We start from the raw sequence: 57,671 nt of genomic DNA, 5'->3' as shown, positions 1-57,671 counted from the left end.
CTGGGCGGGCTGGTCCGGCAGCGGGGCCACGGGGCAGGGCTGCCACGCGTCGTGCTGTCCCGATCCGGCGGCCCCCGGTGTCGCCTCCGTCGTCCCGGGCACGGCCTGCGGGGCCGCCGGCCGCAGGGCCTCGTGCCGGGCGACCAGTGCGCGGACCGCCCGCTCCACGTCCCGCGGATCCACGGGGGCGTCGAGCCCGAGCAGCAGCGGAATCGGGGGAGCGGGGTGTCCGAGGGCCCGCTCCTGCTGGGCCACCAGGAGCTGTTCGGGTGTCTGGGAAGCGCCGGCTCCGGCGTCGGCGGGAGGCGGCGGTGCTGCTGCTGCTGCGAGCAACGTCCTGACCTCGGTGGCGAGTTCGGCGGCCAGCGGATGCGTCAGGACGGTGCGCACGGGGACCTCCGCCCCGAGGCGGCGACTCAGCGCGGAGGCGATCCGGGCCGCCCCCAGCGACGCCCCGCCGAGGTCGTAGAGATGGTCGTCCAGGGTGGCCGACGGCCGGTCGAGCGCCGCCGCGAACGCCTCCACCACGGCGGCGGCCACCCGGTCGTGGGCGGCGGCGGGGCCCGCCGCCGTGCGCGCGGAGCGCACCATCGCCAGCAGCGCGCGGCGGTCCGCCTTGCCATTGGCGGTCACCGGCAGCCGAGGGAGCACCCGGATCTCGCCGGGCACCATGTACGGCGGGAGGGTACGGGCCAGATGGGCGCGCACCGCCGCCGGGTCCGGGGCGGGCTCGCCGGTGACGAAGCCCACCAGGCGGCTGACGCGTTCCCCGACGACGACGGTGGCCGCCTCCCGCACCCCCGGCGCGTCCACGACGTGCCGGTCGACCTCCTCCAGCTCCACCCGGTGGCCGCGCACCTTGACCTGGTTGTCGCTGCGGCCGACGAATTGCACGCTCCCGTCGGCGTTCCACCGCACCCGGTCCCCGGTGCGGTACATCCGCGAGCCCGGGGGACCGGCCGGGTCGGGCAGGAACCGGGCCGCCGTCTCGGCCGGACGGCCCCGGTAGCCGCGCGCCACCCCGGTGCCGCCGATGTACAGCTCGCCGGTGACCCCGATGGGCACCGGACGCAGCGCGCCGTCGAGGATGTGCAGGCGCACGCCGGAGATGGGGCGGCCGACGGGGGCGGTGCCGCCCTCGGCCCCCGCCGCGCACCGGTACGACGTGGCGTCGATGCAGGTCTCGGACGGCCCGTACTGGTTGCGCAGTTCACCGCGGCCGACGCGCAGGTAGCGGTCGGCCTGCGCCGAGGGCAGCGCCTCCCCGCCGCAGAAGACGACCCGGGCCGGCAGCCGGCGCAGGTCCTCGTCGTCCAGGGCCGCGAGCAGGGACGGGACGACGTCGACCACGGTCGCGGAGTGCTCCAGGGCGGCCTCCACCAGGGCGGCCGGATGCGCCCCGAGGTCGACGCCGGGGAAGACCACGCCGGCCCCGGCGACCAGCGGTCCGAAGCACTGCCACAGCGACGGGTCGAAGACCAGGGGAATGGTCTGGAGCACCCGGTCGGGGGCGGCGAGGCCGATCGCCTCGCGGCGCCAGGCGAGCTCGTTGGCCAGCGCCCCCAGCGGCACCGGGACGCACTTGGGCGTACCGGTCGTGCCGGAGGTGAACACCGCGTAGGCCAGGTCCTGCGGGCCCGTGCGGGCCACGGGCGGCACCGCCGCCCCGGTGGCCGGGAGCTCGCGCGCGCCCCCTCGGGGGAGCCGGATCGTCCGGAGCACCCTCCCCGGCGCGCCGCCGTCGGCACGGTCTTCGTCGGCGTGGTCCCCGTCGGCATCGTGCCCGGGGGCATCGTGTGCGGGGGCGTCGGCCGTGCGGACGAGGAAGTCCGCCCGGGCGCTGCGTAGCAGGGCGCGGCGGCGTTCCACGGGGTCGTCGGGGCGCAGCGCGATGATCCAGCCGCCGAGCCGCCAGACCGCCAGGGCCAGCGCCGGGTAGTCGGCGCCCGCCGGTACGTCCAGGGCCACCGCCGAGCCGGGGCCGACCCCGGCCAGGGCGAGGTGGGCCGCCGCGCGCTCGGTGCGCTCGTGCAGCGCCCGGTAGGTGAGGTGACCGCCGGCGGCGTCCCAGACGGCGAAGGCCTCGGGGGTGCGCCGCGCCCAGTCCGCGAAGGCGTCGTAGGGCAGGCGGGCCCCGGCCGCGGGCGGCGCCGTGGAGGCGGCCGTGATGGTCTCGCGCTCGGCCGGGTCGCGTGCGTCCAGCGCGGCCAGCGGCGCGTCGGGGGCGGCGAGCACGGAGGCGAGGCAGCGTCGGTAGGCCCGCCCGAGCCGGGCGAGGGCCGCGTCGGTGTAGTGCTGCGGGGAGCCGGTCAGCCGGACGGCGGCGGTGTCGGCGTGTTCCGTAAGCTGCACGGTCAGCGCGCCCTGGTCGCCCTGGACGCGCACCGGCAGGGGGGTGACCGTGAGGGGGCCGGCCGGGCGCGGCCGGTTGTCCTCGTGGGTCAGGACGAAGGCGGCGGCGGGTACGGGCACGGCGGTGTCGTCGGAGGTCAGGGGGAGGGTCGGGTGTCGGGAACCGGTCAGGAGCTGCTCGCCGGTCCGCCGGGCCAGCGCGGCGAAGCCCAGCGCGGGGGGCAGGGACAGGGCGAGGGGCATAGCGGAGACGAAGGCGCCCACGGTGAGGTCGTAGCGCTCCGCCGCCCGGTTGGCGGTGGGAACGCTCACGGAGGCCGTCCGGGCGCCGGTGACCGCGCTCCAGGTGGCCGCGAACGCGGCGAGCCACACCGCGTGCGCCGTGCAGGCGTACCGCCGGGCGAACGCGTGGACCTGCCGGGTGAGGTCCGGGGGCAGCGCCAGCTCGGCGTGCGGCATCCGGGCGGTCTGCTGCGAGGCGGTCTGTTCCGCGGTGGTCTGCTGCGAGGCGGCCTGTTCCGTGGTGGCCTGCTGCGAGGCGGTCTGCTCCGAGGCGGTCGGGTCGACGGCGAAGGGGAGTTCGGCCCCGTCGTCGGCGCTGCCGCCGGAGCGGGCCCAGTGGGCGGCGTGGGCGGCCAGCGCGGCCCGCCCGTCCGGCGACTGCTCCCAGTGGACGTAGTCGAGGTGCTGGGCGGCCGGCGCGGGACGGGCGGAACCGGGGCCGCCCCCGGCGGCGTACGCGTCCAGCAGGTCGTCGATCAGCACCCCCAACGACCATCCGTCGCAGACGGCGTGGTGGAAGGTCAGGAGGAGGGTGTGCTGCTGCGGCCCCTGGGCCAGCAGGACGGCACGGACGTACGGGGGCCGGTCCAGGCGGAACGGGCGCGCCGCCTCGGCGTCGAGGGCCCGGTCCCGCTCCGGCGTTCCCGGGGGCACCGGCCGCACCTCCAGCGGGATGCGGGCGGGCAGGTCGAAGCGCTGCCGGGGCACCCCGTTCTCCTGGCCGAAACGGGTGCGCAGGGCCAGATGGCGCCCGGCGAGGGCGTCCAGGCACGCGCGGAGCCGGTCGATGTCGAGCGGGCCCGCGAGCTGGAGGGCCAGGGGCACGGTGTAGGCCGCCGACGCGGCGGGGGACGCCTGTTCGGCGAGCCACATCCGGTACTGGGTGACGGAGAGGGGGTGGCTGCCGGCCGCGGCCTCCGGGCGGGGCGGGAGCGCCGGTTCCGAATCCGCCGATGACGGTGCGGCAGCCGCCGGAGACGCGGCCGCGGGGCTGCGCCCCTGGAGCCGGGCGGCCAGTTCGGCGCGCTGCCCGGGGGTGAGCCGGTCGAGGGGTGAGGCGGTCATCCGAGCTCCTCCCCGGCCTCGTCGAGGATCTGCTGGGCGATCAACCGCTCCACCAGCGCGTACTGGAGCCCGATGGACCGGGCCCGCAGCAGCTCGCCGACGGGGACGTCGACGCCGAACCGGCGGCTCATCCCGCGCGCCAGCCGGGCCACGGTGAGCGAGTCACCGCCCAGCTGGAAGAAGTCGGCCGTGTCGGGCACGTCGGTCACCCCCAGCTGTTCGGCCCACAGGGCGCGGAGGATCGCGACGGGGGTGTCCGCGACGGGATCGGCCGCGTCGGTGACGGGTGGTCCGGGCGGTGGTCCTGGCGGTGCTCCGGGCGCCGGGGCGGCCGGCACCGGGTGGCGCGGGCCGTGGAACGGATAGGTCGGCAGGGGGACGGAGCGCCCCGGGGCCTGGAGCGGGGAGAGGTCCAGGGGGAGGCCGGAGCACCACAGCCGGCCGATCGCCGCCAGCACCGGGCGGGCGGTGGCAGCGGCCGGGGCGTGCGACGGCGCGGTGGGGGCCGGCGGCGAGGAGCCCAGCAGCGGGATCGCGGGCAGCCCGGCGGCTTCCGCGAAGCCGCTCAGCACCCGGCCGGGCCCGACCTCGACCGCGACGGCGTCGGGGAACTTCGCCCGGGCCGTCGCCAGCGCGTCCGCGAAGCGCACCGGCCGGCGGGCGGCCCGGGCGAAGTGGCCGGGGTCGGTGAGCGAGCCCTCGGGCAGCAACTGCCCCTCCGTGTTCTCGATCCACGCCAGGGCGGCGGGGCGCACCTCATCGGCCGCCGGTGTGCCCCGCAGCGCGTCGGCCGCCGGTTCGATCAGCGGGGAGTGGAAGGCACGGGACGACCGCAGCACCTTGGCCGCGTACCGGCCGCCGATCCGCTCCCGGAAGGCCGCCACCGCCCCGGGGGACCCGGCGAGCACGGTGCTCGTGGCGGCGTTGACCGCCGCGATGCTCAGCTCGGCGCCGGTCTCGGCCAGCAGGGCCCGGGCCTCGGCCTCGCCGCAGGCCAGCGAGACCATCGCGCCCGGGGCGCAGTCCTGCATCAGCAGGGCCCGGCGTGCCACGAGACGGGCCGCGGCGTCGAGGGCGAGCGCGCCGGCCAGGGTCGCCGCCGTGATCTCCCCCAGGCTGTGCCCGAGCAGCGCGCAGGGGACCAGGCCCAGGGCGAGCAGCGCCGTCCCGGCGGCGTACTCGACGGCGAAGAGCGCGGGCTGGGCGAGCGCCGTCCGGGCGAGGCGTTCGGCGGGGAAGGCGGCGTCGTGCAGCGCCTCGTCCACCTCGCGGGCGAGCCCGGGGGAGAAGGCGGCCAGGCAGGCGTCCAGCGCGTCGGCGAACGGGGGCAGGGCGGCGGCGAAGGGCGCCGCCATGCCGGGGAACTGCGTCCCCTGCCCCGGGAAGAGCAGCAGCGCCGGGGCGGGGTGCGCCACGGGCTCCGGTGCCGCCTCGGCCGGGGCGCGCAGCGCCGCCACGACCTCGGCCACGCTCGCGCCCACCGCCGAGGAGCGGTAGGGGAGTTCCGCCCGCCGGGTGAGGGTCCGGCCGACGTCCTCCAGCGAGGGGGCGGCTTCGGCGTCCTCCAGGTGCGCGGCGAGCCGCTCCCGCATGCGGGCGAGGGCCCGTGGGTCCTTCGCGGAGAGCACCACCAGCCGTTCCCGCCCGGACGGCGGGGCGGGCGGTGGGGCGGCCGGCTCCGGAGGCTGCTCCACCACCATGTGCACGTTGGTCCCGCCCACGCCGAACGAGCTCACCGCGGCCCGGCGCGGCTGCGGGCCCCGCCACGGCCCGGCCTCGGTGGGCAGGGACAGCGGCGAGTCCTCCCGCTCCAGCAGCGGATTGGCCCGGCTCAGCCCGGGAATCGCGGGCACGTACCCGTGCCGGAGCACCAGCAGCGCCTTCACCAGCCCGGCGAGTCCGGCGGCGGCGTCGAGGTGGCCGATGGTCGCCTTGAGCGCGCCGACCGGGATGCTGCCGGGAGCGGCACCCAGCGATCGGTACACCGAGGAGGCGGCGGACCACTCGATGGGGTCGCCGACGCGGGTGCCGGTGCCGTGGCTCTCCAGGTAGCCGACGGACGCGGCGTCGACGTCGGCGGCGGCGAGCGCGGCGCGGATCGCCTGCTCCTGGCCCGCCGCCGACGGCGCGAGGAAGCCCGCCTTGGCGGTGCCGTCGTTGTTGACGGCGGAGCCCAGCAGCACTCCGTGCAGGGGGAGCGGGCCGTCCGCCACGTCCTCGTAGCGGCGCAGGACGACGCCCAGCGCCCCCGAGCCGCCGAGGGTGCCGTCCGCCGAGGCGTCGAAGGGGCGGCAGTGCCCGCTGAGCGACATCACTCCGCCGGCCATGGGCAGGTGCCCCGCCTGGGGGGCGTTGGCCGACGCGGCGAGCACCAGGGCCTGGTCGCACTCCCCGTTGTTCAGCGCCTGGACGGCCAGGTGGGCCGCGACGAGCGAGGAGGAGCAGGCCGTGAGGACGGTGAGTGCGGGCCCGGTCAGCCCCAGTTTGTAGGCGATGCGCGTCGCGAGGAAATCGCGTTCGTTGACGAGGAGCGCCTCCTCGAACTCCGGGGGCGCCAGCGAGCCGGCGGCCAGGAGCGCCCGCAGGTGACCGCTGCCGCTGGCGGCCGCGTACACCGCCGTCCGCAGACCGTCGCCGGCCGTGACGCTGTGGCCGGCGTCCTCCAGGGCGGCCCAGGCGCACTCCAGCAGCAGGCGGTGCTGCGGGTCCGTCAGCCCGGCCTCGCGGGGGCTGACGCCGAAGAACGCGTGGTCGAAGCGGTCGGGATCGTCGAGCGACCCGTGGACGGGGACGTAGGCCGGATCGTCGGCGAGGGACGCGGGGACGCCGCGGGCCGACAGCTCCTCCCGGCTCAGGCGCCGGGTCAGCACCCGCCCGTCGCGCAGGGCCTGCCACAGCTGTGCCACATCGGCCGCGCCGGGGAAGCGCCCCGTCATGCCGGTGACGGCGATGTCGAGGGAACGGTCGCGGTTCATCGGTCGGCCTCCTGGGCACGGCGGTCGCGGAGCGTACGGGCCGCGTCGCCGCGTCGGCGACGGGACGACCCGGCTGAGGGCGGTGGTTCCGTCCCGGGGGCGGGCGGCGGGTCCGTTTTCGCGCGGGCCAGTCGGGCCGCGAGGTCGGCGACGGTGCTGTGGCGGAAGAGGTCGAGGATCGGCAGCCGGACGCCGGTGTGCCGGTGCAGCGCCTCCTGGAGCGCCGGCACCAGCAGCGAATGCCCCCCGAGGTCGAAGAAGTTGACGTCGCCGGGAACCTCGACGACGCCCAGGACCTCCCGCCACGCCGCGGTGACCGCCGCGTGCCCGGGCGACACGTCCCCGGCGGGCCGGGCGAGCGCCGAGGCCCGGCGCCGGGCCGCCTCCTGCTCCAGGGCCCGCCGGTCGACCTTGCCGTTGGGGGTGACGGGCAGCCGCTCCAGCGCGTGGACCACGGCGGGGACCATGAACTCCGGCAGCAGCTCGGCGACTTCGCGCCGGATGGCCTCCGGCCGCCCGCCGCCGGTGACGAAGCCGACGAGGCGCGCGCCGCCGTCGGCGACCACGGCCGCCTCCCGGACGCCCTCGGCGCCGCGCAGCGCCGCCTCCACCTCGGCGGGCTGCACCCGGTGGCCACGGACCTTGATCTGGTGGTCCAGCCGGCCGACGAAGGCGAGCGCCTCCGGCCCCTGCCACCGCACCCGGTCGCCCGTGCGGTACATCCGGGCCCCCGGCTCGCCGCTGAACGGGTCGGGCAGGAAGGCGCCGGCCGTCTCGGCGGGCCGGCCGACGTACCCCCGGCCCACCCCCGCGCCGCCGACGTACAGTTCGCCGTCGACCCCCGGGGGGACGGGCCGAAGGGCGTGGTCCAGGACGTAGAGGCGGTACCCCGGCACCGGGCCGCCGATGTCCACGGCCTCCGGCCCGTGGTAACGGCGGTAGCTCGCCCAGACGGTGGCCTCGGTGGGCCCGTACTCGTTGACCAGCGCCACCCCGGGCAGGACGGCGAAGTGGCGCCGCAGCAGCTCGTCCGGGAGCGGCTCCCCGGCCGTGACGACCTCGCGCAGGCTCCGCACCGCGTCGGGGCCGGCCCGGTCGGCGGCGGTGAGCAGCAGGGCGTGGAGCGAGGGCACGCACAGCAGCCGGGTGACCTGGTGCCGGGCGATCAGGGCGACCAGGGCCTCGGGGTCGCGGACCTCGTCGTCGCTCGCGACGACCAGGCGGCCACCGGCCGACAGCGTTCCCCAGATCCCGGCCGCGGCCGAGTCGAACGCCGCAGGCGAGAGCAGCAGGAAGACCGGCCGCCCCGGATAGACGGTGCGGCGGGCGGCCGTGGAGGCGGCCAGCGTGCCGTGCTCGATCACCACGCCCTTGGGCCGCCCGGTCGTTCCGGAGGTGTAGATGACGTACGCGGGATCGTGCGGTCCGGGCGGGAGGGGGACGGCGGGCTCGGCACTCCGGTCGGCCGCCGGCCCGGCCGTCGGGCGCAGGGGGACCACGGGGACCAGCGGGACCAGCGGCAGCCCGAAGGACGCCGCCCGCCCGGCCATGGCCGCGTCGGCGACGACGGCGCAGGCCCCGCAGTCGGTCAGGCACGCCGTCATGCGGGAGTCGGGGTGCCGGGGATCGAGCGGGACGTACGCGGCACCGGCGAAGTGCACACCGAGCAGCGCGGTCATCTGGCCCGCGGACCGCTCGGTCAGCACCGCCACCCGGGCGCCCCGGCCCGCGCCCCGGGCCGTCAGCCGGGCGGCGAGGTCCAGGGCGTCGGCCCGCAGCCGCCCGTACGTGAGCTGCTCGCCCCCGGCGACCACGGCGGTCCGCTCCGGTGCCTCCCGGGCGATCCGGGCGATGAGCTCGCTCACCGGGACCACCGGCGCGAACGGCTCCGGGCCCCGCCCCCACTCCAGGGGGAGGCGCCCCGGGTCCAGCGCCACGGGGAGCGCGGCCGGTGCGGAGGGCTCGGCCGCCAGCGCGAGCAGCGCCCCGCGGATCCGCTCGGCCAGCTGCCAGGCCTGGTCCGTGGTCCACCGGTCGGTGCGGTGGAGCACGTCCAGCCGGGCGCCGTCAGGGGTCTCCCGGAGCAGGATCTCGACGTCGTACTTCGCGATGGCCGCCGGGATCTCCACCGGGCGGGCGCGGACGCCGGGCGGCGCGGCCGTCGCCGGGGCCGGCTGCTCATGGTCGACCAGCACCTGGAACAGGGGGGCCTGCCCCGGACCGGCCCGCAGACCGAGCTCCCGGACGAGTTCGTCGAAGGGGTGCGCGCGGTGTGCGTGCGCCCGCAGGAGGGCCGCGTGCGCCTGGGCGACCGCCTCGCCGGCGGTGCCGCCGGGGCGGGGGCGCAGCCGTACCGGGACGGGGTTGACGAAGAGGCCGACGGCCTCGCTGAAGCCGGGCGGTCGGACGTCCATGGTGGTACCGACCAGGACGTCGCCCACCGCGCCGTAGCGGTCGGCCGTCACCGCGAACGCCGACAGGACGAGGACGAGGGCAGTGGTGCGATGGGTACGCGCCGCCTCGGCCACGCGCTGCCACTGCGCCGCGTCCAGCGGGACGCCGACCGTCGCCGCGGTGCGCCGGTGCGGGCCCGGCCGGGGCCCGCCGAGGGCGACCGGCGAGTGGGCGGAGACGCCGGCGAGCTCCTCGGCCCAGAACCGGCGCAGCCGTTCGGCCTCGGCGGGCGACGGTCCGGGGACGGCGCCCGCCGGGGCGGGCGGGAGCGCCGGGCCGCCGGCCAGCCGGCTCAGCAGTTGCTCGGTGATCAGCTCCGTGGAGCGGCGGTCGAGCACGAGGTGGTGGCCGACGAAGACCAGCACGTGGTCCCCGGGGCCGGTCCTGAGCACCCGCAGCTCGACCAAGGGCTCCTCGAACAGGTCGAAGGGCCGGTGGGCCACGCGCCGCAGGTGCTCCGCCAGGGCGTGCCCGGGCACGTCCCGCACGCTCACGGTGAACGCCGTCAGGGGCCACTGCCCGCGCCCGGGGGCCACGTCGTCGTCGATGACCCGCAGCCGCGTCTCGGGGTGGGCGGTGAGCACGTCGTGCCAGGCCGCCTCCAGGCGCCCGGGATCCAGCGGACCGCTCAGCCGCAGCGCCCAGTACACGGTGAACTCATGGCTGTCCGGCTCCGCCCGGTGCAGCAGCCACAGCCGCCGCTGGGCGGCCGACAGGCCGGCGGGCGCAGCCGTGGACGGGCCCTCGCCGCCGGCGGGCGCGGCCCGCGCGATCAGGTGCCGCAACCCTTCCGGTGTCGGGTCGCCGAAGAACGAGGCGAGGTCGACGCGCACCCCGCACTCCTGGTTGACCTCGGCGACGAGCCGGGCCGCGTCCAGTGAACTCCCGCCGCAGGAGAAGAAGTTGTCCCCGTTCGAGGCGGGCGGGCGGCCGAGCGTCAGCGCCCAGAGCCGGACGGCGGGGTCCGCGCCGCCGTCCGGCGGCTGCACGGGCACGGGCACGGGCAGGGCACGCTCGTCGACCTTTCCGCTGAGCGTGAGCGGGAACGCGTCGACGACCTCGATGTGCGCGGGCACCGCGGCGGGCGCCAGCCGCCGGGCCGCGAGGCTGCGCAGCTCCCCCGGCACCGGAACCGGCCCGGGGCGGCGGGGGGTGACCCAGGCGAGGAGCCCCGCCGTCCCGATCGGACCCTGGCGTGCCACGTGGGCGTCCTGGACGCCCGGCGTGCCGCGCAGCACCTCCTCCACCTCGTACGGGTCGACCCGCTGGCCGCGCACCTTCAGCTGGTGGTCGGTCCGGCCGTGGTAGATCAGGTGTCCGTCGGCACCGAGGGTGACGCGGTCCCCCGTGCGGTACATCCGGGCGCCGGGTGCCGGGGCGAAGGGGTCCGGGAGGTAGCGCTCGGCCGTGAGCGCGGGGGCGTTGAGGTAGCCGCGGGTGACCAGCGGCCCAGCGAGGTACAGCTCGCCGCGGGAACCGACCGGCACGGGGCGGAGGTCGGGGCCCAGGACGTAGGCCGAGGTGCCGTCGAGGGGCCGGCCGATGCTGGGGGTCCCGTACTCGTCGAAACCGCACCACGTGGTCTGGATCGTGACCTCGGTCGGACCGTAGCCGTTGGATCCCCTGACACCCAGCTCGCGCAGCCTGCGCCAGGTCGTGGCGTCGACCGCCTCGCCCCCGAAGTCCAGCTCCAGGCCCGTGCGTTGGAACATCTCCTCCACGCCGAAGGGGCGCATGGCGGCGAACATCGACGGCGAGGTGCTGAGCAGGCGCACGTCGTTGCGCTCGACCCACTGCACCAGCGCCTGCGGATCGCGGTACGTGGCCTGGTCGGCCACCACCAGGCAGCTGCCCCGGAAGAGGTAGAGGAGCTGCTGGAAGAAGACGTCGAAGGAGACGGCGGCGGTGACGCCGACCCGGGCGGCCCCGGCTCCCGCCGGCTGCGCGTCGACGAGGACGGCGAGACCCCGGTGCTCGACCATGACGCCCTTGGGGCGGCCGGTGGTGCCCGAGGTGTGCAGGACGTACGCCAGATCGTGGGGGCGGGCGTCTTCGGTGTGCGCGTTCTCGGCGTCCGGGGCCTCGGTGTGCGCGTTCTCCGCGTCCGGGGCCCCGGCGTGCGCCTCCTCGTCGACGATCGTGAGCGAGGCGTCGAGCCGGTGGCGTGACGCGGGGTCGCACAGCACGAGACGGGTACCGGTGTCCGCCACGACGTAGGCGAGACGGGAGTCGGGCTGGGAGGGATCGAGGGCGACGACGTGGGCCCGCACCCGCCACGCCGCCAGCACGGACGCGACCAGGGCGACGCCCCGCTCGCGCAGGACGCCCACCGCGGTGCCCGGGCCCGCGCCGTGGCGGCGCAGGGCGGCGGCGAGCCGGGCGACCTCGCGGTCCAGGCCGGCGAAGGTGAGGAGGTCGTCGCCGCACCGCACCGCCGGCCGCCGGGGCTGTGTGCGCACCCAGGCGTCGAACCGGTCCATGAGGGGCTGTGCGTGCTCCGACGGATCGGCCGGTGCGACGATCAGGGACGGCGTCGCCGCGCTCGTCGAGCGGGGCAGCGGTGCCCCCGGGTCGCGGGCGAGGGCGAGCAGGACCTGGCGGTAGACGGCGAGCAGTTCGGCGGCGGCCGCGTGGGTCGTGCCGCCGCGCACCCGGCGCGTCACCGTCACCGAGGCGTCGTCCGCCCGTAAGCAGAGGTCGAATTCGAGGTCGAAACGAGTGAGGCCGTTCGTCCCGCCGGGGTGCCCGGCCGGGGGAGCGGCTCCGGGAGCTTCGAGGGCTTCAGGGGCTCCGGGGGTTTCAGTCGCTTCAGTCGCTCCGGGCGCCTCCGGTGCGCCTGCGACGGGTGCCGCCGGCTCACGCACCGCTTCCGCCCCGGGTACGGTGCCCGCCGCCCACGCCGCTTCCATCGCACGGACGGTGAGCCCGCCGAGTGCCGGCCCCGGAAGGGGGTCCCGCAGCTGGAAACTGACGGTGAGTCCGGGCGCCGCGGCGTCGAAGAGGTCCGCGCTCTCGTGGATCGGCTCGTGCGCGTGGGACAGCGCCTCGGCGACGGTCCGCCGCACACCGTCGCAGAGCTCGGTGCCGGAGGCTCCCGAGGGCCACCGCTGGCGCAGCGGGACCATCCGCGCGAAGCAGCCGACCAGCGACACGGTGGCCGGTGTCCGGGAGGCGAACGGTGTGGCGACCATGACGTCGGGGGCGTTGCCCTGCGTGGCGAACGCCGCGTAGAGGGCGGCGAGTCCCATGAGGTACGGGGTGACGCGCAGGCGGCGGGCCGCCGCGCGCACCGCGTCGGCCTCGTCCGGGGGCAGCGGGAGCACCAGGACGTCGGCTTCGGCCGTCCGGGGGCCCGGGGTGCGCGGCAGGGCCTCCGGCCACTGGGCGTCCGCCAGTTCGAGGGGCCAGAAGCGGGAGGGCTCCGCCGGCGCGGGCGGGTCGGACACCGCGGGCGGTGCCGGTGACGGTGTGAAGGGGGGCCCGCCGCCGGTGCGCGCGTTGTACGCGGCACCGATGTCCGCCAGCACGTTCTCCAGCGACGCCCCGTCGCACGCGATGTGGTGCACCAGGAGGGAGAGCACATGGTGGTCCGGTCGGTGCCGGAACAGGTCGACGCGGACGGGGCAGTCTCGTCTCAGGTCGAACCGGTGGCGTCCGACGGGCGCCCAGGGCGTGGCGTCGACCGTCGTGGCCGTGTCCATCGCGGTCCATCGCGGCTGCGGCACGCCGGGAACCCAGGAGGGCACGCCGTCCTCGTCGACGAGCCGGCGGGCGAACACGGGGTGCCGGGCGACGGTCTCCTCGACGGCGCCCTTCAGGGCCTGCTCGTCGAGCTGCCCGCGCAGTTCCCAGACGCGGTGGATGTTGAAGGACTCCGGCTGGTCCCGACAGGTGAGCCAGATACCGAACTCCGGGGCCGAGAGCGGGAACGCGAATTCGGCATCCGGCGCCGGACCCGAATCCGAAACCAGGTCGCTCCTGTTCACTTCGGTTGCCCCTTCCGTACGTGCTGGCGGCACTCGGCCGGTGGTCCGAGCGCGGGGTGTCGAGAGGAAGAATGAAGCTGTGCGGCCATCCGGGCATGGGGCTCTGCAAACTCGAAGAGTTCGCCCGTGAGCGGGCGGATGCCGGCGACGGCGAATTGAGAGGGGAACCAGGGGCGCGTACGTGAAGGTGCGGTCGGCGCCCTCGGGGATCGGTGCCCCGGGTCGGACCTCCGGCACGCCGGGGTCCGTTCACGAAACGAGTCTGTATGTACCCTGGGAGTTTTTCAAGAACGAGCAAACGGAATGTCTCATTCTCGAAGGTGCAGGGAAGGCGACTTTCTGGACATAGGGCTATGCCCGCCTCTCCCGACACCGGATCCAGTGCTTTCGCCGACGCCCCTGCCGCCTAGGGGGCGGCGCAAGAGCGCACTTTGGGGCGAATCACACCGTTGGTTTGAGTGAAACCTGTGGACCTTGCGAAGATTGGTTAAAGGATGTTATATGGCTCGGTAAATGAGCTCCGGGCCTGGATTGGCGCACTTCTCGAAGGCTTGACCCCTGTGGTACGTTCCAGACGAAGGTGTATCTGATCTGCTTCGTCGGCTGCGCACGGTGAGCGGAGACCCCTTATTTCGACAGGGTTCGAAAGGGTTCGACAGGAGTGGAAAATCCTGTGGATCGCGGACCTGAAGTCGGTATTCATATGGCTCCCGCCAATTCATCGACCGCCCGCCTGGCAGGCGGCCGTGCCCCGCAGGCAATATCTCGACAGGGAGGTCTCATGGGTCTGCAATTCGGCTTCTGTTTCGGTACCTCGTTGCGTCATGACGTGACGCGGGACCACTTGTGGAAATTGCTCGACGCGGTGGAGCAGCACGGATTCGATTCGTTCTGGTTCTACAACAACAACGGGGACGACATGCCCCCGCCGCTTGAGCTGGCACGGGAAGTGGCCCACCGGACATCCGCCCTGGTATTCGGTCCGCACGTCCTGGTCGCCGCCGGCCTGGAACCCTCCGCCGTGGTCCGCGAACTGACCGACCTGTACCGGCGGTCCAACGGCCGGTTCGTCGCCCAGCTCGGCATCGGAGGCCCCCGCGAGGCCCTCATCCGGGACCCCGCCGAAGCGGCCGCCGCCCTGGAGGACATCCTGCGCCGCCTGCGCCGCCTCGTCGGGGAGTCCGCCGGGGAATCCAGCGGCAGCGGCCCGACCGGGGTGCCGCCCGTGTGGCTGGGCGGAGGCAGGGAGGGGACCGTACGGCGCGTCGCCGCCCTCGCGGACGGCTGGGTCCCCGCGTTCATCACCCCTGCCGAGTACCGTCGGCGCCTGAAGGTCCTCGACGAGGAGCGGCAGCACCTCGGCCGCACCGAGCACATCACCCGCGCGGTGCAGCTCGTCTACGTGCCGCCCGCCATCGACACCCCCGAACTCCGGCGCGAGCTGGACGCCGAGGTCTCGGCCCACAAGCAGGGCTGCACCAGCCGCGATGTCTATGCCGTCGGCGGCGACCGGGCGTTGCGCGAGCGCCTGGCCGAGTTCGCGGACGTCGGCGTCGAACACGTCATCCTGGTCCCCGCCCGCGCGGTCCCCGACTGGGAGGACGAGATCGCCCGGCTCCACCACACCGTCACCACGTCGTTCGGCTAGCACTCCCGCGGCTGCGTGGCTCCCGGTTCTCCTGGAGGACCCGCGCCCCTGCCGTTTCGGGAGCGCCAACGTGCGGCTCCTGGGCCGGAGATGAGCGACAGCACCCCTGTTATGGTGCGCTTATGTCATTGATCAAGAAGTTCCAAGTCACCTTCGACTGCGCGGAACCCCAGCGCGTCGCCCGCTTCTGGTGCGAGGTGCTGGGGTACGAATCGCCGCCGCCGAAGGGGTTCGCCACCTGGGACGAGTACGACCGCTCCCAGCCTGCTGAGGACCGGGGTTCGTGGTCCGCCTGCAGCGACCCCTCAGGCGAGGGCCCGCGACTGTTCTTCCAGCGCGTTCCCGAAGGCAAGGTCGTCAAGAACCGGGTGCACCTCGACGTGCGGGTCGGCACCGGGCTCGTGGGCGAAGAGCGCCTCGCCACGCTCGAAGCCGAGTGCACCCGGCTGGTCGCGCTCGGCGCGGTACGCGTGCAACTGCTCTACGACGGCCACGATTCGTGCATTGTGATGCAGGACATCGAGGGCAACGAGTTCTGCGTCGACTGAGCCTCCCCCGAGCCGGCGAGGCGGGGAGCTCGTCGGGCCGAGCGCGACACCGACCTCGCCGGCCTCGACCCGGCGGGCCGGGCCGATGGGCGGCGGCGGTGGTACGGGGCTGGCGGAGTGGAATTCCAGGACGCGTGGTGGGAATGCGCGAGGCCCTCCCGGGTGGAACGGCACGCTTCCTGGTGACCCACAGCAGGTCTGTGGCCGACCACCAGGAGGAACCCGTCCATGAGCAGTCACGGACACCCGGATGGGGTGCGAGGCACCTCTCCCGCGGCGAAGACGTCGGCGACCCGCCACGTCGTCGCGTTCTACCAGACCGGCACGACCACAGGTGACCCGGACAGCCACTACGTCTCCCCGGTGCCCCTGATCGGTCACGCGGACGTGGTGGAGGTGGCCGCGTTCCACCTCAACGACCCCGCCCAGTACCCGATCCTCACCCTGAACGACGACCCGCCCTCCGCGCCCAAGTACGTTCCGATGTGGCGTGACATCGCCTCGGTGCAGGCGAAGGGCGTCAAGGTCACCGCTCTTCTCGGCGGCGCCGCGCAGGGGACGTACGGGCTGCTCGACAAGGACTTCGGCACGTACTACCCGCCCGTCCGCGACGCCCTCAGGACGTACCGGCTGGACGGCATCGACCTCGACGTCGAGGAAGCGTTCCGCGAGGCGACCGCCGAGCGGCTCATCCGTCAGCTGCGCTCCGACTTCGGGCCGGACTTTCTGATCACCCTTGCCCCGGGGCCCGGCGATCTCACCATGCCCGAGGGCGGCAACCTTCCCTTCCTCGACTACCGCACGCTCGAAAAGCAGGTCGGCCCCCTGATCCGCTGGTACAACACCCAGTTCTACTGCGGCAACGGCAGCCTCGCCGACACCGCCGACTACGACGCGGTCATCCAGAACCAGTTCCCCGCGTCCAAGGTCGTCGCCGCCGGCATCACCAACGACAACCTGGACTGCGGGGGCTACGTCGACATGCCGGTCCTCCAGCGGACCCTGCGCGCTCTCGCCGACAAGTACCCGGACTTCGCCGGTGCCGCGGGCTGGGAATACGCGCTCTCCCGCAACGTCGACGGCCCCGACTGCCCCACCGGCCCCGCCAGCTGGTACTGCGCCGTCCGTCAGGCGCTCGTCGTCCCGGCGGCCAGGGCCTGACGGTGTAGCTCCGCGGAGGACTCCGGCTTCGGGGAGTCCGATCACGGAGCCCCCGCGTCGGCCAGCAGAGCCGTCGTGCATTCCTCGGTGAGGTCTTCTGCGTGCGGTGGCAGCGGCTGCCCGGCGCGCAGATGGCGGCGGACCACGGACAGCGGCAGGTCGATCAGGGCCAGGGTGATGCGCTCGTGGTCCCGGGGGCCCGCCGCGCCGAGGGCTTCGGCGAGGGAGGCGATGGAGTCGAGCACGCGTCGGCTGCCGAGGTCCGCGCGCTCCTTGTGTTCCTCGGACCAGTCGGCGCGGCCGAACTCCTCGGCGCCGTAGAGGAGGAGCGAGGCTTCCTGCGGGTGGGCGCGGCTCCAGGAGATGACGTGCCGGGCGGCCGCGCGGGCGGCCGGGTGGGGGTCGGGCGCGCTGCCGAGCGCGGCGAAGTACCCCTCCTGGAAACGCTCCACGGTGCGCAGCCACACCTCGGCGAGCAGTGCCGTACGGCCGGGGAAGCGGTGGTACATGGACCCGCTCGGCGCGCCGATCGCCTGGGCGACGGCGGACATGGTCACGCCGGCCGGCCCGGCGGAGGCGGCCAGCCGGACGGCGGCGTCGAGGATCTGGTCGGTGTCGAAGCGGGGTGGTCTCGCCATGAATCAGAGGGTACCCTCCAGATTATTAGAGGCTGGTCTCTAATAATCTGAAGGGGAGGACGCATGGGCGTCTACAACGTGCACGAGCGCTTGCTGGCCGCCAAGGCGAGCGAGGTGGGCGCGCTCGTCGACAACCTGTCAGGCGGCCCGGCGGACCGGCTCTGGCCGCACCCGGACTGGCCCGCGATGGAGTTCGACCGCCCACTGGCGGTCGGCGCGACCGGCGGCCACGGCCCGGTCCGCTACACGGTCACCGCCTACGTGCCCGGGGCCTGGGTCCGCTTCACCTTCAGCGGGCCGCGCGGATTCCACGGCTTCCACGAGTTCACGGTGCTGCCCGTCGGCGAGGAACGCACCGTGCTGCGGCACACCCTCGCGATGAAGGCCGGCGGCCTGGCACGCCTGACCTGGCCGGCGGCCTGGCGCCCGATGCACGACGCCTGCCTGGAGGACGGCCTGGACCGCGCCGAGCTCGCCTGCACGGGCACGGTGGCCCGCCCGGCCCGCTGGACCCCGTACGTACGCCTGCTCCGCGCGTTCGCCCACAGGTGAACAACGACGCGGGGCCGCCTACCAGCGGTTTCGGGCACGGCCGTCCGGCTGATGATCTCGTCTGATGCCGTTGTCCTCGTCCGGCAGGCGTACGTGCCCCGGAACAGTTGGTCAGCCGCTGTTGTCCGGGCGGTGGACGGTGAGGTTGCCGTAGGCCGGCAGAACGCCGGCCAGGTCGCCGGGTTTGCCTCGCAGAGTGGCGTCCAGGAAGGCGAGGGTGGCCGCGGCGACGACGTGCGGGCTCTCCGTGCGGCCCAGGGAGCCGACTATCGAGGGCACGGGCGGCAGATACAGGGGGCCGTCCATGAACGTGAGATGCGCGGCGCCGGGGATGGTGAGCCGGTAGCTCGTCGCGGTGCTGGACTTGAGCGCCTCGGTGAGGCGGGGCAGGTAGCGCGGGTCGGTTGCCGGGGTGATGGCCTGGGTGAGCGCGAGCGTCGGCTGGTCGAGGGAGGGGGAGGCGGGGCCGTGGGGGTAGCCGTCCAGATCGATGACGGCGTCGAAGCGGCGGTCCTGCCGGGCTGCCTGGAGGGCGGCGGCGCCGCCCATGGAGTGTCCGGCCACCGCGGCCCGGCCGGTGTCCAGGTGTCCGCTCAGCGGGTCGGCGGCCTCACCCCGGTCCAGGCCGTCCAGTTGGGTGAGGACGAAGCCGAGGTCGGCGGCCCGAACCGCCGTCCAGTCGGCCGCCAGTTTCTCGTCCTGGTCCGGGTCGCCGGTGGAGGAGGTCTCGGTGGTGATCGTCCGGCCGTCGGAGAGGACGACGGCGGCGGAGTCGTACGGGTGGTCGAGGGCGGCGACCACGTAGCCGTGGCTGGCCAGTTCCTCCGCCCAGGCGGTGTTCTGGGTGCGCACTCCGCCCGACCCGGGAGAGAACAGGACGACGGGGAACCGCCCCCGCCCGCCGTCCACCGGGGCGTCGAAGACCGCATGGGTGTGGGCACGCGGAACACCGTCGACCAGGAAACCCGGCAGGCCGACCTGGCGGGCGAGGGCGTCGGAGACGGTGCGCGCCTCGTGCTCCGTACGTCCGAGGTACTGGGCCCGCTGCGCGCCGGCGGGGCTCTTCTGCGCGGGGTACCAGAGCTGGACCACGACCGTGCGCCGGTCGTCCGGATCGGCGGTGAAGGTCTCGGGGCGGTGCGGGTCGGTCCACTGGACCACGCGGGTGCCGACCGCGAAGTCGCCCGTCGGGGTGGGGAATTCGGGTACGGGAAGGGCCCAGGCGGCCACCGGGCCCGTGACGATCAGGCCGACGCAGGCCACCGATCCCGGCAACGCCAGCCACCAGCGGGCCCGCCACGCCGGCCGGCCGGGACGGCGTCGAAGCGGTCGCAGCAGGGGGGAGAGGGCGAACGGCGACGCGAAGGCGGCGCCTGCCAGTACCGGCAGCATCTGCCAGCGGATCCCCGCCACGCTCAGCAGGATCGCGGACAGCACGAGAACCGCCCCCGCCGCGATCGTGACGCGTGGGCGGGCGGAGGGGGGAAGCCAGCGCGCCACCACCAGTGCGACGGCGCCCAGCAGGACAAGGATTTCCAGGGGGGACATGTACAGCCCCGTGATGATCTCGGTCACCAGGCCATGTTCGGCGCCGGGCACGCGCTGCCACATCGATCCCGGGTCGCCGTCGGGTGCCACCGGGGTCGCAATCCGCGGCAGGTCCCGGTGCGACCGGAGTGGCAATCGGGCACGCCGGATCGGCGGCCGCCCTACGACCACGGGAGGTAGCGGGACTCCTCCTGCGGTCGTACCCGGGCACGGTGTCATCAGACGGTGGACTCATGTGCTCCGTGGGGCCCGCCGCCTACCGTGACAGGGCCGCGGGACGTGCCGGGCAGCGCGAGGCGTACGTTCCCCGTACTCCACTCGGATCCGGCTGCACGCGGTGGCAGCCCCGGCCGGGGCCACCATGACGCCGAATCGACAGGGACGTGCGATGACCGAGGCGGCCGCGGAACCCGGCAATGCCCACCGGGGCCGGGGCCGGGGCAGGGTGTGGGTGCTGACGCGGGTGCGGTGGGCGGGGACGACCTCACGGCTGACGAGGTACGCCGACCTGGCCTCCGCACGAGCGGCGCGACTGGTGACAGCCGCCGGGCGCCGGTCCTCCCGGCTGCCGCCCGTGGCGTGGGACTCGCTGCTGCCGACGCTTCTCCTGCTCAACATCATCACCACCCGGGCACCGCACGAGCTGCCGGTGGCCGTCGCCCTCACCGCCGCCCTCGCACTTCCCCTGGTGTGGCGGCGCAGGGCCCCGCTCACGGTGTTCGGCGTCGTGGCAGCCGCGGCCTTCGTCCAGTGGCTGACGGACGTCCAACTTCCGGCGGACGTCTGCCTGCTGGTGGCCCTCTACACGGCAGCCGCGAACTCGGGCCGGCGCGGCACGCTCGTCACCGGTGCCGTCGTGGAGGCGGGGGCCCTGCTGGCCTGCCTGCGCTGGGCGACGGAAGGCGCGTTCCTGACCCCCTTCGTCGCGGTCACCGCGATGGTCGTCGCCGCCGCCGTCCTGGGTGTGAACGTGCGGACCACGCGCGCCTACCTCGCGGCCCTGGAGGAACGGGCCGCACGCCTGGAGCAGCAACAGGAACAGCAGGCGCGACTGGCCGTCGCCGAGGAGAGGACACGTATCACCCGGGAGATGCACGACATCGTCACCCACAACCTGTCCGTCATGGTCGCGCTCACCGACGCCGCCGTCTACGCGCAGCACCGGTCGCCCGACAAGGCGACCACCGCGATGCTCCAGATCTCCGAGACGGGCCGGCAGGCCCTGACCGACATGCGGCGCTCGTTGGGCATCCTGCGGACCGACGAACCGGACGCGGAACGCCACCCGTTGCCCGGCATCGCCCAACTGGAGGCCCTCGCCGACCAGATGTGCGCCGCCGGGCTGCCGACCCGCATCGAGGTCCAGGGCGGCCACACCCACATACCCGCCACTGCACAACTGACCGTCTACCGCCTGGTACAGGAAGCCTTGACCAACACCCTCAAGCACACACCCACCGGCACACGCGCGAAGGTCCGGCTACGGTGCTCGACCGGGACCGTCACCGTGGACGTCACCGACAGCGGCCCCCGCCCGCCGCTTCCCGGCGCCACACCGTCCGGCCACGGCATCCCCGGCATGCGCGAGCGCGCGGCCGCCTACGGGGGGACGTTGCGGGCCGGACCGCTTCCGGGTGGCGGCTGGGGAGTCCACACCCGTCTCCTCCTCGACAGCGGCGGAGCGGCGTCCGCATGACGATCCGCATCCTGATCGCCGACGACGAAGCACTGCTCCGGATGGCCTTCAGCACGGTCCTGGAGGGCCAGCCCGACATGACACCGGTCGGCGAAGCCGCGGACGGCGCCCAGGCCATCCGCCTCGCCCGGGAACTGCGCCCCGATGTCGTCCTCATGGACGTCCGGATGCCCGGCATCGACGGGATCGAGGCGACCCGGCAGGTCATCCGGGCCTCCCCGCACAGCAGAGTGCTGATCCTCACCACCTTCGACCTGGATGAATACGCCTTCGCCGGACTCAGCGCCGGAGCCTCGGGCTTCCTGCTGAAGAACACCAGGCCCGAGGAACTGCTCACCGCGATACGCAGCGTCGCCGCGGGCGACGCGGTGGTGTCCCCGCGGATCACCCGCCTCCTGCTGGAGCACCTGCGCCCGCACATCCCCGACGGCGGCAGCGCCGGCCCCGACCATCGGCTGAGCCGGCTCAGCGCCCGTGAACGCGAGGTGCTCGTCCAGGTGGGCTGCGGCCTGTCCAACACCGAGATCGCGGCCGCCCTGTTCCTCGCGGAGGCGACCGTGAAATCCCATCTGGGGCGAATCCTGCACAAGCTCGAACTCCGCGACCGGATACAGGCCGTGGTCTTCGCCTACGAGAGCCGCCTCATCCACCCGGCATGACGCCGCAGGAGCCGACGGCGATGTCCTCAGTCCGGGTCCGGGCCCGGGTCCGGTGTCGGGTCCGAGTCGGGACGGGAACCGTGACGTCGTCGTCGGCGTCCCCGTTCAAACCAAGTCGTCTACGACCAGGGCTCGCGGTTCCCAGAGCTGCGAGCAGAAAGACAGTGATGACTCAGCAAGATCACCCGGCCCTGTCCGCACCCGGGCCGGACGCTCCCGGCCGGGCCCCGGGAACCCCGGCCGGAGGGGGCCCTTCGCGGTCGATACGGCCGTGGCTGCCGGCTCTGCTGTGCGCTCTGGGGTTCGTGGCGGTCTACCTGCTCGCCGTCTGGACCCCGTTCGGGCAGCGGGGGGAGAACTCCCTGATGAACGGGAACGGCGGCGAACCGGCGTGGATCTACGACTGGTCGGGGTCGGTCTACGACTCGGCGGCCATGCCGCCGCTGGAGTTCACGGCCCTTCCCACCCTGGTCGTGGGGATGGCCGTGATCGTGGTCGTCGCGCTGGTGCGGCGGTGCTGGTGGCAGGGCTGCGCGGCGATCGGGGTCGTCCTGGGCACGTTCGGGGGCACCGAGGTGTGCAGCAAGATGCTCCTGCCCCGCCCCGACCTGGTGAACGCGCCCGACATGCTCACCGAGGTGAGCTTCCCCAGCGGGCACGCGGCCGTCCCCATCGGGCTGGTCCTCGGCGCCGCCCTCGTCGCCTCCCCGCGCCTGCGCCCCTACGTCACCGCGGTCGGCATGCTGTGGCTCACCGTCACCGCCGGCGCCGTGCAGGCGCTCTACCACCACCGGCCCAGCGACGTGCTGGGGGCCGCGCTGCTGGGCTGCGCCTGTTACGGTCTCGCGCTCTGGCTGCTGCCGTCCTCCGCCGCACCGGGCGTCGCGCGCAGCCCTCGTGCGCTGGCGGCCGTCGCCCTCGTCCTGTCGGCGGTCGCCGCGCTCGCCGCCGGCGCGCGGGACGACTCCGTCACGGGACCGCTGGTCTTCGCGGCGGCGGCCTTCCTGTGCGCGGTCCTGGTCTGGTTCACCGTGGTGGAGGTGCCTGCCCGCGCCGCGCGTCGTACGCGGCCCGCGGTGGGCTGACCGCCCGGCGCGCCGTTCGGCGTCGGGCGGCCGAAAGGCCGAGGCCGTTGGCCTCGGCCTTCGCCATCGGCCGCCCCGTCTGCCTCGTGACCATCGGTGTGCCCCGCTGGCACGGAACGAGCACGGAACAAGCACGGAACAGGCCGACCCGCCGGTGGCGCCGGCGGGTCGGCCTGTTGCGGGGGTGTGCGTCGGGCTATCGCCGGCTGGTCCGCGCCCGTCGGCGGCGGGCCACGAGGGTGGCCGCGGCACGCAGGGCCAGGCCGATCACCGGTGCGAGGAGCAGGGTGCACCAGGTGCGGGTGGTGGCGTCGGCGGTGAGGCGGTCGGCGAGCAGGTAGGCGGCGAGGAAGGACGGCGCGAGCCAGGCCCCGTTGGTCGCGGCGAGGCGCAGCGGGCTCGCCCGGCGCGCTGCCGGTTCCTCCGCCGACTCCGCCGACTCCGTGGATGTCACACGAACCTCCTGACCACGCCGATCACCTTGTCGACGATCCGCTGGGAGACGCCGCGGTCGAAGACGAAACCCGCGAGGCAGCCGGCGACGGCCCAGACGATGCGCTGCTTCCAGCCGCCGCTCCCGAACAGTACACCGGCGCAGGCGCCGCCGGCGCAGTTGCCGATGTGGAGCGCCCAGGGTGCCAGGAAGGGGATCCAGGCGGCCACGGCCGCGGTGACGGACAGTTGGACGGCGCGGGCGACGGCGGCCTTGAGCGCGGCCTTCAGCCAGCCGGGCATCCGGCCGTTGAGGTCGGTGCAGTTGACCGGGTCGGCGTTGCAGTAGTCGTAGGCGTTGGCGCTCGCTCCCTGGACCGGGTCGGGGGAGAGGAAGCGGCCGGCGGCCGGGTTGTAGAGGCGCGCTCCCATGAGGGTGAGGGCGCTCGGGGTCTCGTCGGAGCGCTGCTTGTCGCCGAGCCAGGCGTAGCGGGTGCCGGGCTGGCCGGTGCGCGGCTGGCCGTACTCGTCGTAGTCGAGGACGGTGGGCGCGACGGCGGTGTCCAGCGGCAGCCGCAGGGTGATGTCGCCGTGCAGGTTGGCGAGTTGCAGGACGGTGCCGCCGGTCTTCGCGGTGGTGGCGGCGAGGATGCCGGCGGGGCCGGTGACGTTGCGGGTCAGGGTGCCCGCGGAGTCCTCGGTGATCCAGCGGGGGCTGTCGGTGTCGGAGCCGTAGTGGTTGGTCCGCAGACCGGTCTGGGCCCAGGCGCCGGCGGTGTTGGTCTCGGTGGTCCAGGCGCGGAAGCGCTGGGCCGAGTCGAGGGTCCAGCTCTGCCGGTTGGTGCCGCTGGTCTGCTGCTGCACCAGGTCGGTGTTGTAGTACGCGACGGTGCTGCCGGGCAGTGCGGTGGTGCGGCCGAACGCGTCGTAGGTGTAGCCGGGGTTCACCAGGCGGTCGGCGGTGTCGTAGGTGCTGGTCTGGCCGGTGCCCCCGGTGGTGGTGCAGGTCTGGCCGCGGGCGGCGTCGGCGGTGGCCAGCGCGGTGCGGTTGGTGTTGCGGTCGAAGGTGTAGGTGCGGGTGGTGCAGACGGCGTCGGTCGAGGTGTCCTGGACCTGGAGGAGCCGGCCGGCCCGGTCGTAGGCGTAGGTCTGGGCCGCGGTGACGCCGGGGGTGCCGGTGTGGGTGGCCCGCTGGCCGTGGATGGTCTCGGTGATGCCGTCGGAGACCAGCACGAGGCCGTCGCTGTCGCGGGTGTAGGTGCGGCCGGTGGTGGTGCCGGCCGGGTCCTTGTCGTCGGTCCGGGTGTAGCCGCCGGGCAGGCCCTGGGTGAGCGGCGTGCCGTCGGCGTCGTAGCGGGCGGTGAGGGTGCCGGCGACGGAGTCCGTCACCGAGGTCGCCAGGCCGCGCGGGTCGACGGCGGTGTCGTAGGTGTAGGTGGTGGTGGAGGGGGAGGTGTCGGTGACCTTGGTGGGGCGGTTGAGGGCGTCGTACTCCGTGGTGGTGACGGCGCCGTCGGCGTCGGTGTAGGAGATCAGGCGGCCGAGTTCGTCGTAGCCCTTGGTGATGGTGCCGCCGGTGGCGGAGGTCTGGCGGGTGACGGCGCCGGTGCCCGGGTGGTACGTGGTGGTGGCGGCGGGGGCCGGGGTACCGAGGCCGTCGGTGACGGTGACGGTGGTGGGGCGCCCCGCCGTGTCGGTGTCGGTCACGGTGGTGCGGGTGACGCCGTTGGCCGTCTCGGTGGTGCGGGTGACCTGGCCGAACTGCCCGTACTGGGTTGTCCTGGTGGGCAGTTGTGCCGGGTTGGCGCCGCCGCCGGTGATGGCCGCGGCGGGCCCGGTCTGGCAGACGAGGTCGGCCCACTCGGGGCGGTTGCCACAGGTGCCGGTGCCGCCGGCGGTGTAGTAGGTGGTCCAGCCGGCCGCCGCGTCGGAGCCGGTGGAGGCCGGCTGCTGGGTCGAGACGACCCGGCCCTGGCCGTCGTAGCCGGTGGTGGTGGTCAGGGCGAGGCCGCCGCTGTCCTTGATCTGCGCGGTGGGCACGCCGAGCGCCCAGTTGTACGTGGTCCGGTCCTGGCGGGCGTCGACCAGCAGGTCGGGCCAGGCGCGGAGCCGGGCGCCGGTGGTGGTGAGGGTGATCTGGTTCTTGATCTTGGCGGTGCCGTCGGTCGGCCGGCCCTCGTCGTAGGTCTTCACGGTGTGCTGGCGGGCGGGCAGTTGGGTGCCGGCCTTCGCCAGGACCGTCGCACCGGAGGTGGCGTCGGCGGCGAGGGTGATGCGGTGGAGCGGGTCGTAGACGTCGGTCTCCTGCTGGCCGTCCGCGCTGTAGGCGCTGCTGCTCGACAGGAGCCGGGCGCGCTCGGCGGAGGGCAGGGTGTCGATGCCGAGGTCGGCCAGTTCGGCCTTGGCCGCGGGGGTGGCCCCGAGGGCGAGCTCGCGGTTGCCCGCGGTCAGGCTGCGGACCTGGTGGCCCTGGTTGTCGTACTCGGTGGTGGTGACGTGGTGGCCCGGGGTGGCCTGGTTGACCTGGCGGCCGGAGGCGTTCAGGTAGGTGACGCTCGCCCTGGTGTAGTCGCCGGCGCCGAGGTCGGTGCCGTTGTTGGAGGCGGGGGCCTGGTCCGGCGGGAACACCGCGGTGGCGTCGGTCGGCAGGTCGCTCTGGCCCCACGCGGAGGCGGCGGGCGCGGAGAGGTCCTCCGGTGCCTTCGCGCCGGAGAGCGGGACGCCGTAGACGACGGTGGTGGTGGCGGTGCCGTTCACGGTGCCCGTGGTGCCGGGGGCGAGGGTGTCGTGCCAGGTCTTCGTCAACATGCCCGGGCCCGCGGCCGGGTTGGCGGTGACGGTGCCGTACGCCAGCGAGGTGGCGCGGGTGCCGCTGAGCTGGACGGAGGAGAGCAGGCCGTCGTCGGCGCCCTGGGTGTAGTAGGCGTACTGGTTCTGGCTGCTCTGGCCGAGCCGCGGGTCCCAGGTCTGGCGCAGCCGCCCGGCCGAGTCGTAGCGGTAGACGGCGACGTCGGTGGCGGTGGCCGCGGCGGCCCCGGGCGCGGTGCTCCAGAGCCTGATCGCGCTGACCTGCCCGGCGACGTCACCGAACTCGGTGCCGGTGGTGACGCCGGTGGCGGTGGTCGCGGTGGCGTAGACGAACTGCAGGACGCGGCAGCCCTTGGCGGCGACGTTCGCCGCGCACACCGCCGGGGTGGCCGCGGAGGTCGGCGCGATGACGAGCTTCGGCCGGGCCAGCGTCTTGCCGCCGACCACGGTCGTCTCCGACACCACGCTGGTGGTGGTGTTGGCCAGCCCGCCCTGGAGCGTGGAGGTCACCGTCCAGGTGGCGGCGGCCGGATCGGCCTTGGCGAAGGTGGTGACGGTGCCCTCGGTGCCGGAGAGCGTGAAGTCGGCGCCGAAGGAGCCGCTTAGGGTGAGGTCCTCGCTGCCCGGTTCGGGCGCCCAGCCGTTGCCGGCCGCGTTCGAGGTGAAGGAGACGGCGGAGCCGTCGGCGGCCATCACGCTGAGCGAGGTGCCGGAGGTCCTGCGGATCTCCGTGTACTCCGAGGCGGACAGGCTCGACGACACGCTGGACACCCAGTTGGGGCCGAAGACCGCGGCCTGGCCGTCCTGGCCGGCGGCGGCCCGCGGGTCACGCGAGGAGTGCGTGCGGCCGACCGTCATGCCGAACAGCGACACGTCGGTGGCCGGGACCCTGAGGTCGCCGGTGAGCAGGTTCAGCGCACCCGGGCCGACGTTCTCCGTCGCCGCGCCGTCGGCCTTGCGGTCGACGACGACCCGCACCGGCTCGGAGGAGACGGCCGCGGCGCCGGGCCCGGTGAAGTCCGCGCGGAGCTGGACGGTGCCGTCCGGGGTCACCGTGGAGGTGGCGTTCCAGGTGAGCGCCGGGCTCTTGCCCGCGGCGAGGGGCACGGGCCAGGCCGCCAGTGCGGCACCGCCGTTGGTGATGTCGCCGACGGGGATCCGCGTCCAGGCGTCGGCGTCGGAGCGCCGCCAGGAGAAGGCCACCTGGTCGTACCGGGCGGCGTCGGCCTCGGCGGTGAGCGGCAGGCGCGCCGCGGTGCGGGTGCCGTCGTTCGGCGAGGTGACACCGCCCGCGCCGACCTGGAAGGTGTGGGTACGGGCCTCGGACTTGTTCTCCGCCCGGTCCACCGCCCGCACCTGAAGGGTGTTGGTGCCGGCCTTGGCCGGGGTCACGGTGAAGGTCACCGGCGCGGTGGAGCCGTTCGTCGCGACCTTGGTCCAGGTCGCGCCGTCGAGCGTCCACTCCAGGGCGTTCTGGTCACCGGCCGGCGGGGTCGCGGTGAAGGAACCGGCCTGGCCGGGGCCCTTGACCCACTGGCCCGACGGATAGTCGGAGGAGGAGAGCGCGGCGGGCGCCGAGGGGGCGGAGGTGTCGACCGTGAAGGTGGCCCACGCCGACCAGTTGTTGTTGTAGTGCAGCCCGTCGTACGGGGAGGTGCGGAACTTGTACGTCCTGCCGTTGGCCAGCACACCGGCCGGGACCTTGACGGAGGCCGGGGCCCCGCTCGGCACGTACGGGGAGACCAGGACGTTGCCCACCTGGGTGTCGGTGGCGGCGTCGAAGATCTGGAAGGTGCCGTCGACCTTGTCGTTGTTCGGGTCGACGAAGGTGTCGCGCAGCGTCGGGGTGGTGGAGTTGACCCACCAGGTGCCGGCGGCGTCCTTGTAGAACGGGGAGCCGGCCTGCTGGTCCGTCCCGGTCCGGGGGCGGTAGTTGTACGTCACCGTCAGCTTCGGGACGTTGGTCGCGGCGTTGGCGGAGTTCACCTCCTTCCAGTACTTGGTGTTGGTCTCGTCCGGGGCGCGCAGCCCCATGCCCGAGGTGGTGTTCTTCGCCGACGTCCAGGTCTGCACCAGGTTGGTGACGTCCGCGGTGATCCAGCCGTCGCCGCCGCAGGCGTCCCGGCCCTTGGTCTCGGTGCCGGTGGCCTTCTTGGTGTTCCAGGAGGGCTGCGCCGTCCAGCGTGAGGCGGTCGAGGCGAGGCCGGTGTCCCAGATGTCCCACGCGTAGGGCTGGCAGTCGCTGTTACCGGAGTGGAAGTTGTACAGCGACAGGCTGGCGTTGGTGATCAGCGCGTCCGCGATCGGCGCGGTGTTCCAGTTGATGAACGACCGGGCCTGGCGGGAGGAGCCGTCCGCGTTCTTGGTGCCGGAGTTGCCCCAGTAGATCTCGGTGTCGGCCGACCAGTCGACCGTCTCGCCCTGCTGCACCCGGGTGTCGAAGACGTTGCCGAGGGCCGTGGTGGAGGGGTCGACCGTCACCGGGTACTGCGTCCTCGGGTCCGCGAGGAACGCGGCGTCCGGCGTGAACACCAGGTCGATGCCGTCGCCGCGCTGAACGACCTTCAGACCGACCTTCGCCTGCCGGGCGTGCTCGCCGGAGCCCTCGGCGGCGGCCGTCGCGTCCCACATCACCGGCGCCGGGAGCACGGCCCGCCGCTCGCCGGTGCGCTTGTCGGTGAACAGCACGCCGCCGTCCGGCTGGACCTCGGCCTTCAGGCCGTCGGCCTTCAGCGGCATCGTGTACGAGAACCCGGCGGCGCTCGGGCGCTGCTTGAGCACCGTGTACTGCTCGAAGCCGGTCCGGGTGGCCTCCACGACCAGGTCGGCCGCGCCGTCCGCGATCGCGTCCCGGTAGGTGGCCTTCGTGCCGTCCAGGGCGGGCTTGGGCAGGCCGCCGCGCCACTGGAGCTCGACCTGCTGGTCGCCCTGTCCGAGGGTCACCAGGGTGCGGGCGTCGTCCGCGGCCGCCGCCTGCGCGTGGAGCAGCGACTTCGCCCGGGTGCCGCCGGCACCGGCGAGCCGCAGCGCGTTCGGGTGGGCCTTCGGCGCCACCGACCCGTCCGCGCCCGCCTGGAGGCCGAGGTCGACGTCCACCCACTGGCCGTCGCGCCGGAAGCGGACCGGGCCCGCGAACAGCTCGGTGGTGAGCGAACCGTCCTTGTTCACCCACGTCGTCGACGTCTCCGTACGCTCGGAGAGCGCCTCCACCCGTTGCCCGGACAGCCGGGCGGCGACCCTCGCCGACGGCACGTCGGCGGCGGACGTGGCCCACTGCCCGGCTCCCTTGCCCGCCTTCGCCGCCGCGCTCGGTGACGCGGCGAGGGCCGTCTCGGACCCGGCCAGCAGCGACACCGCCACGGCGAGGGCCAGCGACCCGCTCACCGCCCGCATGCCAACGGGCCTGCCGGGTCTGCGTCGTGTGGTCATCCGTCTGTTCATATCGACTCCTTGAGACACCGTCGCTCGACGGCGCTCTCGGAGCATAGGAGTGGGCGGCAAGATCAAAGATGGGGTCAAATGACGCCAAAGGATCATCAAATAATGATCTTGTTTCGACAAGATTCACGTGATTGTGATCATGGCGTAGGCAACCGCGCCCGCGCCCCGCGCGTTACGTCAGCGGCGCCGGCTGCGCCGACCACTTACCGGCCGCCACCGCCGGTAGGGCGGGGCCGTTCCGTACCCCCGGCCTCCTGCGGGGGACGGGCTCAGCTGTCGTAGCGCCGCTCACCGGTGGCGAAATGGCGGGGTGAGACGGGTGTCGGCGAGGATCCGCTCGACGGTCTCGTCGAGGGTGCTGTGCTGCGGAACGACGCGTTCGAGGCCGCCGGGCAGGAGGTCGTGGGGCTGGTACCAGTCGGCCATGTCCTCGGGGGAGAACTCGGCGGCCTGGGGGCGGGTGGCGTGGCGGCGCACGGTCTCGTCGAAGTCGGCGTCGAGGTAGTACAGGTGGCTGCGGCCGCGGTGGTCGGCGGCGAGCCGGGCGAGCATCGGGCCGTAGCGCTCGGCGGCGAGGATCCCCTCGACGACGGTGTGGAAGCCGTGGTCGAGGGCGTGCCGGGCGACCAGGTCGATGAGGCCGATGTTCGCCCCGCCCGGGAGGTCGCGTTCGCGCAGGACGGTGCGCGCCGGAGCACGTCCTGGGCGACGACGGCCACGCCCCGTCCGTACGCGGCGCGCAGCCGCGCGGCGACGCTCGACTTGCCCGCCCCGCTCGGACCGCGCACCACCACCAGCACGGTGTCCTGAGTTCCCGTCACGCCGGTACCGTACCGGCCGCCGGGAGGCACCTGCCCGGCACGCGCCGAGGGCCCTGACGACGCCGGCCGCCACCGGACGGCTCACCGGCCGCGAGTGTCAGAGGTGCGCGGTACCGTCGCGGCATCCGACCGGAGGAGGACCGCATGGCGACCAGGTGGAGCTTGACGATCGACTGCGCGCACCCGGCGAAGCTGGCTGAGTTCTGGGCACTGGCGCTGGGCTATGCGGAGAAGCCCGCACCTGTGGGATTCGGGAGTTGGGAGGAATGGCTCTCCCACTACGGGATCCCGGAGGACGAGTGGGATGACGGCGCGTACCTCTGTGATCCCGAGGGGGTGGGCCCCACCATGTCCTTCCTGAAGGTGCCGGAGCCGAAGGCGGTGAAGAACCGGGTGCACGTGGACGTCCAGGTCGGTGGCGGCCGTGAGACACCGTGGGAGGTGCGATGGCCGCGCGTGGTCGAGGCGGTGGAGCGGTTGACCGCTGCGGGCGCGACCGTGGTCAGCGAGGAGGAGTTGGACGGCAGGCCCGATCATGTGGTGATGGCCGACCCGGAAGGAAACGAGTTCTGCCTGGTCTGACAGTCGAACTCCGCTCCGGGAGGCCGCCGTACCGCATGGTGGGCGTCGCCTCCCGCCGCCCCGGGGGCCGGGGCGGCGGGGGCCGGTGGTGGTGTCAGGAGCCGAAGGAGACCTGGTCGACCGTCCAGAAGGCGCTGTTGGTGCCCGTGTAGCGGAACTGCAGGCGCGCGGTGGTGGCGCCGGCCGGCACGGTGACGGGCAGGTGCTCGACGGTGTTCAGGTCGGCGCGGTAGGACTTCACCAGCTGCGGGGCGCCGTCGTCGAAGACCACGTACACGTCGCCGGTCTGCGGGCCGTCGACCTTGTAGTTCGTCGCGAAGGACAGCGTGGCCCGGCTGAGGCCGGCGACCGGGTAGGCCGGGCTGACCAGGGTGGAGTCGAACTGGCCGGCGCCGTGCGCCTTGTCGTCCCACTCGTCGGAGTCGGCGACCGCGAAGACGTTGCGGGCCCGTACGTTGGTCTCCCGGCCCTGTCCGAGCTGGGTGGCGCTCCAGAACTCGTCGGTGGCGAAGGCCCAGCCGCGCCACTCCGTCACCCCGCCGCTGGGCATCCGGGAGTTGTCGATGCTCCAGCCGCTGGGCGGCGTGTGCGTCCAGCCCCGGACCGCGGCCGGGATGCCCGTCTCGTCCGCCCGGCCCTGTAGGGCGGGGCGCAGCGCGTCGAAGGCGTCCGGGGCGATCTCGTCGATCGGCTGCCCGTCCAGGCGCCAGGCGGGGTCGATCGCCGCGCCCTCGTGCTTGAGGACGGTGGGCGCGATGTCCACGGGCTTGACGTCGTAGCGCCGGGAGCCGGCCGGGTAGCCGGCGCCGTCGGCGATCACGAAGGTCTGCCGCTCGTTGGCGCTGTTGCCGCCGTGCCCGCCGGCGTCGGTGTGTCCGTGGTCGGTGGTGACGACGATCAGCCAGTCCTCCGAGCCGTACGTGGGGCGGGACTTGACGGACTGCACGACCTGGCCGACGAGCGCGTCGACGGTGTGGATGGCGGCCGCGTACTGGGCGCTGGCGCCGCCGGAGGCGTGCCCGGCCTCGTCGATCCCGTCGAAGTGCAGGAAGGCGGCGTCCGGGTTGCCGTGGGCGAGGTAGTCGGCGGCGTCGGAGGCGGTCTTGGCGTCGTTCTCGTTCTCGGCGATCCGCAGGTCCGCCTTGCCGTTGAAGACGTTGCCGGTGATCGGGTTCCACGAGCCGATCACCAGCGTGGAGGCGGCCGGGTCGGCGGCCTCCAGGCGGCTGGCGAAGTCCGGGTACTGGTCGAACCGGGCGCCGGTGAACGCGTTGTCCTTGACCTGGTGCTTGTCGGGCCACACGCCGGTGGCGATGGTCGACCAGCCCGGCCCGGACAGGGTCGGCGCCAGCGGGTTGGCGTACAGGTTGCTGGTGGCGGTCATGCCGCCGGCCATCAGCGCCTTGAGGTTGGGCGCGTCGGCGGCCGCCAGCTTGTCGTAGCGGGTGCCGTCGACGCCGATGACCAGGGTCTTGGCCTGCTTGGTGCCGTCCGGCAGGCCCTTGTAGGCGGGGGCGGCTGCGACGGCGGAAGCGGCGGGGGCGGCGCCGGCGGGCGCCGACGGCAGCAGCACGGCGGCTACGGCGGTGGCCGCGGTGACGGTCCGGATGGAGCGGGGGATGCGCACGAGGGCTCCCAACTAGGGGGCGACGCGGTGCGGTTGCACCGGCACCGAGGATGGGGCGCCCGTACGAGGAGGAGCCCTCCCCGGATCCACGGTTGTATGAACAACCGCCGAAATTCAGTCCAGACCGGTTACCATTCCGTGACCTCGGGGGCGCCGAACCACCACTCGATGGCGCCGGACCGCCGCTCGATAAGGTGACGCGGTGAACCACGGCACCCCCCGGCCCCCCGTCGCCCCCGCCCGCTCCGGCGTCCCCGACCACGGCCGGGTGCCCAAGTACTACCTGGTCAAGGCCCAACTCGAAGACCTCATCGCCGAATTGGGTCCCGGCGGGCGCCTGCCCACCGAAGCCGACCTCGCCGAACGCCACCACGTCGCCCGCGCCACCGTCCGGCAGGCCCTGCGCGACCTCCTCCTCGAAGGCCGCCTGCGCCGCCAGGGCCGCGGCACCGTCGTCGCCGGCCCCAAGATCGAACAGCCGCTCTCCCTCGCCAGCTACACCGAAGGCGTCACCCGCCAGGGCCTGCGCCCCGGCCGCACCCTCATCACCCTCGACCGCCTCCCCGCCGACCCGCCCATGGCCCAGCGCCTCGCCGTCCCCGAAGGTGAACCGCTCTGGCACCTGGAACGTGTCCTGCGCGCCGACGAGGAACGCGTCGGCCTGGAGTCCACCTACGTCCCCGTTGCCCGAGTCCCGCACCTGGAGCGGGAGTTCGACCCCGAAGGCTCCTTCTACGGGTACCTGCGCGAGTGCGGCGTGCGGCTCGGCGGCGCCGACGAACGCATCGAGACGGTCCTCGCCACCCCCCGCGAAGCCCTGCTCATCGGCACCCCGCCCGCCCTGCCCATGCTGCTGCTCCACCGCCGCAGCCGCGACGCCGAGGGCCACCCCCTCGAACAGGTCCGCACCCTCTACCGCGGCGACCGCTTCAGCTTCACCCTCGCGCTGCACGCCCCCGACAGGGACTGAAGCCGGTCCTGCGTTCCTCGCGACAGGTACGCGTATCGGCGCCGTAGCGCCCGGGCGGGGCGGGCCGGGGGTCACGCGGCGGCTTGTGGGGTGTCGGCAGGAGTGTCGGTGGTGATGCCGTGGTGTTCTTCCTCGGGGCGCCCCTGCTCGGGCAGCAGGAAGGTGATGGCGAGGAATGCGGCCAGCAGGCAGGCCTGGATGGTCAGGGCGTGGTGGAAGCCGGCGGTGAAGTCGCCGGTCCCGGCCTGGGCGAAGAAGACGGAGCCGAAGACGGCGACGCCGACGGAGCCGCCGATGGACTGGACGGCGGACAGGAACCCGGAGGCGGAGCCGATCTCGGCGTCGTCCACGGCGGCGAGGACGAAGCTGAACAGGGCGGCGATGACCATGCCCGCGCCGATGCCGGAGACGGCGATGCCGGGGGCGATGTCCCGGATCGAGAACGAGGCCGGTGTGAGGCCGTCGAGTTCGAACCAGAGGAGGGTCGCGCCGGCGAGTTGGACGAGCGGGCCGATCTGGAGGACCTTGCGGCCGATCCTGTCGGCGAGGAAGGCGCCGCTGACCGCGCCACCGATGGCCGTGCCCACGGCGAGCGGCAGGTTGCCCAATCCCGCGTCGCCGGCGGTGAAGTGCCGGCCGATCTGGAGGTAGAGGGTCAGGACGAGTTGGGTGCCGACGAGCCCGGCGAAGAACAGGGCGATGCCGCCGAGTCCGATGGTGAAGGCGGGCTTGCGCAGCAGGGCGGGGATGATCAGCGGCTCGCGGCCCGCCGCGACGGTGCGGCGCTGGTGCAGCGCGAACAGGGCGAACCCGGCGGCGGAGGCGGCCATGCACAGCCACGTCCACAGCGGCCAGCCGTCCTCCTGCCCCTGGTTCAGCGGCAGGACGAGGAGCGCGCAGGACACGGCGACCAGCGCCGCGCCGGCTTTGTCGACGTCCACGGTGCGATCCCCCGGCTTCTTCGGGACGTACTTCGCGGCGACGGCGAGGGCCGCGAGGCCGATGGGGAGGTTGACGAGGAACACCGAGCGCCAGCCCAGGCCGAAGAAGTCGCCCTCGATGAGGAATCCTCCGAGGACCGGGCCGATGATGCCGCCGAGGCCGAGGACGGGGCCGAAGATCCCGAAGACCTTGGTGAGCTCGGGGCCGGGGAAGTTCTCCCGCAGCAGGCCCAGGCCCTGGGGCAGGAGCATCGCCCCGGCGGCGCCCTGGAGCAGCCGGAAGGCGATCAGCGACCCGGTGTCCGGCGCCAGCGCGCACAGCAGCGATGCGGTGGTGAAGGCGGCCAGACCGATCAGGAACATCCGGCGCCGGCCGTACCGGTCGCCGAGCCGGCCGCCGAGCACGAGCCCGGCTCCCAGGGTGAGGGCGTAGCCCCCGATCACCCACTGCAGGCCGACGGAGCCGGCGCCGAGGGACTGCTCCAGATCCGGACCGGCGACGTTGACGATCGAGGCGTCCAGGAGATCCATGATCTCCGCGACGAGCATCACCACCAGGATCAGCCATCGCCGGCGGTAGGGCCCCGCGGTCTCGTCGGTGATGGGGGAAGAGCCGCGCACGCCAGATACCTCCATGGTGAAGTAGTTTTACGATAAAGGTAAATTGGTGGCGGTAGGTTGTCAAAGCAGGCCGCCGACGCGGACCGCACAGCAGCACGGAAAGGCGCGAGGCCATGGAGGAAGCGATGCTCGACGGCGTGGCGGCGCAGCGTGAGCGGTTGATGGAGTCGCTGAGGACCTACGGCGGCCACTACGCCGAGCTCAGCCGGCGCTTCGCCGCCTGGCTGGGCCTGCACTCCACCGACGCGACCGCGGTCCTGGAGATCGCCGCCGCCGAGGAGCGCGACACCCCCCTGTCGCCGGCGCGCCTCAGCGAGCGCATCCCCCTGTCCACGGGCGCCACCACTGCGCTCCTGAACCGCCTCGAAGCCGCAGGGCACATCACCCGCGTCCGCGAGCACCCCGACCGGCGCATCATCACCCTGCGCAGCGGCCGCCACATCCAGGAACGGGCGGACGAGTTCTTCGGCCCCCTCGCCCGACGCCTCGACACCGCGATGTCGCACTACCCGCCGCAGCTCCTGGAACAGTTCGAATCGTTCATGGCCGACCTGAACTCCACCATGGACACCCACCTCGCCGAGCCGAGCACGACCACGCCCCGCTCTCCCGAAACCCCGGATCACCGCACTCCCTAGGCGGCGCGCCGCGCCCAGGCCGCCCGCCGCGCCCGGGCCGCCCGCCGCTCGATCGCGGTGCCGCACGCCCGCTGGTCGGAGCGATGCCGGTGGACAGCTCGACGCGGGCTCCGCACCTGCGGCATCCCCGAGCGGTTGCCGCGCCCGCGTCCGGTTCTCGGCCCGTGCTGCGCGCGTCCGGTTCTCGTCCCATGCTGGAAGAGAGGGGGTACGGCGGCAGAGGAAGTGGTGGGGATGCAGACCGTTGTGGACCTCACGCGTTGCCAGGGCTACGCACAGTGCGTGTTCCTCGCGCCGAAAGTGTTCCAGCTGCACGGCGAGGAGGGACTGCTGTACGCCCCGGCTGTCCCCGACGACCAGGTCGAGCGCGTGCGCCAGGCCGCGGCGGCGTGCCCGGTCCAGGCCATCCTCCTCGGTGAGGAGGTGAGCGCTGATGGCCGGTGACCAGAGCGAGGGCCGGATCGTTGTCGTCGGCGCGTCGCTGGCCGGGTTGCGGGCCGCGGAGGCGCTGCGGGAGGAGGGCTTCACCGGCTCACTGACCGTGGTCGGCGACGAGCCTCATCCGCCCTACGACCGGCCGCCGCTGTCCAAGCAGGTGCTGCTGGGCCACGCTGCGGCGGACTCCACCGGGCTGCCGATGCGCCGGGATCCGGACGCCGAGTGGCGGTTGGGCGTACGCGCCACCGGCCTGGACCCCCTGGGGAAGCGGGTGATGCTGGCCGATGGCGAGTCGCTGCCGTACGACCGGTTGCTGATCGCCACCGGGACCCGGGCGCGTCCCTGGCCCGATCCGCAGGAGGCCGCCCTGGACGGGGTGTTCACCCTGCGTACCCGCGAGGACGCCGGCGGTTTGGCCGAGCGGTTGGCTGCCGGGCCACGGCGGGTGCTGGTGATCGGCGGCGGCTTCACCGGTTCGGAGATCGCCTCGGCCTGCCGGGAACGCGGACTGGACGTCACCGTCGCCGAACGCGGTCCCGCACCTCTGGTGGGCGCGCTCGGCGGCACCCTGGCGAAACTCGCGGCCGCCATGCAGCGCAACCACGGTGTGGACCTGCGCACCGGCGTGACGGTCACCGCCCTGCGCGGGGACGACGGCGGGCGCTTCACCGGCGCGGAGCTGTCCGACGGCAGCCGCGTCGAGGCGGACGTGTGCGTCGTCGCGCTGGGGGCGGTCCGCAACGTCGAGTGGTTGGCGGATTCCGGACTGGCGGCGGGCCCGCGCGGAATCGCCTGCGACGCCGGGTGCCGCGCCTTCAACATGTACGGAATCGTCACTGACGACGTCTTCGTCGCCGGCGACGTCTCCCGCTTCCCCCACCCGCTGTTCGGTTACCAGATGCTCTCCCTCGAACACTGGGGGAACGCGGTCGAACAGGCCGGGGTGGCGGCCCACAACATGGTCAGTCCAGGGCCCCTGCGGCGCCCGCACCTCGCCCTGCCGACGTTCTGGTCGACCCAGTTCGGGCTCAACATCAAGTCGGTGGGCGTGCCCACCTTCTCCGACCACGTGGTCATCGCCCAGGGTTCTCTGGAGGCGCGCCGTCTGGCGATGGTCTACGGCTACCAGGGGCGGGTCACCGCGGCGGTCACCGTCGACATGGCCAAGTCGCTCGACTACTACCGGCACCTGATCGAGACGGCTGCGCCGTTCCCGCCCCCGCCCGGCGCGGCGGACCGCGCGCTCGCGGCGGACATCCCGATTCCGTCCGACGTGCCGGATCCGAAGGGGCTGTCCCACGGCCCCACCGTGGCGCTCACCGGATACCTGCCCGACCGTCGACTGACCGTGGTGCAGCCCCGCGGCTGACCCACGTCCCGCCCAACGACGAGGAGCCACCATGGACTCCGACACCTTGCTGGCACGGATCACCGACTACGCGAACCGCCCCAACCCCTACCCGCTGTACGCGGAACTCCGCGAGGCCGGTCCCGTCGTGCGGCAGGCAGACGGCAGCTACCTGATCGGCACCTACCACGAGGTCGCCGCCCTGCTCCACGATCCACGGATGAGCGTCGATCCCCGCACCTGTGGCGAGACGACGCACAAGCCGCCGTTCCTGCGGCTCGACGACCCGGAGCACCACAGACTGCGCACCTTGGCCATGCGGCCGTTCGGCCCCCCGCACAGCCCGTGCCGGGTCGATGCCATGCGCGGCGAGATCGTCCGGCTCACCGGGGAACTGATGGAGCCGTTCCAGGCGGGCGGCCGGATCGACATCGTCGACGACCTCGCCTACCCGCTGCCCGTCACGGTGATCTGCCGCCTGCTCGGCGTGCCGCGCGAGGACGAGCCGCTCTTCAGGGCGTGGTCCGACGCGATCGTCGCGTCCGCCGACGTCCGGCCCGAAGAGGACTCCTCCGAGCGGGACGAGGCGGGCGACCAGGCGGGCGAACAGGCGCGGGGCGAGATGGGCCGGTACCTGGCGGGCCTCGCCGAGAAGCGCCGTGGCAATCCGAGCGACGACATGCTCTCCGCCTTCGTCAACGAACCGGACCCGGCCCTGCGGCTCACCCAGGAGGAACTCGCGGAAACCGCCGTGCTGCTGCTCATCGCCGGACACGAGACCACGGTGAACCTGATCGCCAACGGGGTGCTCACCCTGCTGCGTCAGCCCGAGCAGCTGGACCAGCTGCGTCGCGAACCGGAACTGCTGCCGCGAGCGGTGGAGGAACTGCTGCGCTACGAACCCCCGGTCCACATGCGCGAGCGCATCCCCCTCGCCGACATCGACGTCGGCGGCACCACCGTCCCCCAAGGCGCCACCGTCGTGCTCGCGCTGGCCTCGGGCAACCGCGACCCCAAGCGGTTCCACGCGCCGGACCGGTTCGACCCCACCCGCCCGGACAACCAACACCTCGGCTTCGGCAGCGGTATTCACCTGTGCTACGGCGCACCACTCGCCCGCATCGAAGCCGAGGCCGCGCTCGGTGCGCTGATCCCCCGCCTCGGCCCGGCACGCCTGGTCCAGGACCCGCCCCCCTACCGGCAGAACGCCATGCTCCGCGGACCCCGCCACCTGCCCGTCCACCTCTGAAGCCAGCGGGCCTGGAGCCGGCGGGCCGGGTGTGGAGGATGCCGTTGGTCAGGACCCCTCAACCTGGACAACCTCGTCCAGATCGCCGCCGACCGCGGAGCGACGGTGCGCCTGCTCGGCGACTACCGCCAGCCTGCCGTCCTCACCTGACCCGGCTCAGAGGGCGGCTGAAGTCGACGGTCACGAACGTGCGGTGCCGTGCTCCGAACGTGCGGTGCCGTGCTCCGCCGGCACGACGACCACGGGAAGGCCGGCGTGATGGACGACCTCGGTGCTCGTCGACCCGAGGGTGAGTCGGCCCCAGGCACCCGACCCTCGGGAGCCGACCACGAGCAGGCTGGCGTCCTTGCTCGCCTCGAGGAGGACCTGCGCAGGGCGGCCGCGTTCGCAGACGATCTCCACCTCCACGGATGGCCCACCGAGCTGTTGCTGCAGTTCCTCGACCGAGTCCGCCACGGCCTGCGTGACGAGATCGCGCTGCTGGGGGATCGGACCGGAGTCGACCGTCCGTTCGAAGCCGGAGTGCTGGGTCGGGGTGTACTCGTACGCGCAGACGGCCCGCAGGCCTGTACCGCGCAGCTGGGCCTCGCGCAGGGCGAAGGTCACAGCGTGCCGGGCTGGGGTCGAGCCGTCCGTGCCGACCACGATCGGGCCGGCCGGGTGGGGGACAGGAGGATCGGTCACGGGGGACCTCCAAGGAGTCGGCGGGCTCGCAGACGCGTGGGGCCCTCTCCACGTGCCCGGTGGCGGGGCCTGCGCGAGCCGCCTCTCAAGCCTGCTCCTGTCCGCCGGTGGGCACCAGTGCACGGGTGAGCTGTACGCGGTCGGGTCCCATGGCCGCCCCGCCGCGGTGCGCGAGGAACGCCACGGTGGTCACGGCGATCTCCGGCAGGGGCCGTGGTCGCTGACCAGTCACGGCAAGGGCCGCAACCCACAACGGCGGCGGTCCTTTCAGCCACCCGCTGTTACCGGCGGAGAGTACCTACTTCTCGGTCATGTTCGTCCACGAGGACTGCTGGCTGTCGGACGACGAACTGCGCCGCGACCACCAACCTGGGCTTCACCACCGACCCGGACGGCACCCGACGCCTCCCGTCCGATATGACCGACGGGAACCTGGACACGTACTACTGGAGCGCACGCACCCCCGAGTTCAACGACTGGATCCAGATCGACCTCGGCAGCCAACGCGACATCACCAAGATCGACATCTATCTCGGCAAACCCGACGGCAGCTTCACCCTGCCCGACTGCAACCTGGAATCGTCAACAGACGGCACCAACTGGACCCATTACGCACCCGTCGTGGCATATCAATCGGAGTATCGCGGCACCACAGCCCGAACCACCCGCTACATGAGCCTGAGAATTCTGATCTCACGCAGCACCCGAATCGCCATCCGCTCCTTCCAGATCACCACCAAATCCCGCGGCGCCACCATCACCCCCGACGGCGCCACCTTCCACACGGGCAAGGTAGAAATCGTTGGAGACCTCGTCGTCACCGGCAACGTCACCGTGCTGGACGGCGGGAAGCTCAAGGTGAACGACGTCACCAGTCAGGTGGTCACAAACGTCATGCTCGGTCTCCGTTGACGCCGACATGATCACCACGGTCAGGAAAGAATCCAACAAGAAGCAGTTCATCAACGCCTGGTTCGGCGGAAATGAGCTGTTCAACATCGGCCTTGACGCCTGGGAAGTAGCGACCGTGCCACTCAAGAAGGGATGGGTTTTTCAGAAGACCTCTCCGAACGGAGCAGCGGACTTGATTGTCTGGAGGTTCTACCTGGGAGCCGAGCCGTAGGTGCAGCCCCACGAGGTCAGCGGCTGGCCCTCCGTTGGCAACCTTCCCTGCGTGCGACCGTTGAGGTCCGCCCGCTGCGACGAGCGGGCCGCCACGTGGGGAAGGTGTACCGACCTGGCTGCCTGTGGCCGAGCCGACCGCGGGGCTCGGCCACAGGTCGCAGGATCAGACGGAGATGACTTTGCCCTTCGCGAAATCCGTGCCTTGCTGCCCGTAAATACTGATCCTGTACTGCGTGCTCGACACGTGCTCCCCCATGGCGAACAGCATCAGCTTGCTGCCGTTCGCATAGAAGAAAAGGGTGACACTCTGCTGCCCGTTACCCGAACTGGCGTGCAGGACCGGCTGATTGTTGAACTTGTGCGATCCGGTGGGCTTTCCCTGGCCGTCAAATGCCTGGTTCAGGGACTGCTTCAGGTTTGCGAGCCTGTTCCCCATGCCTGCCTCATTGAGGACGTTTTCCAGGTAGGACTGGGCTTGCGGCTGGCGCATGGGACTGGTCTGAGTCCCATCGCTCTTGATGACCACCATCTCGGAAATTGCGGCAGGTGACGCCATGCTCTTCCCCCTCGCGCTGTCGTGCAGGAAGTTCGGGATCTCCCGACCTTTCCTCAGCGTATCCCGGCAGGAAGGTCCGGGTGAGACTCTTTGGGTAATCAGCTGCGGCATTCTGAGCTTGGCTCTGTCGGTGATCTTGGTGTTCGGCCGCCTGGGATCGTGATGGTGCGTCAGTCTTGCGGGTGCAGGAGGTCCGTGAGGCTGGCGAGGAGTGTGAAGGCCTCGACGACCCTGTGGTCGAACGTGTCCATCCGACGGCTGTGGAAGGCGGGGTGGAGATGGTGCTCAAGCAGAGATTCGAGGTGCCGGAGCGACGCGGGGCTGAGGTCGCGCTGGTGGGCCTTCCACTCCTCGACGTAGTCCCCGACCTGCATCGGGCTGTACTTCTGGATCCGTTCCGCCTTGCGCTGGCTTTGCGGAGCGTTCTTCCGGGCCTGGTAGACCTCGGCGAGCCGGGCCTTGGCCTTGTCCTGCGTGGTGAACCCGGACTCCTCCGCCTGCCTTCCGGCCGCGTTGCGGTACCGGATCTTGTACTCGCGCGGGCACCGGGGCCACCGGGACCCGGGGTGCTCGCACTCCTTGAAGAAGGAACCCATGCCGCGGATGAGGCTGGTGGTTGCCATGATCGATCTCGCTCCCCGGGCGTCCTGCTGACGTTTTGCTGACCCCGGATGGTCGATCAAGCCCCTGAGCTGGGACGAACCGCCGAAAGCGTGCTATGTGGTGGGGATGTGCTGATGGCCTCTCAGCTCGGGTCCGCCCCTTGGAGCATCGCGGGCCGGTGCGGCGTCGTCCTATGCGGGGCCGATCGCGTCCGCCGCAGTGGGCTCAGAAGCTGCCGCCGGCGTGCGGAGGACCCGGCGGACGGTGTCGCGGAGCCAGCGGTGGGCCCCGTCGGCCGTGTGCCGGGGGTGCCAGGCCATGCCGATGGTCAGGGGCGGCAGGGCCAGGGGGATGTCGAGGAGGTGCAGTCCGAGGGCGCCGGCGTCGTGGGTGAGGGGCGAGGGAGCGGCGCCGGGGAGTGCGGCGGGTACGAGGCAGACGAGGTCGCTGCGGGTGGCGAGGGTCATCGCGGCCAGGTGGCTGGGGAGGACGACGCTGACCCGCCGGTGGAGGTCCTGCTCGGCCAGGGCGGCGTCGAGGGGGCCGGTGAACCGGCCGCGGCGGCTGACCGCGGCGTGGTGGGCGGCAGCGAGCCGGGCCGGGGTCAGCGGTCCTTCGGTGAGCGGATGGCCGGGCCGGACGGCCGCGACCATGCGGAGGCTGACCAGTTCTTCGACCTGGGTTTCGGGGTCCACGTGGTCGATGGATCCGACCTCCAGGTCGATCCGGCCGTCGCGCAGGGCGGGCCCGGCCTCCAGGTCTTCGGCCCGGATCCGGAACGAGACCCCCGGCGCCTCCCGCTGGGCCAGTCGCAGCAGCCCGGGCGCCAGCGCCGCGCCGACCAGGTCGGCGGCCTGGAGGGTGAAGGTGTTGCGGAGGCCGGCGGGGTCGACGCTCGTGCCGGGACTGAGCAGCGCGCCGAGGCTGCGCACCACTGTGGCGGCTTCCTCGCGCAGGGCCTGGGCGCGCGGGGTGGGAACCATGGTCTGTCCGGCCCGGACCAGGAGGGGGTCCTGGAGGATGCGGCGCAGCCGGGCCAGGGTGCGGCTCATGGCGGCGGGCGAGGTGTGCAGTCGTGCGGCGGCGCGGGTCACGCTGTGCTCGGCCAGCAAGGCATCCAGAGCGATGGCGAGATTGGCGTCGATGACCGGATCCGGGCTGCTCACCAGCATCATTCCATTTCAGTCAATGATTCCGTGCTGAAGTTCCCATTGTGGCAGCACGGCGGACCTCAGCAGGATGAGGGCGTACCGAAACCAGCACCAGCTACGAGGTTTTCATGATCGTCATCACTGGTCCCACCGGGAACATCGGCCGCCACCTGCTCTCCCGGCTCCTGGAGTCCGCCCCCGCCGCGGGCGAGGAACTGCGCGTGATCGTGCGCGATCCCGCCCGGCTTCCGGACGCGGCGCGCGGACGCGTCGAGGTCGTCACCGGCTCGCACGCGGACGCCGAGGTCCTCGACCGGGCCTTCGAGGGCGCGGACGGGGTCTTCTGGCTCGTCCCCCCGGACGCCTCCCTGACCCCGTACGACGCCTACAGCGGTTTCACCCGCCCCGCCAGCGAGGCGCTCGTCGCCCACGGCGTCGGCCACGTCGTCGGCGTCTCCGCGCTCGGCCGCGGGACCCCGCTCGCCGACCGGGCCGGCCTCGTCACCGCCTCCCTCGCCATGGACGACCTGATCGCCGGCACCGGCGTCGCCTACCGGGCCCTGGCCAACCCGTCCTTCTTCGAGAACCTCCTGGAGGAAGCCGACTCGATCCGCGAGAAGGGCGTCTTCACCGACTCCGTCGACGCCGACCGCAAGGCCCCGTTCGTGGCCGTCGCCGACATCGCGGCGGCCGCAGCCGGCCTGTTGCTGGACCGCTCGTGGACCGGCACCGGCAGCGTCCCGGTCCTGGGGCCGCGGGACCTGTCCCCGAACGACCTGGCCCGCATCATGACCGAGCAGTTCGGCCGCCCCGTCCGCTACGAACGCCAGTCGTTCGACGAGCTGTACACCACCCTCGTCGGCTACGGCCTCAACGAGGCGTTCGCCCAGGGCGTGGTCGACATGAAGCGGGCCAAGGACGAGGGCCTCGACGCCGGCGTCGCCCGTACCCCGGACACCGCCTCCTCCACCGGCTTCGAGCAGTGGTGCGCCCGGACCCTCAAGCCCGCGGTCCTCTCCTGAAGTCCAGCACCCGGCGCCGGGGCAGCACGGAGCCCGGCGAACCAAGACCACTACCCACCTGCCGCTTTGGAGGCACCCCGATGTCCGCTGAAATGTCCGAACCGCCGGTCACGGCGTTCATGCTGGTCAAGACCACACCCGAGTGGCTCGCGCTGACCGTCAAGGAACGCGTGGACGCCTTCACCACCCAGGTCCTGCCGGCCATCAAGGCCAAGACCACCGGCGTCCGGTCACGCTTCTACGACACGGAGTTCTACTCCGCTCGTGTCACCGACGTCTGGGTGTGGGAGGCCGACGACCACCACGCCTACCAGCTCCTCGTCGACGCACTGCGCGAAACCCCCTTCTGGGACCGCTACTTCGAGGTCGTCGACCTCCTCGTCGGCACCGAGAACGGCTACGCCCGAACCTACGGCCTCGAACCCGTCGCCACCATCGCCACCTGACACACCACCCACCCACCTGCGCACGAGCGCCGATGCCCCCTGACCGGTCGGCGGTTTCTAGGGGTCGTTGCAACACGTGGTCGGTTTGATCAGGCCGCGATGAGTTTATGCAGGCGCTCGGCTGGGGTTTCCCAGCCGAGCGTTTTGCATGGGCGGCCGTTGAGTTCGGCGGCGACCGCGAGTCCGGTGGCGTCCTTGAGCCGCACCGCGACCCGGACACCCTCGCCCTGGCGCGGGCCACCATCGGCACGGGCGGAGAACAGGGTGCCGCGGCGTGCCGCGGAGAGCGCGAGCAAGGGCTCGAAGCCGTCCTCGGACGGGAACGGGCCCGGGGCGAGCCCGGTCCGGTCCACCAGCAGGCCTCCTGAAGTTCGCAGGAGGCCCGAAGAACCTGTTCGGTTTTCTTGGGCGAGGACCGAATGGAACTCGATCACCGCAGGTCGGGGGCGTGGCTTCGGCCCCGTTGCTTCAGGTGTTGAGCAGGCGGTTGAAGAACGAGCGGTAGCGCTGGAGCGCGACGCGCAGTTCTTCGGTCGGCACCTCGTCGCCGCGGTGCCACTGGCCTTCGAGGTCCTGCTTGTGCGCGGAGAAGGTGGTGGCGAGTGCCTGCATCGTCTCGGCGACCAGATTATCGGCCGCGGACACGGCATGGCGCGGGTCGTCGACGAATTCGCCCTGGATCTTCTGCCACCGGGAGCGGAACTCCTCCTGCTGCCCGCCCAGCAGGGGTTCGTTCTCGGCGGCTTCCGGGTCCTCGGTGCGCTCGGATGGCTCGGATGCCTGGGTGTAGCCCCTTTCCTGCTCCTCTTCCTGTCCGCGTTCCTGCCCGTAGTCCTGCTCGCGGTCGCGGCCTTCGAGCGTGAACTCCTGCTCACCGCTCCGCTGTTCGGTGGTGGCTTCCCCGGGGAACGCCGGTGGCGAATCCGCCCCGGAGGTATCGCTCTGTTCGTCGGTGTCCTGTCGGGCGCCGGCCAGATCCTCCGTGGACAGGCCGCCCTCGCGCGGTTCGGATGTTGCTCGGCTGTGCATCTCTTCACTTCCCTCTCGGCAGTTCCGGTCGGCGGCCGTCGCCGGGTGCGTCCCGTCAGCTCAACTCGCCGGTCCGGGGCTCACGCACGGCTGCCCTGCGGACGGTCACCGTTGTGGAGCAGTTCCTCGAACAGGGTGCGGTAGTGCACCATGGCGCCCCGCAGTTCTTCCGTGGTCGCCTGGTGGCGGCTGCTGCGGTCGTTGACCTCGTGAGCGGACCGGAAGTGCGTCAGCACGCTCCCGTGTTCGACGGAGAGGTCCTTGAGCTGCTGCTCGTACCCCTCGGTCGGGTATCCGCGCTCGCTCATGAGCGTGGTGACGAGCCGGTCCGCCTCGTGCACCGTGTCGTCGGGCCGGTCGACGAACTGTTCCTGCACCCGTGCCCAGTCCTTGGCGTACCGGTCACGGGCACCCGGTGACAGCGGTTTGATGTTCAGCGAGTCGTGGCGCGACTCGCGTTTGCGCAGCTCCCGGTCGGCGGCGAAACGGCCGTCCTTCGCCTCCGCGGTCCGGTCGTACTCCGGGCCGAACCGCTCCTGCAGATGGCGGCGGCGGATGACGAACGTCGCCACCAGCGCGCACACGACCAGAAGGACGACGACGATGGCGATGACTGCGATGAGGGTCCCTGTTGACATTTGGGTCCTCCGCTTGTAGCTCCAGACCTCCCTGAACGGCGCGTGCCCTGCTGCCCGGAGCCAAAACACGGACGAACCGAAGAAGTCGAACGATGTGCCACGCGGACGTGCCCGAGACGCAGCGTCGGCTTCTGGTTCGCACACACCTCGCGGGTGGGCGGGCTCCTCCAGGGGGCGATCGACGGCGTGCCCGGAGATGCTGACGGGGCTGCCCGTGGAGTGACCCGGGCGGACCCGAGGGGGCAAGGGCGGCGGAGGACGGGCGGGTTCCGGGGTTGGTGGGGCGGCGGGCGTCGCCGGTGTGGATCTTCGCGTTGCGGACGACGACGTCGGCGGCGTCCTCGAGGGCGTCCTCGGCGGCGCGGGGGACCAGCCCACCGACGGGTATTGCAGGCACCTCGACGGCCTCCTGTCACGGGATCGACCTGCCGCCCGGGTGCGGGCGGCAGGCGGAGGCTTCCGCGCGGGCCGGGGTCGCAGCCGCGCCCCGTTCGGGCGCCTGACGAGACGTCAGGCGCAGGGGTGGTGCCGGACTTGGCCCACAGCACACCGGCCCCGGTCCGCGAGCGCACCAGCCGCCCGCAGCGGCGATCGTTCGGGGGTGGTCAGGGGGTGGTCGACGGTGAGGGCCGAAGAGGTCCGTGGTGCCGAAAGGGGAAGGTGCCCGGCTGTCGGACACCTTCCCCCGCTGGTCGCCGAGGTGCTCGCCGAGGTAGCTCCCGCCGGCGACGGCGTTGTCGAGTTCCCGCCGCCCGGCCCGGCCCGGCCCCGCCGCGCGGGCTACAGCGCGGCCCGCTGGGGCCGGGTGGGAACGACGATGACGGTGGGGGTGCCGGCGGTCAGGGCCGCGGTGAACTCCCGCTCCAGGTCCTCGGTGGTCTCCACGTCGACGGCGCGGCAGCCGAAGCCGCGGGCCACCGAGGCGATGTCCAGCCCGGGCAGGTCGAGCCCGGGCACCCCGGGGGTGTCCTCCAGCAGGGCGAACGACTTGAGGATCGAGTACTCGTGGTTGCGCATCACCACGTAGACGATCGGGAGGCGGTGCCGGGCCGCCGTGTAGAGGGCCTGCACGGAGTACTGGAAGGAGCCGTCGCCGATCAGGCCGACCACCGGGCGCAGCACTCCCCGGTCCCGGTCGCCCAGCGCGACGCCGACCGCGGCCGGGACGGCCCAGCCGATGCCCCCGCTGGCCGTGGCGAAGAACGAGCCCGCTCGGGTGGTGGGCAGCCATTCGAGCTGCTGCGCCATGGTCGAGGTCGACTCGTTGACGAAGACCGCGTCCGGCGGGCGGACCCTGCTCAGGGCGGCGTACACCTCGGGCGGGGTGAGCGGCCGGTCCGGGGCGGACGGCAGCACGCGGGGCCGCGGCATCGGCTCCGGAGCGGTCCGCGTCGAACCCTCCTCGACCAGGTCCAGCAGCAGCTCGATCGCCCGCCGGGGATCGCCGAGCAGACTGTCGCCGACCCTCGCGGCCGCGGCCGCCTCCGGGTCGCCGGTGATCTGGAGCAGCCCGGTGCCCGGGGGGAGGTAGTCGCCGGGCACGTACGGGTAGTAGCGGAACACCTCCGCGCCGATCACCACCACCAGGTCGTGCCCGGCCAGCCGGTCGCTGATGGTCTTCACCGACATGCCCAGCGGGCCGGCGAACAGCGGGTGGTCCTCGGGGAAGGAGACGCGGTCCCCCAGCGGGGCGCCGTAGACGGCGGCGCGCAGTCTCTCCGCCAGGGCGACGGCCGCGTCCCAGCCGCCACTGCGGTCGACCTCGGGCCCGAAGACGAGTGCGGGCCGGCGGCTGGCGGTGATGCGCTCGGCGAAGGCGCGCAGCCGCCCGGGGTCGGGGGCCACCCGCTCGCTCACCGTCCGCACCCGGGTGAAGCCGGACAGCGGCCGCTTCCAGTCGTCCATCGGGATCGACAGGTAGACCGGGCCGGCGGGCGGCTGGAGCGCCTGCGCGTAGGCACGCATGAAGGCCTCGGGGACGTCCTCGGCGCAGGCCGGCTCGTAGGACCACTTCACCCAGGGTTTCGGCAGCTGGGTGGCCTCGCGGTTGCCGAGGTACGGCTCGCCGATCACCAGCTCCCGGTGCTGCTGGCCGGCGGTGACGATCAGGGGCGTGTTCCCGTGGTGGGCCGCCACCAGGTTGCCCAGCGCGTTGCCGGTGCCGGCCGAGGAGTGCAGGTTGACCAGCGCGGGGCGGCCGGTGACCTGGGCGAAGGCGTCGGCCATCGCGAGGGCGGACGCCTCCTGGAGCGCCAGGACATAGCTGAAGTCCGCGGGGAAGTCCTGGAGGAACGGCTCCTCGGTGGAGCCCGGATTCCCGAAGACCGTGGTGAGTCCGAGCGTGCGCAGCAGGTCGTACGTCACGGTGCGGACGGTGGGGTGCTCAGCCATGGGTGCCAACGCTTTCACCCGGGGCACCAGGGCCTCAGGGCTCGCAGGGACGGGTCTCGGTCCAGCCGACCAGAAGCCTCCTGGGGCGGGACGGCGACGGGGGACGGCACATCGGTTCCGATCGTCACGCCGGCCGGCTCTTGCAGGAGAGCATCGGCACCGAGGGCCCCGCAACCGGACGAACGGGTGCCGGGCCCTGGGGCAGGGCGGGTCGGCCGCCGCCTCGGCCGGTGCGCGGGCTAGGTTCGGGTCCGTGACCGGCAACGACGCGGTCCTGGCGCTGATGGTCGCCACGGCGCTGGGCTTCGACTTCACCAACGGCTTCCACGACACCGGCAACGCGATGGCGACCTCGATCGTCACCGGCGCCCTGCCGCCGCGCGTCGCGGTCGCGGTGTCGGCGGTGCTGAACCTGGTGGGCGCGTTCCTGTCGACCGCCGTGGCGGCGACCATCGCCAACGGCCTGGTCGCCACGGGAGAGGTGACCTTGACGGTCATCTGCGCCGGTCTGGTCGGCAGCATCCTGTGGAACCTGGCCACCTGGTTCCTCGGGATCCCCTCCAGTTCCTCGCACGCGCTGATCGGCGGGGTGGTCGGGGCGACGGTGGCAGCCGCCGGGGCCTCGGCCGTCAAGTGGCAGGGGCTGGTCTCCAAGGTGATCGTGCCCGCGGCGCTGTCGCCGTTCATCGCCGGTGGGGTGGCCGTGGTGGGCACCCTCCTGGTCTACCGCCTCACCCGCGACGTGCCCGAAGGCCCGCGCGGGCGCGGCTTCCGGCTCGGCCAGATCGGCTCGGCCTCCATGGTCTCGCTCGCCCACGGGACCAACGACGCGCAGAAGACCATGGGCGCCATCACCCTCGCCCTGATCGCCAACGGCACCCTGCCCGCCGGGGCGAAGGCACCGGCCTGGGTGATCCTCTCCTGCGCGCTGGCGATCGCCCTGGGCACCTACATCGGCGGCTGGCGGGTGATCCGGGCCCTGGGCAAGGGGCTGGTGGAGATCGAACCGCCGCAGGGGATGGCCGCCGAGTCGGCCTCGGCCGCCGTGATCCTCTGCTCCACCGACTTCGGCTACTCGCTCTCCACCACGCACGTGGCCACCGGGTCGATCCTGGGCTCGGGGATCGGTAGGAGCGGCGCCGTGGTGCGCTGGCAGCTCGCCCGCCGGATGGTGACGGCCTGGCTGCTCACCCTGCCGGCTTCCGCCCTGGCCGGCGCGCTGGCCTACTGGGCCGCGAACGGGATCGGCGGGACGGCCGGTGTGGTGGTGATCGTCGGCGCGCTGGTGGCGGCGTCGGTCGCCTTCTTCGCCGCCTCCCGCCATCCGGCCGTGACGCCGGAGAACGTCAACGCCGCGTGGACCGGTTCGGCGGCCCCGGAGCCCGCCAAGGCCAAGGACGAGGTGAGCCCGTGAACTCCTGGATCAACCTGGACGCGGTGTGGAAGATCGTCGTGGTGGGCCTGCTCACCGGCGCCGGACTGCCCGCGCTGTTCGCCCTCGGCCTGCGCCTGCTCAACCCGTCCGGCGCGGCCGGCGAGCCGGCCGCGCTCCGGCCCGCCGCCGGGCCGGTCGGCTCCACCCTGGCGGGACTGATCTTCGCGGTGGTGCTCGCGGCGATCGGCTGGGGCATCTCCGTCATCGTCAGCCACCACTGACCGCCCGGCGCCCGGCACCCGAGAACCCGGCACCCGAGCACCCGGCACCCGAGCACCCGAGCACCCGAGCACCCGAGAACCCGAGCACCCGAGAACCCGAGCCTTCATGACCGATCGCCCACGGCGTCGGCTCCGCCCCGGCCGTGCAAGGCCTCGGGTGCCGTATCCGGTCCTGAGCGGGTGTCAGTGGTCGCGGCGAGGTGGGTGCCGAAGAAGTCGGTCAGCCTCGCGACGGCGGGGGTGACGTACTCGTCCTTGTCATAGAGGTCGACGTGCGCGGCGCCGTCGATCCAGTGCAGTTCCTTCGGCCCGGTCGAGCGCTGGAAGGCCCGCACGCTCATCCAGGCGGTCACCGCCTCGCGCCCGGCGACCATGAGCAGCGGGCGCGGGGCGAGCAGGGGCAGGGAGGCGAAGGCGTCGAAGGCCGCGATGCGGTCGATGCTGGACCAGGTCAGGGCCTTGGCCGCCCGGGGGTGTTCGGCGCGGGGCGTGCAGTAGTACTCCCAGCCGTCGTGGACGTGCGGGCCGCCGCGGCGGGCCTCCTCCTCGGTCGCGGGGGAGATCGGGAAGGTCCGGACGCCCTCGCCCCGGGCCTCGGCGGTGCGGGCCGCGGCGGCGCCTTCGAGCATGGCCCGGAAGACGGCCGGGTCCTGGGTGCCGTCGGCGCCGTCGCGGAACTGACGGGCCATGTCGGTGGCGCTGACGGTGGCGACGGCCCTGATCCGGTGGTCGGTCGAGCCGGCGGCCAGGGCGTAGCCGCCGGAGGCACAGATGCCCAGCGCCCCGGTCCGGCCCGGGTCGGCCTCGGCGCGGGTGGTGAGGAACGAGACGGCGGCCTTGAGGTCCTCGATCCGGTGCGCCGGGTCCTCCAGGCCGCGCGGCTCGCCCTCGCTCGCGCCTTGGAACGCGGAGTCGAAGGCGAGGGTGACGAAGCCGCGCTCGGCCAGGCGCCGGGCGTACAGGCCGGCGGCCTGCTCCTTCACCCCGCCGCCGGGGTGGCCGACGACGATCGCCGGGCGGGGGCCGCCCGTGCCGCCGTCGTCGGGGGTGTACAGGTGGCCGGCGAGGTTCAGGCCGGCGCTGGGGAAGGTCACATCGGTGATCACGGTGCTGCTCTGGTCGTCGTGCGACGGGCGGGTCGGCGCGGGGCGACTCCGGCGGCTCTCTTCGGTGGCCGTTCCCCACCGTGGCGCCGGAGCGTGCGGGGGTGCCAGGGAGGAAGCTGCCTATGCACGCCGGTACCAGGCACGAGGCCGCTCCCGTGCCGGACACTGGAACCATGACCGTCCGCGACCGGCCCTCCCGCGACAACGAGCTGGGGGACTTCCTGCGTGCCCGCCGCGCCGCCCTCGACCCCCACGGGGCCGGATTCCCCGACGACGGACGGCTGCGGCGGGTGCCGGGCCTGCGCCGCGAGGAACTGGCGCAGCTCGCCCATGTGAGCGTCGACTACGTCGTCCGCCTGGAGCAGGGACGCACCCGAACGGTCTCCCGGTCGGTCCTCGACGCGCTCGCCGACGCGCTGCGCCTGGCGCCGGACGAACGCGCCTACCTGTTCGCGCTGGCCGACGCGGCCCCGGCACCCGCTGCCCCACCGTCCGGCCGCCCACCCGTGGACCCGCAACTGCGGCAGCTCCTGGCGACCATGCACGACGTCCCCGCCATGGTCCTCAACCGGCGCCTGGACGTCCTGGCCTGGAACCACGCGGCCACTGCCCTGCTCACCGACTTCGGCGCACTCGCCCCCGGGGAGCGCAACCTGATCCGCCTCACCTTCCTCGACGACGCCTACCGCGCGCTGTACGCGGACTGGCCCCGCGCCGCGCGCGACTGCGTCGCCACGCTGCGCATGGAAGCCGGGCGCCATCCGGAGGACCGTGAACTCGCCTCCCTGATCGCGGAGTTGACTTCCCGAGACGCGAACTTCCGGGCCTGGTGGGCCGACCGCCGGGTGCGCGGCCCCCGGCAGCTCACCAAGACCTACGTCCACCCGCTGGCTGGCCCCCTGACCCTCGACGTCCAGCAGTTCACCGTCGACACCCGGCCCGACCAGCAACTCATCGCCTACACCGCCCCTCCCGGCTCCCCGGCCCACGAGGGGCTGCGATTCCTCCTCCAGTGGGCACCTGCTCCGCGCGGATGACGCTCGCGCGCGGAGCCCGCGCGGAACCGTCGTTGGGCGCGGGTGCAGTCGTGCAGTCCTACAGCCGCACCCGCGCCCGCCCGCGGCGGCGGGCGGATCGGGCCTGGGGCGGATTCTCGGAGAGGGCGGGAGGCCGAGCAGCGTCCTCGTTCAGCGCGAGTTTCAGTGCGAGCCGGCACAACCAGGTGCGGTACCAGCCGACTTGTCGGTATTCGACCTGCTCTGACGGGAGCCGCACGGCCGTTCACCCATCCCCCTGCGAGGCCGGGCCGAGGGAGGCGTAGTGTGCGCGGTGTGAAAGAACTGATCTTCCGGGGGAAAGACAGATTCCGCCCGGACTGGTCCGATCTCGGGCCGGTGCTCATCGTCGTCACGGTCGAACTCGTCGCCGGCCACCTGAAGTTCCACCTCGGCCTCGGCCCCATGGTCCTCCTCGTCGGCGGGACCGTGGTGCTGGCCGCCGCGAGCCGCCTCCTCTCCATGCGGTACTGGAGCAGGGTCGGCACCGACGGAGTCACCATCTGCTGGGGGTTCGGCCGTGGCCGCACCTACTCCTGGCAACAGATCTCCTGGATCGACGTGTCGGAGATCCAAGGCCGCGGCGCGCCCACACGCGTGGCCCGGATCCACACCACCGACGGTCGGCGCCACTGGATGTCCACCGTGATGGCCAGCGACCTCCACCCGTCGGAGGACTTCGACGCCGACTTCCGGCGGGTCGTCGACTGGTGGAAGCACAGCACCAGTCCGAGCCTGCGCGTCCTGCCGGAGAAGAAGTTCCGGGACCGGCTGACGCCCGTGAGAACCGCGGTGCTGTGCACCGTCGTCCTCGCCGTCGTCCTCTTCGCCTTCACCGTGGTGCTGGCCCAGTAGCCACCTGAACGCGTCGGCTCGGCTCTCCTGACGGGCGGTGGGCCGTGGCGCCGGGTTGTGGAGATCAGTCGGCCCTTGTCAGCGAGCCGGTGGGGTGAGGACTGCGCGGTCGAACGGGCCACCGTGTGAGGTGGCGTACGTGACGGCGTCGTTGACGGCACTGATGCCGAAGGACCGGACCCGTTCGGGGGCGAGGTCGAGGGCGCCCGAGGCGAGGAGCCGGATGATGCCGACGTTCGCGGTACGCGGGTACTCCAGCCGTGCGGACACGGTGCGGTACTGCTCGGTGAGGTAGGGGCCCATACCACTCGCCCGGACCTCGTCGGCGGTGGTCCGCTCGGTGGTGTAGCCGCGCAGGACGCCACGCAGCCGGGCGTCGACCCGTCCGGCGGCGACAGCTCCCTCAACGACGAGACCGGCGTCGTCGGCCTCGGCCTCGACTACCAGGACCACCTGTACGTCGTCGCCGACGAGTCCGACATTCTCGGCGCCAACGACTGGGGCCTCACCGCCTGCCGGCTCGCTCTGCGGCTGCGCGCGGACGCGATCGTGGTCGAGGCGAACTACGGCGGCAACATGGCCCGGCAGATCCTCAGCCAGGCATGGGACCAACTCGCCCGCGAAGGGGAGACACACGGCCAGCTGATGCCGCTGATCGTCGAGGTCAACGCCAAGGTCGGCAAGCGGCTGCGCGCGGGGCCGGTGACGCAGCTGTACGAGCCGGGCCGGGTCCACCACGTCGGGCACTACCCGGAGCTGGAAGGACAGATGGTGACCTGGGTCGCCGGGATGGACAGCCCCGACAGGATGGACGCTGCGGTGCACGGCCTGACCGAGCTGGCCGGCGGAGGTCCGCCGGCCCTTCTTCGCCCGCAGCTGGTCACGCAGCGTGTCGTGGATCCGCTCGGTGGTGCCGTCGCGTTCCCACTCCTTGAAGTAGCCGTAGACGGTGGTGTGGGGCGGGAAGTCGTGCGGCAGGTAGCGCCAGGCGATACCGGTGCGTGCGACGTAGAGGATCGCGTTCACCACCTCACGCAGCGCTGTCGTGGGCTCACGCCCTTCGGCGCGGGTACGTCGCCACTCCACCAGCACTGGCTCGATGAGCTCCCACTGATCGTCCTTCAGGTCCGATGGATACCTGCGTCGTTCCGTCACGTTTGATGAATATCGCGGACACGGACCCGGCCGCCACGAGATCCTGAAAACGAGTCCGTGCCGCAAGAACCAAAGCCGGACAGTTGGGGGGAATCCCCTATCGAACACCCTCTCACACGTGGTCAGCGTCCGCCTGTACATGGCGGTGCGTCATCAGCGCACGGAAGCGCGATCGACTTCACGAAATCTGCGCCTGAACCACCTCGCCCCGCTAGAAACACTCACGCGCACCGGCGGTTGAGTGGCGGCGGCGCGGAGGGTCGGGGAGGCCCGCCCAGGTGTTCGGAGTCGAGTGTCACGGGTGTGGCGTGATCGGTGTCCGGGTCGATACGGGCCGTTCCGGTTGTCAGATCGCGCCGTTGCTGACCATCACGAAGCCCATCCAGTGGTGGCTGTTGGAGAAGTCGCCCTGTGTGTCCGATCCGGTTGGGACGAAGATCCCGGGGCCGCCGATGTGGCCGAAGGGGGAGCCTGCCTGCGCCTGGAAAGGGATGTAGACCACGGCGGGCGCCTCGGGGCCGAACAGGCCGACACCGGGCGGAACCGCGAGCCGGTAGATCGACGGGATGGCCGGATCGTCGTTCTCGTACAGGACGGAGAATCCTGCCGGTCGGCCGGCGGCCGGAACGCGTGTGTAGAACGGGGTGGAGAAGGTGAAGTGCGAGAAGTTCTGGGTCGGGTGGCTCGTTCCGGCCCCGTTGTAGAAGTGGAAGGCGATCGGCGCCGCGTGGCCGCCGATGACCAGCGGCGACCCCTGGTGGGTGTAGTACAGGTTCACGTTGCCCGGGGCCGGGTTGTTCTTGGTGCTGCGTACGCTCAGGACCGGCCACTCGTTGTGGGTGAGGTCGGAGTCGGTGTCGGTCGTGTTGCCCGCGTCGGTCGTGAAGATGACCCGCCCGGAGGAGGGAATGTTGGGTGCCTGCGGGTCGAGGGCGAGCGGGACCACGACGTCGATGCTGGCGCCCGCGGCGATCCCGGCGAAGGAGACCTTGAACATGGACGGCGCGTCCACGGCGGTGTTCTGGTAGAGCCAGGTGGCGGTGCCCCCGGGGGTGCTGGGCAGGGTGGGGACGTTGATGAAGAACGGTGTGATGAACTTCAGTGACACCGGGCCGGTGGCGTTGTCGGGGCCGAAGTTGCCGCAGGTCACGGTCATGGTGCCGTTGCCGGAGGCGTCGAACTGCCCCATCTTCACGCTGCAGTACAGATCCACGGTGTTGGTCGTCCGCGGGGCGCTTGCGGCGGCCGGGCGGCCCGGTCGTCCCGCGGCTGTGGCGGGGGCCGTCGCTCCGAGGCCGAGGGCGGCCACGGTACCGCCGACGCCCGCCGCTTTGAGTAGCGATCGGCGGGGGACGGAAGCGGTGCCGGACCGGGGGGATGCGGGCGATGCTTCTCCGTGCTGATCGTCTTTCATATGCGTAACCTCTGCCTGGCGAAGGAATGTGCCGCTATCCCCGGGAATCCCCCCGGTCCGGGACGGCGATCACTTTTGTTTGTTGGCAAACTACTTGACCCGGTGAAGCCTCGCGGGCATCCCGCCCCGGCATGTCCGAGACAGTCGACGCCACCCTCGGCCGTCTGGGCGAATCGGTCCAGGTTCTGACATCCGGGCCCGTCGACACGATGCCGAGGGAGGTGCGTGCGGCGCCGACTGCTCTACCGGCCTTGCGGATTGGGGGTGAATCCTCCGGCTGTGCGCGTTCCCTGAGATCGGCTACCCGCTGCTCTGGCGGAAACCGGCCGCACGTCCGGCGGGCAATGGTGGCCACCGCCCCGCCCGAGGTCCCTCGATGTGCCGAGCCATCTGGGCGGCCGCCGCCCGTGCGAGCGGATGGCCTCCGAACGACACGTGGTCATGGCGCGAACTTTCTTCGTCTCGCGATGCCTCAGAGTCCATCGGCCGCGTGTTCCACTGAATCGTCAGGCCCGGCGACCCGGCCGGCGCCTGCTGTTGCGAAGGCCGGGCAGGGGATCCCTGACGCCACGCGGGCCCCGCCGACCCCGCGCAGCACAGGCCGGTCACCGCCCGCGAGAAGCCTGCCCGCGGCCCGCCCCCCAGGGGGGAGCGTGCAGCGGTGCGGGTGCCGTGCAACGGACAAGGAGGACGAAGTGGACCTGACGCACTGGCTGGGACAGGCGGTCGAGGAGGTCCGGACCTGGGCCGACGGCTACGGGCCCGTCGCCCGGCACCCGTCGCTCGCGGTGGACGAGGACGCGATGCGCACGGCGTTCGGCGACCTCGCCACACGGCTGGGCGCCAGCTATCCGTTCTTCCATCCGCGCTATGCCGGCCAGATGCTCAAGCCACCGCATCCGGCGGCGGTCGTCGGGTATCTGGCGGCCATGCTGATCAACCCCAACAACCATGCCCTGGACGGTGGACCGGCCACCTCCGACCTGGAGGTGGAGGCCGTCGAGGCCCTGGCCGGCATGTTCGGCCTGGGCGTCCACCTCGGCCACCTCACCAGCAGCGGCACCATCGCGAACCTGGAAGCCCTGTTCGTCGCCCGGCAGATCCACCCCGGCAAGGCCGTCGCCTACAGCACGGAGGCCCACTACACGCACAGCCGGGCGTGCCACCTGCTGGGCGTACCCGTGCACGCCGTACCCGTCGACCGCCGGGGCCGCATGGACGTCGACGCGCTGGAGCGCCTGCTGCGCACCGGTGACGTCGGCACCGTCGTCGCCACCGCCGGGACCACCGGCCTCGGCGCGGTCGACCCCGTCCACGACATCCTCCGACTCGCCCGCCGCCACGGGGCCCGGGTGCACGTCGACGCCGCGTACGGGGGCTACTTCACGCTCCTGGCCCACTGGAACGAAAGCCGAGGGGCAGGCGAGGACCCGGTCGAACCCCTGGTGGACCCGGAGCCCTGGCGCGCCGTCGCCCACTGCGACTCGGTGGTCGTCGACCCGCACAAGCACGGTCTCCAGCCGTACGGCTGCGGTGCGGTCCTGTTCGCGGACCCCTCGGTGGTCCGCTTCTACCACCACGACTCCCCGTACACCTACTTCACCTCGCAACGCCGGCACCTGGGCGAGATCAGTCTGGAGTGCTCCCGTTCCGGGGCCGGCGCGGCTCAGGTCTCCTGGCGTAGCGGCCGGTCGGGTCGGATGGCACGGGGGTGGTCGTCCGCCGTGTGGGGCCGAGCACTTCGCACGCTAGTGTGATGCGCCACAAATCATGAGGGTAAGTTGATACCCTTTTATGGTGTCGCATCCTGGGCCTTCTGCCGTGGTGATCTCGCTGTCTGAGGACGAGCGTGCCGAGTTGCTGCGTCGGGCGGGGTCCTGGGACCGAAGAGCCGCTGAACGGGCCCGGATCATCCTGGCGTGTGCTGACGGTATGTCGAATTCCGCTGCTGCAAAGCTCGTTGGCGTTCAAGACAAGACGGTGCGCAAGTGGCGTGGCAAGTTCGCGGCCGAGGGGCTGGCCGGCCTGCAGGATGCGGGCCGCATCGGCAGGCCGAAGGCCGACCTGGTCCTCAGTGAGGCCGAGTGGGACCAGTTGACGCGTTGGGCGAGGCGGGCGAAGACCGCGCAGTTTCTCGCGCTGCGGGCCAGGATCGTGCTGCGGTGCGCTGAGGGCGGGACGAACCGGCAGGCCGCGATGGATCTGGGCGTCGACGAGTCG

The 57,671-nt window shown here is 72.8% G+C and carries 44 protein-coding genes and 1 pseudogene (1 of these 45 running past the window's edge); 24 read left to right on the top strand and 21 right to left on the bottom strand.

Annotated features, from left to right (window positions below; genetic code table 11):
- The 3 genes in view from ACIP37_RS20030 to ACIP37_RS20020 are tightly spaced (each overlapping or abutting the next) and all read right to left on the bottom strand, a layout consistent with a single transcriptional unit that may run on beyond the window.
- Positions 1-3,699, bottom strand: partial view of an amino acid adenylation domain-containing protein gene (locus tag ACIP37_RS20030; RefSeq protein WP_400808214.1) — the 5' portion only. Its footprint begins 942 nt before the window's first position; only the first 3,699 of its 4,641 coding nucleotides appear in the window; its start codon is at positions 3,697-3,699; the stop codon falls past the left edge of the window.
- Positions 3,696-6,674, bottom strand: coding sequence for a type I polyketide synthase (locus ACIP37_RS20025; protein ID WP_400808211.1), 2,979 nt, complete (start codon positions 6,672-6,674; stop codon positions 3,696-3,698). Before ACIP37_RS20025 ends, ACIP37_RS20030 begins: the two co-directional genes overlap by 4 nt.
- On the bottom strand, positions 6,671-13,114 hold the full coding sequence (locus ACIP37_RS20020) for an amino acid adenylation domain-containing protein (protein WP_400808208.1): 6,444 nt from the start codon (positions 13,112-13,114) through the stop codon (positions 6,671-6,673). The genes ACIP37_RS20025 and ACIP37_RS20020 overlap by 4 nt, the downstream gene beginning before the upstream one ends.
- 703 nt (positions 13,115-13,817) lie before the next feature.
- Here ACIP37_RS20020 and ACIP37_RS20015 point away from each other — a divergent pair.
- The 3 genes from ACIP37_RS20015 (at position 13,818) to ACIP37_RS20005 (ending at position 16,471) form a co-directional block, all read left to right on the top strand.
- Positions 13,818-14,762, top strand: coding sequence for an LLM class flavin-dependent oxidoreductase (locus tag ACIP37_RS20015; protein WP_400844218.1), 945 nt, complete (start codon positions 13,818-13,820; stop codon positions 14,760-14,762).
- Positions 14,763-14,884: 122 nt separating this feature from the next.
- Positions 14,885-15,310, top strand: a complete 426-nt coding sequence (locus ACIP37_RS20010; RefSeq protein ID WP_363586189.1) for a VOC family protein — start codon at positions 14,885-14,887, stop codon at positions 15,308-15,310.
- Positions 15,311-15,538: 228 nt separating this feature from the next.
- A complete protein-coding gene (locus ACIP37_RS20005; RefSeq protein ID WP_400808204.1) occupies positions 15,539-16,471 on the top strand; it encodes a chitinase in 933 nt (310 codons plus the stop codon).
- Between the two features lie 41 nt (positions 16,472-16,512).
- On the opposite strand, the gene ACIP37_RS20000 is transcribed toward ACIP37_RS20005, so the two are convergent.
- On the bottom strand, positions 16,513-17,109 hold the full coding sequence (locus ACIP37_RS20000; RefSeq protein ID WP_400808201.1) for a TetR/AcrR family transcriptional regulator: 597 nt from the start codon (positions 17,107-17,109) through the stop codon (positions 16,513-16,515).
- 63 nt (positions 17,110-17,172) lie between these two features.
- Here ACIP37_RS20000 and ACIP37_RS19995 point away from each other — a divergent pair, with 63 nt between their 5' ends.
- Positions 17,173-17,661 carry an SRPBCC family protein gene (locus ACIP37_RS19995; protein WP_400808198.1) on the top strand — a complete coding sequence of 163 codons (489 nt, stop codon included), beginning with the start codon at positions 17,173-17,175 and terminating at the stop codon, positions 17,659-17,661.
- Positions 17,662-17,772: 111 nt separating this feature from the next.
- On the opposite strand, the gene ACIP37_RS19990 is transcribed toward ACIP37_RS19995, so the two are convergent.
- Positions 17,773-19,272, bottom strand: a complete 1,500-nt coding sequence (locus tag ACIP37_RS19990) for an alpha/beta hydrolase family protein (protein WP_400808482.1) — start codon at positions 19,270-19,272, stop codon at positions 17,773-17,775.
- A 511-nt stretch (positions 19,273-19,783) separates the two neighbouring features.
- On the opposite strand from ACIP37_RS19990, the gene ACIP37_RS19985 reads away from it, so the two are divergent.
- From ACIP37_RS19985 to ACIP37_RS19975, 3 genes are all read left to right on the top strand, one after another.
- Complete coding sequence (locus tag ACIP37_RS19985) at positions 19,784-20,905, top strand: histidine kinase (protein ID WP_363586193.1); 1,122 nt, start codon at positions 19,784-19,786, stop codon at positions 20,903-20,905.
- Positions 20,902-21,564, top strand: a complete 663-nt coding sequence (locus tag ACIP37_RS19980; RefSeq protein WP_363586194.1) for a response regulator transcription factor — start codon at positions 20,902-20,904, stop codon at positions 21,562-21,564. The genes ACIP37_RS19985 and ACIP37_RS19980 overlap by 4 nt, the downstream gene beginning before the upstream one ends.
- A gap of 167 nt (positions 21,565-21,731) precedes the next feature.
- The gene (locus ACIP37_RS19975; protein WP_400808193.1) at positions 21,732-22,649 is read left to right on the top strand and encodes a phosphatase PAP2 family protein; all 918 of its coding nucleotides are present in this window, start codon (positions 21,732-21,734) and stop codon (positions 22,647-22,649) included.
- Positions 22,650-22,845: 196 nt separating this feature from the next.
- Here ACIP37_RS19975 and ACIP37_RS19970 read toward each other — a convergent pair whose 3' ends face one another.
- From ACIP37_RS19970 to ACIP37_RS19960, 3 genes are all read right to left on the bottom strand, one after another.
- Positions 22,846-23,103: a hypothetical protein gene (locus ACIP37_RS19970; RefSeq protein ID WP_400808191.1), complete on the bottom strand. Its 258-nt coding sequence runs from the start codon at positions 23,101-23,103 to the stop codon at positions 22,846-22,848.
- Positions 23,100-29,282, bottom strand: coding sequence for a DNRLRE domain-containing protein (locus ACIP37_RS19965; RefSeq protein ID WP_400844215.1), 6,183 nt, complete (start codon positions 29,280-29,282; stop codon positions 23,100-23,102). The genes ACIP37_RS19970 and ACIP37_RS19965 overlap by 4 nt, the downstream gene beginning before the upstream one ends.
- 336 nt (positions 29,283-29,618) lie before the next feature.
- Positions 29,619-30,236, bottom strand: coding sequence for a kinase (locus ACIP37_RS19960; RefSeq protein ID WP_400808186.1), 618 nt, complete (start codon positions 30,234-30,236; stop codon positions 29,619-29,621).
- 59 nt (positions 30,237-30,295) lie between these two features.
- Here ACIP37_RS19960 and ACIP37_RS19955 point away from each other — a divergent pair, with 59 nt between their 5' ends.
- Positions 30,296-30,733, top strand: coding sequence for a VOC family protein (locus ACIP37_RS19955; RefSeq protein ID WP_363586200.1), 438 nt, complete (start codon positions 30,296-30,298; stop codon positions 30,731-30,733).
- A gap of 94 nt (positions 30,734-30,827) precedes the next feature.
- Here ACIP37_RS19955 and ACIP37_RS19950 read toward each other — a convergent pair whose 3' ends face one another.
- Positions 30,828-32,360: an alkaline phosphatase family protein gene (locus tag ACIP37_RS19950; RefSeq protein WP_400808183.1), complete on the bottom strand. Its 1,533-nt coding sequence runs from the start codon at positions 32,358-32,360 to the stop codon at positions 30,828-30,830.
- Positions 32,361-32,562: 202 nt separating this feature from the next.
- Between ACIP37_RS19950 and ACIP37_RS19945 the strand changes: the two genes are divergently transcribed.
- Positions 32,563-33,330 (top strand): GntR family transcriptional regulator, encoded by a 768-nt coding sequence (locus tag ACIP37_RS19945; protein ID WP_063352162.1) that lies wholly within the window; start codon positions 32,563-32,565, stop codon positions 33,328-33,330.
- Positions 33,331-33,401: 71 nt separating this feature from the next.
- Here ACIP37_RS19945 and ACIP37_RS19940 read toward each other — a convergent pair whose 3' ends face one another.
- On the bottom strand, positions 33,402-34,907 hold the full coding sequence (locus tag ACIP37_RS19940) for an MFS transporter (RefSeq protein WP_363586203.1): 1,506 nt from the start codon (positions 34,905-34,907) through the stop codon (positions 33,402-33,404).
- Positions 34,908-35,005: 98 nt separating this feature from the next.
- On the opposite strand from ACIP37_RS19940, the gene ACIP37_RS19935 reads away from it, so the two are divergent.
- From ACIP37_RS19935 to ACIP37_RS19920, 4 genes are all read left to right on the top strand, one after another.
- Entirely contained in the window at positions 35,006-35,530 is a 525-nt protein-coding gene (locus ACIP37_RS19935; protein ID WP_363586204.1) for a MarR family transcriptional regulator, read from the top strand.
- Between the two features lie 234 nt (positions 35,531-35,764).
- Entirely contained in the window at positions 35,765-35,974 is a 210-nt protein-coding gene (locus ACIP37_RS19930) for a ferredoxin (RefSeq protein ID WP_363586205.1), read from the top strand.
- Positions 35,964-37,337, top strand: coding sequence for an FAD-dependent oxidoreductase (locus ACIP37_RS19925; RefSeq protein ID WP_363586206.1), 1,374 nt, complete (start codon positions 35,964-35,966; stop codon positions 37,335-37,337). The genes ACIP37_RS19930 and ACIP37_RS19925 overlap by 11 nt, the downstream gene beginning before the upstream one ends.
- A gap of 31 nt (positions 37,338-37,368) precedes the next feature.
- Positions 37,369-38,565 (top strand): cytochrome P450, encoded by a 1,197-nt coding sequence (locus ACIP37_RS19920; RefSeq protein WP_363586207.1) that lies wholly within the window; start codon positions 37,369-37,371, stop codon positions 38,563-38,565.
- Positions 38,566-38,745: 180 nt separating this feature from the next.
- On the opposite strand, the gene ACIP37_RS19915 is transcribed toward ACIP37_RS19920, so the two are convergent.
- Positions 38,746-39,249 (bottom strand): universal stress protein, encoded by a 504-nt coding sequence (locus tag ACIP37_RS19915; RefSeq protein ID WP_363586208.1) that lies wholly within the window; start codon positions 39,247-39,249, stop codon positions 38,746-38,748.
- Between the two features lie 417 nt (positions 39,250-39,666).
- Here ACIP37_RS19915 and ACIP37_RS19910 point away from each other — a divergent pair, with 417 nt between their 5' ends.
- Together ACIP37_RS19910 and ACIP37_RS19905 are read left to right on the top strand one after the other, a co-directional pair.
- A complete protein-coding gene (locus tag ACIP37_RS19910; protein WP_363586209.1) occupies positions 39,667-40,161 on the top strand; it encodes a discoidin domain-containing protein in 495 nt (164 codons plus the stop codon).
- 7 nt (positions 40,162-40,168) lie between these two features.
- Positions 40,169-40,372: a hypothetical protein gene (locus ACIP37_RS19905; RefSeq protein WP_363586210.1), complete on the top strand. Its 204-nt coding sequence runs from the start codon at positions 40,169-40,171 to the stop codon at positions 40,370-40,372.
- A gap of 165 nt (positions 40,373-40,537) precedes the next feature.
- Here ACIP37_RS19905 and ACIP37_RS19900 read toward each other — a convergent pair whose 3' ends face one another.
- The gene (locus tag ACIP37_RS19900) at positions 40,538-40,903 is read right to left on the bottom strand and encodes a hypothetical protein (RefSeq protein WP_363586211.1); all 366 of its coding nucleotides are present in this window, start codon (positions 40,901-40,903) and stop codon (positions 40,538-40,540) included.
- On the opposite strand from ACIP37_RS19900, the gene ACIP37_RS19895 reads away from it, so the two are divergent.
- Positions 40,893-41,093, top strand: a complete 201-nt coding sequence (locus tag ACIP37_RS19895; RefSeq protein WP_363586212.1) for a hypothetical protein — start codon at positions 40,893-40,895, stop codon at positions 41,091-41,093. The two genes, ACIP37_RS19900 and ACIP37_RS19895, sit on opposite strands and share 11 nt — an antisense overlap.
- 7 nt (positions 41,094-41,100) lie before the next feature.
- Here the strand turns inward: ACIP37_RS19895 and ACIP37_RS19890 are convergent, their stop codons facing one another.
- Both ACIP37_RS19890 and ACIP37_RS19885 read right to left on the bottom strand, forming a co-directional pair.
- Positions 41,101-41,553, bottom strand: a complete 453-nt coding sequence (locus ACIP37_RS19890) for a hypothetical protein (RefSeq protein ID WP_400808173.1) — start codon at positions 41,551-41,553, stop codon at positions 41,101-41,103.
- Positions 41,554-41,724: 171 nt separating this feature from the next.
- Entirely contained in the window at positions 41,725-42,708 is a 984-nt protein-coding gene (locus tag ACIP37_RS19885) for a LysR family transcriptional regulator (RefSeq protein WP_400808170.1), read from the bottom strand.
- A gap of 104 nt (positions 42,709-42,812) precedes the next feature.
- Here ACIP37_RS19885 and ACIP37_RS19880 point away from each other — a divergent pair, with 104 nt between their 5' ends.
- Both ACIP37_RS19880 and ACIP37_RS19875 read left to right on the top strand, forming a co-directional pair.
- Positions 42,813-43,706, top strand: coding sequence for an NAD(P)H-binding protein (locus ACIP37_RS19880; protein ID WP_400808168.1), 894 nt, complete (start codon positions 42,813-42,815; stop codon positions 43,704-43,706).
- An 80-nt stretch (positions 43,707-43,786) separates the two neighbouring features.
- A complete protein-coding gene (locus tag ACIP37_RS19875) occupies positions 43,787-44,152 on the top strand; it encodes a darcynin family protein (RefSeq protein ID WP_363631821.1) in 366 nt (121 codons plus the stop codon).
- A gap of 89 nt (positions 44,153-44,241) precedes the next feature.
- Here ACIP37_RS19875 and ACIP37_RS19870 read toward each other — a convergent pair whose 3' ends face one another.
- From ACIP37_RS19870 to mdlC, 4 genes are all read right to left on the bottom strand, one after another.
- Complete coding sequence (locus ACIP37_RS19870; RefSeq protein ID WP_400808490.1) at positions 44,242-44,505, bottom strand: hypothetical protein; 264 nt, start codon at positions 44,503-44,505, stop codon at positions 44,242-44,244.
- A 115-nt stretch (positions 44,506-44,620) separates the two neighbouring features.
- Positions 44,621-45,181 carry a hypothetical protein gene (locus tag ACIP37_RS19865; RefSeq protein WP_363586217.1) on the bottom strand — a complete coding sequence of 187 codons (561 nt, stop codon included), beginning with the start codon at positions 45,179-45,181 and terminating at the stop codon, positions 44,621-44,623.
- An 80-nt stretch (positions 45,182-45,261) separates the two neighbouring features.
- Positions 45,262-45,819 (bottom strand): hypothetical protein, encoded by a 558-nt coding sequence (locus tag ACIP37_RS19860; protein WP_363586218.1) that lies wholly within the window; start codon positions 45,817-45,819, stop codon positions 45,262-45,264.
- A 780-nt stretch (positions 45,820-46,599) separates the two neighbouring features.
- Positions 46,600-48,210 carry a benzoylformate decarboxylase gene (gene mdlC / locus ACIP37_RS19855; protein ID WP_363631819.1) on the bottom strand — a complete coding sequence of 537 codons (1,611 nt, stop codon included), beginning with the start codon at positions 48,208-48,210 and terminating at the stop codon, positions 46,600-46,602.
- A gap of 253 nt (positions 48,211-48,463) precedes the next feature.
- Here mdlC and ACIP37_RS19850 point away from each other — a divergent pair, with 253 nt between their 5' ends.
- Positions 48,464-49,624 (top strand): anion permease, encoded by a 1,161-nt coding sequence (locus ACIP37_RS19850; RefSeq protein WP_400808164.1) that lies wholly within the window; start codon positions 48,464-48,466, stop codon positions 49,622-49,624.
- Positions 49,621-49,866 carry a hypothetical protein gene (locus ACIP37_RS19845; RefSeq protein WP_363631817.1) on the top strand — a complete coding sequence of 82 codons (246 nt, stop codon included), beginning with the start codon at positions 49,621-49,623 and terminating at the stop codon, positions 49,864-49,866. The genes ACIP37_RS19850 and ACIP37_RS19845 overlap by 4 nt, the downstream gene beginning before the upstream one ends.
- Before the next feature lie 104 nt (positions 49,867-49,970).
- On the opposite strand, the gene ACIP37_RS19840 is transcribed toward ACIP37_RS19845, so the two are convergent.
- Positions 49,971-50,972, bottom strand: coding sequence for an alpha/beta hydrolase (locus ACIP37_RS19840; RefSeq protein ID WP_363631816.1), 1,002 nt, complete (start codon positions 50,970-50,972; stop codon positions 49,971-49,973).
- Between the two features lie 173 nt (positions 50,973-51,145).
- Between ACIP37_RS19840 and ACIP37_RS19835 the strand changes: the two genes are divergently transcribed.
- Together ACIP37_RS19835 and ACIP37_RS19830 are read left to right on the top strand one after the other, a co-directional pair.
- Entirely contained in the window at positions 51,146-52,009 is an 864-nt protein-coding gene (locus tag ACIP37_RS19835; RefSeq protein ID WP_363586222.1) for a helix-turn-helix transcriptional regulator, read from the top strand.
- Positions 52,010-52,303: 294 nt separating this feature from the next.
- On the top strand, positions 52,304-52,882 hold the full coding sequence (locus tag ACIP37_RS19830) for a hypothetical protein (RefSeq protein ID WP_363586223.1): 579 nt from the start codon (positions 52,304-52,306) through the stop codon (positions 52,880-52,882).
- Between the two features lie 78 nt (positions 52,883-52,960).
- Here the strand turns inward: ACIP37_RS19830 and ACIP37_RS19825 are convergent, their stop codons facing one another.
- Positions 52,961-54,037, bottom strand: coding sequence for a transposase (locus ACIP37_RS19825; RefSeq protein ID WP_400808159.1), 1,077 nt, complete (start codon positions 54,035-54,037; stop codon positions 52,961-52,963).
- A gap of 346 nt (positions 54,038-54,383) precedes the next feature.
- Positions 54,384-55,250 carry a hypothetical protein gene (locus ACIP37_RS19820; RefSeq protein WP_363586225.1) on the bottom strand — a complete coding sequence of 289 codons (867 nt, stop codon included), beginning with the start codon at positions 55,248-55,250 and terminating at the stop codon, positions 54,384-54,386.
- 896 nt (positions 55,251-56,146) lie between these two features.
- Here ACIP37_RS19820 and ACIP37_RS19815 point away from each other — a divergent pair.
- Positions 56,147-57,118: pseudogene (locus ACIP37_RS19815) on the top strand (pyridoxal phosphate-dependent decarboxylase family protein); the annotation flags it as partial.
- A 154-nt stretch (positions 57,119-57,272) separates the two neighbouring features.
- Positions 57,273-57,671 (top strand): helix-turn-helix domain-containing protein (locus ACIP37_RS19810; protein ID WP_400808157.1); only part of this gene is annotated, 399 nt, incomplete at its 3' end.

Source organism: Kitasatospora sp. NPDC088861, assembly GCF_044750105.1.
Lineage (GTDB): Bacteria > Actinomycetota > Actinomycetes > Streptomycetales > Streptomycetaceae > Kitasatospora.
This window is presented reverse-complemented; position numbering and strand designations above follow the sequence as displayed.

What these genes read in the sequence shown, in the direction of transcription:
- ACIP37_RS20025 (WP_400808211.1), bottom strand. Translation starts at nt 6,674, where the DNA reads ATGAACCGCGACCGTTCCCTCGACATCGCCGTCACCGGCATGACGGGG.
- ACIP37_RS20015 (WP_400844218.1), top strand. Translation starts at nt 13,818, where the DNA reads ATGGCTCCCGCCAATTCATCGACCGCCCGCCTGGCAGGCGGCCGTGCC.
- ACIP37_RS20010 (WP_363586189.1), top strand. Translation starts at nt 14,885, where the DNA reads ATGTCATTGATCAAGAAGTTCCAAGTCACCTTCGACTGCGCGGAACCC.
- ACIP37_RS20005 (WP_400808204.1), top strand. Translation starts at nt 15,539, where the DNA reads ATGAGCAGTCACGGACACCCGGATGGGGTGCGAGGCACCTCTCCCGCG.
- ACIP37_RS20000 (WP_400808201.1), bottom strand. Translation starts at nt 17,109, where the DNA reads ATGGCGAGACCACCCCGCTTCGACACCGACCAGATCCTCGACGCCGCC.
- ACIP37_RS19995 (WP_400808198.1), top strand. Translation starts at nt 17,173, where the DNA reads ATGGGCGTCTACAACGTGCACGAGCGCTTGCTGGCCGCCAAGGCGAGC.
- ACIP37_RS19990 (WP_400808482.1), bottom strand. Translation starts at nt 19,272, where the DNA reads ATGTGGCAGCGCGTGCCCGGCGCCGAACATGGCCTGGTGACCGAGATC.
- ACIP37_RS19980 (WP_363586194.1), top strand. Translation starts at nt 20,902, where the DNA reads ATGACGATCCGCATCCTGATCGCCGACGACGAAGCACTGCTCCGGATG.
- ACIP37_RS19975 (WP_400808193.1), top strand. Translation starts at nt 21,732, where the DNA reads ATGACTCAGCAAGATCACCCGGCCCTGTCCGCACCCGGGCCGGACGCT.
- ACIP37_RS19965 (WP_400844215.1), bottom strand. Translation starts at nt 29,282, where the DNA reads ATGCGGGCGGTGAGCGGGTCGCTGGCCCTCGCCGTGGCGGTGTCGCTG.
- ACIP37_RS19955 (WP_363586200.1), top strand. Translation starts at nt 30,296, where the DNA reads ATGGCGACCAGGTGGAGCTTGACGATCGACTGCGCGCACCCGGCGAAG.
- ACIP37_RS19940 (WP_363586203.1), bottom strand. Translation starts at nt 34,907, where the DNA reads ATGGAGGTATCTGGCGTGCGCGGCTCTTCCCCCATCACCGACGAGACC.
- ACIP37_RS19935 (WP_363586204.1), top strand. Translation starts at nt 35,006, where the DNA reads ATGGAGGAAGCGATGCTCGACGGCGTGGCGGCGCAGCGTGAGCGGTTG.
- ACIP37_RS19930 (WP_363586205.1), top strand. Translation starts at nt 35,765, where the DNA reads ATGCAGACCGTTGTGGACCTCACGCGTTGCCAGGGCTACGCACAGTGC.
- ACIP37_RS19925 (WP_363586206.1), top strand. Translation starts at nt 35,964, where the DNA reads ATGGCCGGTGACCAGAGCGAGGGCCGGATCGTTGTCGTCGGCGCGTCG.
- ACIP37_RS19920 (WP_363586207.1), top strand. Translation starts at nt 37,369, where the DNA reads ATGGACTCCGACACCTTGCTGGCACGGATCACCGACTACGCGAACCGC.
- ACIP37_RS19910 (WP_363586209.1), top strand. Translation starts at nt 39,667, where the DNA reads ATGACCGACGGGAACCTGGACACGTACTACTGGAGCGCACGCACCCCC.
- ACIP37_RS19905 (WP_363586210.1), top strand. Translation starts at nt 40,169, where the DNA reads ATGATCACCACGGTCAGGAAAGAATCCAACAAGAAGCAGTTCATCAAC.
- ACIP37_RS19895 (WP_363586212.1), top strand. Translation starts at nt 40,893, where the DNA reads ATGACCACCATCTCGGAAATTGCGGCAGGTGACGCCATGCTCTTCCCC.
- ACIP37_RS19900 (WP_363586211.1), bottom strand. Translation starts at nt 40,903, where the DNA reads ATGGTGGTCATCAAGAGCGATGGGACTCAGACCAGTCCCATGCGCCAG.
- ACIP37_RS19890 (WP_400808173.1), bottom strand. Translation starts at nt 41,553, where the DNA reads ATGGCAACCACCAGCCTCATCCGCGGCATGGGTTCCTTCTTCAAGGAG.
- ACIP37_RS19885 (WP_400808170.1), bottom strand. Translation starts at nt 42,708, where the DNA reads ATGATGCTGGTGAGCAGCCCGGATCCGGTCATCGACGCCAATCTCGCC.
- ACIP37_RS19880 (WP_400808168.1), top strand. Translation starts at nt 42,813, where the DNA reads ATGATCGTCATCACTGGTCCCACCGGGAACATCGGCCGCCACCTGCTC.
- ACIP37_RS19875 (WP_363631821.1), top strand. Translation starts at nt 43,787, where the DNA reads ATGTCCGCTGAAATGTCCGAACCGCCGGTCACGGCGTTCATGCTGGTC.
- ACIP37_RS19865 (WP_363586217.1), bottom strand. Translation starts at nt 45,181, where the DNA reads ATGCACAGCCGAGCAACATCCGAACCGCGCGAGGGCGGCCTGTCCACG.
- ACIP37_RS19860 (WP_363586218.1), bottom strand. Translation starts at nt 45,819, where the DNA reads ATGTCAACAGGGACCCTCATCGCAGTCATCGCCATCGTCGTCGTCCTT.
- mdlC (WP_363631819.1), bottom strand. Translation starts at nt 48,210, where the DNA reads ATGGCTGAGCACCCCACCGTCCGCACCGTGACGTACGACCTGCTGCGC.
- ACIP37_RS19835 (WP_363586222.1), top strand. Translation starts at nt 51,146, where the DNA reads ATGACCGTCCGCGACCGGCCCTCCCGCGACAACGAGCTGGGGGACTTC.